At 63.9% G+C, this 57,351-nt stretch carries 51 protein-coding genes, 1 other RNA gene and 1 other annotated feature (2 of these 53 only partly in view); of the genes, 11 read left to right on the top strand and 41 right to left on the bottom strand.

What is annotated here, in order from left to right; genetic code table 11:
- On the bottom strand, positions 1-241 hold the 5' portion of the coding sequence (gene rpsI, locus PTE31013_RS04175; protein ID WP_010805092.1) for a 30S ribosomal protein S9. It extends 155 nt beyond the left edge of the window; only the first 241 of its 396 coding nucleotides appear in the window; its start codon is at positions 239-241; its stop codon lies off the left edge, out of view.
- Positions 242-251: 10 nt separating this feature from the next.
- Entirely contained in the window at positions 252-680 is a 429-nt protein-coding gene (gene rplM, locus PTE31013_RS04170; RefSeq protein WP_010805091.1) for a 50S ribosomal protein L13, read from the bottom strand.
- 636 nt (positions 681-1,316) lie between these two features.
- On the opposite strand from rplM, the gene PTE31013_RS04165 reads away from it, so the two are divergent.
- Positions 1,317-1,739 carry an OsmC family protein gene (locus PTE31013_RS04165; RefSeq protein WP_150611515.1) on the top strand — a complete coding sequence of 141 codons (423 nt, stop codon included), beginning with the start codon at positions 1,317-1,319 and terminating at the stop codon, positions 1,737-1,739.
- A gap of 91 nt (positions 1,740-1,830) precedes the next feature.
- Here the strand turns inward: PTE31013_RS04165 and rnpB are convergent.
- The 3 genes from rnpB to pyrC form a co-directional block, all read right to left on the bottom strand.
- Positions 1,831-2,241, bottom strand: an RNA gene (gene rnpB / locus PTE31013_RS04160) — RNase P RNA component class A.
- Between the two features lie 15 nt (positions 2,242-2,256).
- Positions 2,257-3,135 carry a DUF3025 domain-containing protein gene (locus PTE31013_RS04155; RefSeq protein WP_246173879.1) on the bottom strand — a complete coding sequence of 293 codons (879 nt, stop codon included), beginning with the start codon at positions 3,133-3,135 and terminating at the stop codon, positions 2,257-2,259.
- Complete coding sequence (pyrC, locus tag PTE31013_RS04150; protein WP_150611514.1) at positions 3,132-4,169, bottom strand: dihydroorotase; 1,038 nt, start codon at positions 4,167-4,169, stop codon at positions 3,132-3,134. The genes PTE31013_RS04155 and pyrC overlap by 4 nt, the downstream gene beginning before the upstream one ends.
- A gap of 193 nt (positions 4,170-4,362) precedes the next feature.
- Between pyrC and PTE31013_RS04145 the strand changes: the two genes are divergently transcribed.
- Entirely contained in the window at positions 4,363-5,193 is an 831-nt protein-coding gene (locus tag PTE31013_RS04145) for a class II glutamine amidotransferase (protein WP_150611513.1), read from the top strand.
- Between the two features lie 74 nt (positions 5,194-5,267).
- Here the strand turns inward: PTE31013_RS04145 and PTE31013_RS04140 are convergent, their stop codons facing one another.
- The 7 genes from PTE31013_RS04140 to PTE31013_RS04110 form a co-directional block, all read right to left on the bottom strand.
- Positions 5,268-5,993, bottom strand: a complete 726-nt coding sequence (locus PTE31013_RS04140; RefSeq protein ID WP_150611512.1) for an amino acid ABC transporter ATP-binding protein — start codon at positions 5,991-5,993, stop codon at positions 5,268-5,270.
- Complete coding sequence (gene gltK / locus PTE31013_RS04135) at positions 5,990-6,670, bottom strand: glutamate/aspartate ABC transporter permease GltK (RefSeq protein WP_150588234.1); 681 nt, start codon at positions 6,668-6,670, stop codon at positions 5,990-5,992. Before gltK ends, PTE31013_RS04140 begins: the two co-directional genes overlap by 4 nt.
- The gene (locus PTE31013_RS04130; RefSeq protein WP_150611511.1) at positions 6,670-7,410 is read right to left on the bottom strand and encodes an amino acid ABC transporter permease; all 741 of its coding nucleotides are present in this window, start codon (positions 7,408-7,410) and stop codon (positions 6,670-6,672) included. The genes gltK and PTE31013_RS04130 overlap by 1 nt, the downstream gene beginning before the upstream one ends.
- 109 nt (positions 7,411-7,519) lie before the next feature.
- Positions 7,520-8,428 carry a glutamate/aspartate ABC transporter substrate-binding protein gene (locus PTE31013_RS04125; RefSeq protein ID WP_150611510.1) on the bottom strand — a complete coding sequence of 303 codons (909 nt, stop codon included), beginning with the start codon at positions 8,426-8,428 and terminating at the stop codon, positions 7,520-7,522.
- A 164-nt stretch (positions 8,429-8,592) separates the two neighbouring features.
- The gene (locus PTE31013_RS04120; protein WP_150611509.1) at positions 8,593-9,879 is read right to left on the bottom strand and encodes a Glu/Leu/Phe/Val family dehydrogenase; all 1,287 of its coding nucleotides are present in this window, start codon (positions 9,877-9,879) and stop codon (positions 8,593-8,595) included.
- Positions 9,880-10,079: 200 nt separating this feature from the next.
- Positions 10,080-11,036 carry a LysR family transcriptional regulator gene (locus PTE31013_RS04115; protein ID WP_150611508.1) on the bottom strand — a complete coding sequence of 319 codons (957 nt, stop codon included), beginning with the start codon at positions 11,034-11,036 and terminating at the stop codon, positions 10,080-10,082.
- A 106-nt stretch (positions 11,037-11,142) separates the two neighbouring features.
- The gene (locus PTE31013_RS04110) at positions 11,143-13,047 is read right to left on the bottom strand and encodes an ABCB family ABC transporter ATP-binding protein/permease (protein WP_150611507.1); all 1,905 of its coding nucleotides are present in this window, start codon (positions 13,045-13,047) and stop codon (positions 11,143-11,145) included.
- Positions 13,048-13,253: 206 nt separating this feature from the next.
- Between PTE31013_RS04110 and PTE31013_RS04105 the strand changes: the two genes are divergently transcribed.
- Positions 13,254-13,673 carry an acyl-CoA thioesterase gene (locus PTE31013_RS04105; protein ID WP_150611506.1) on the top strand — a complete coding sequence of 140 codons (420 nt, stop codon included), beginning with the start codon at positions 13,254-13,256 and terminating at the stop codon, positions 13,671-13,673.
- A gap of 98 nt (positions 13,674-13,771) precedes the next feature.
- On the opposite strand, the gene PTE31013_RS04100 is transcribed toward PTE31013_RS04105, so the two are convergent.
- The 20 genes from PTE31013_RS04100 to PTE31013_RS04005 form a co-directional block, all read right to left on the bottom strand.
- The gene (locus tag PTE31013_RS04100; RefSeq protein ID WP_150611505.1) at positions 13,772-14,539 is read right to left on the bottom strand and encodes an enoyl-CoA hydratase; all 768 of its coding nucleotides are present in this window, start codon (positions 14,537-14,539) and stop codon (positions 13,772-13,774) included.
- 192 nt (positions 14,540-14,731) lie between these two features.
- The gene (locus PTE31013_RS04095; protein WP_150611504.1) at positions 14,732-15,931 is read right to left on the bottom strand and encodes an acetyl-CoA C-acyltransferase; all 1,200 of its coding nucleotides are present in this window, start codon (positions 15,929-15,931) and stop codon (positions 14,732-14,734) included.
- Between the two features lie 17 nt (positions 15,932-15,948).
- On the bottom strand, positions 15,949-18,393 hold the full coding sequence (locus tag PTE31013_RS04090; RefSeq protein WP_150611503.1) for a 3-hydroxyacyl-CoA dehydrogenase/enoyl-CoA hydratase family protein: 2,445 nt from the start codon (positions 18,391-18,393) through the stop codon (positions 15,949-15,951).
- Positions 18,394-18,410: 17 nt separating this feature from the next.
- Positions 18,411-20,198 (bottom strand): acyl-CoA dehydrogenase C-terminal domain-containing protein, encoded by a 1,788-nt coding sequence (locus PTE31013_RS04085; RefSeq protein WP_150611502.1) that lies wholly within the window; start codon positions 20,196-20,198, stop codon positions 18,411-18,413.
- 48 nt (positions 20,199-20,246) lie between these two features.
- Positions 20,247-20,840, bottom strand: coding sequence for a TetR/AcrR family transcriptional regulator (locus PTE31013_RS04080; RefSeq protein WP_150611501.1), 594 nt, complete (start codon positions 20,838-20,840; stop codon positions 20,247-20,249).
- A 211-nt stretch (positions 20,841-21,051) separates the two neighbouring features.
- On the bottom strand, positions 21,052-22,209 hold the full coding sequence (gene clsB, locus PTE31013_RS04075; RefSeq protein ID WP_150611500.1) for a cardiolipin synthase ClsB: 1,158 nt from the start codon (positions 22,207-22,209) through the stop codon (positions 21,052-21,054).
- Between the two features lie 18 nt (positions 22,210-22,227).
- On the bottom strand, positions 22,228-22,692 hold the full coding sequence (gene nudB / locus PTE31013_RS04070) for a dihydroneopterin triphosphate diphosphatase (protein ID WP_150611499.1): 465 nt from the start codon (positions 22,690-22,692) through the stop codon (positions 22,228-22,230).
- Between the two features lie 202 nt (positions 22,693-22,894).
- Positions 22,895-24,697: an aspartate--tRNA ligase gene (gene aspS, locus PTE31013_RS04065; RefSeq protein ID WP_150611498.1), complete on the bottom strand. Its 1,803-nt coding sequence runs from the start codon at positions 24,695-24,697 to the stop codon at positions 22,895-22,897.
- 48 nt (positions 24,698-24,745) lie between these two features.
- Positions 24,746-25,390 carry a DUF502 domain-containing protein gene (locus PTE31013_RS04060; RefSeq protein ID WP_150611497.1) on the bottom strand — a complete coding sequence of 215 codons (645 nt, stop codon included), beginning with the start codon at positions 25,388-25,390 and terminating at the stop codon, positions 24,746-24,748.
- 122 nt (positions 25,391-25,512) lie between these two features.
- On the bottom strand, positions 25,513-25,854 hold the full coding sequence (locus tag PTE31013_RS04055) for an FmdB family zinc ribbon protein (RefSeq protein ID WP_150611496.1): 342 nt from the start codon (positions 25,852-25,854) through the stop codon (positions 25,513-25,515).
- A gap of 301 nt (positions 25,855-26,155) precedes the next feature.
- Positions 26,156-27,601: a high affinity choline transporter 1 gene (locus PTE31013_RS04050; protein WP_150611613.1), complete on the bottom strand. Its 1,446-nt coding sequence runs from the start codon at positions 27,599-27,601 to the stop codon at positions 26,156-26,158.
- Positions 27,602-27,980: 379 nt separating this feature from the next.
- On the bottom strand, positions 27,981-28,586 hold the full coding sequence (locus PTE31013_RS04045; RefSeq protein ID WP_246173890.1) for a methyltransferase domain-containing protein: 606 nt from the start codon (positions 28,584-28,586) through the stop codon (positions 27,981-27,983).
- A 98-nt stretch (positions 28,587-28,684) separates the two neighbouring features.
- The gene (gene ubiB / locus PTE31013_RS04040) at positions 28,685-30,250 is read right to left on the bottom strand and encodes a ubiquinone biosynthesis regulatory protein kinase UbiB (RefSeq protein WP_150611494.1); all 1,566 of its coding nucleotides are present in this window, start codon (positions 30,248-30,250) and stop codon (positions 28,685-28,687) included.
- Between the two features lie 3 nt (positions 30,251-30,253).
- Complete coding sequence (locus tag PTE31013_RS04035) at positions 30,254-30,889, bottom strand: ubiquinone biosynthesis accessory factor UbiJ (protein WP_174978414.1); 636 nt, start codon at positions 30,887-30,889, stop codon at positions 30,254-30,256.
- 145 nt (positions 30,890-31,034) lie between these two features.
- A complete protein-coding gene (locus PTE31013_RS04030) occupies positions 31,035-32,006 on the bottom strand; it encodes a Tim44 domain-containing protein (RefSeq protein ID WP_150611493.1) in 972 nt (323 codons plus the stop codon).
- 215 nt (positions 32,007-32,221) lie between these two features.
- Entirely contained in the window at positions 32,222-32,956 is a 735-nt protein-coding gene (gene ubiE, locus PTE31013_RS04025; RefSeq protein ID WP_150611492.1) for a bifunctional demethylmenaquinone methyltransferase/2-methoxy-6-polyprenyl-1,4-benzoquinol methylase UbiE, read from the bottom strand.
- Positions 32,957-33,016: 60 nt separating this feature from the next.
- Positions 33,017-33,430 (bottom strand): gamma-butyrobetaine hydroxylase family protein, encoded by a 414-nt coding sequence (locus tag PTE31013_RS04020; RefSeq protein ID WP_150611491.1) that lies wholly within the window; start codon positions 33,428-33,430, stop codon positions 33,017-33,019.
- 78 nt (positions 33,431-33,508) lie between these two features.
- The gene (locus PTE31013_RS04015) at positions 33,509-33,946 is read right to left on the bottom strand and encodes an HIT family protein (RefSeq protein WP_174978428.1); all 438 of its coding nucleotides are present in this window, start codon (positions 33,944-33,946) and stop codon (positions 33,509-33,511) included.
- Between the two features lie 74 nt (positions 33,947-34,020).
- A complete protein-coding gene (locus PTE31013_RS04010; RefSeq protein ID WP_150611489.1) occupies positions 34,021-35,718 on the bottom strand; it encodes a Na+/H+ antiporter in 1,698 nt (565 codons plus the stop codon).
- A 52-nt stretch (positions 35,719-35,770) separates the two neighbouring features.
- Positions 35,771-39,766: a DUF3683 domain-containing protein gene (locus PTE31013_RS04005; protein ID WP_150611488.1), complete on the bottom strand. Its 3,996-nt coding sequence runs from the start codon at positions 39,764-39,766 to the stop codon at positions 35,771-35,773.
- A 575-nt stretch (positions 39,767-40,341) separates the two neighbouring features.
- Here PTE31013_RS04005 and PTE31013_RS04000 point away from each other — a divergent pair.
- Together PTE31013_RS04000 and PTE31013_RS03995 are read left to right on the top strand one after the other, a co-directional pair.
- A complete protein-coding gene (locus PTE31013_RS04000; RefSeq protein WP_150611487.1) occupies positions 40,342-40,800 on the top strand; it encodes a (2Fe-2S)-binding protein in 459 nt (152 codons plus the stop codon).
- Positions 40,801-40,816: 16 nt separating this feature from the next.
- Positions 40,817-43,039, top strand: a complete 2,223-nt coding sequence (locus tag PTE31013_RS03995) for a xanthine dehydrogenase family protein molybdopterin-binding subunit (RefSeq protein ID WP_246173878.1) — start codon at positions 40,817-40,819, stop codon at positions 43,037-43,039.
- 168 nt (positions 43,040-43,207) lie between these two features.
- Here PTE31013_RS03995 and PTE31013_RS03990 read toward each other — a convergent pair whose 3' ends face one another.
- The gene (locus tag PTE31013_RS03990; RefSeq protein WP_150611486.1) at positions 43,208-43,807 is read right to left on the bottom strand and encodes a YqaA family protein; all 600 of its coding nucleotides are present in this window, start codon (positions 43,805-43,807) and stop codon (positions 43,208-43,210) included.
- A gap of 142 nt (positions 43,808-43,949) precedes the next feature.
- On the opposite strand from PTE31013_RS03990, the gene PTE31013_RS03985 reads away from it, so the two are divergent.
- The 4 genes from PTE31013_RS03985 (at position 43,950) to queF (ending at position 48,023) form a co-directional block, all read left to right on the top strand.
- Positions 43,950-44,570: a nucleotidyltransferase family protein gene (locus PTE31013_RS03985; protein WP_150611485.1), complete on the top strand. Its 621-nt coding sequence runs from the start codon at positions 43,950-43,952 to the stop codon at positions 44,568-44,570.
- A gap of 121 nt (positions 44,571-44,691) precedes the next feature.
- A complete protein-coding gene (ilvA, locus tag PTE31013_RS03980; RefSeq protein WP_150611484.1) occupies positions 44,692-46,221 on the top strand; it encodes a threonine ammonia-lyase, biosynthetic in 1,530 nt (509 codons plus the stop codon).
- Between the two features lie 55 nt (positions 46,222-46,276).
- Positions 46,277-47,209: a 5'-nucleotidase gene (locus PTE31013_RS03975; RefSeq protein WP_150611483.1), complete on the top strand. Its 933-nt coding sequence runs from the start codon at positions 46,277-46,279 to the stop codon at positions 47,207-47,209.
- Entirely contained in the window at positions 47,196-48,023 is an 828-nt protein-coding gene (gene queF / locus PTE31013_RS03970) for an NADPH-dependent 7-cyano-7-deazaguanine reductase QueF (protein ID WP_150611482.1), read from the top strand. The genes PTE31013_RS03975 and queF overlap by 14 nt, the downstream gene beginning before the upstream one ends.
- A 69-nt stretch (positions 48,024-48,092) precedes the next feature.
- On the opposite strand, the gene PTE31013_RS03965 is transcribed toward queF, so the two are convergent.
- From PTE31013_RS03965 to PTE31013_RS03945, 5 genes are all read right to left on the bottom strand, one after another.
- On the bottom strand, positions 48,093-48,614 hold the full coding sequence (locus PTE31013_RS03965; RefSeq protein ID WP_150611481.1) for a hypothetical protein: 522 nt from the start codon (positions 48,612-48,614) through the stop codon (positions 48,093-48,095).
- A complete protein-coding gene (locus PTE31013_RS03960; protein WP_150611480.1) occupies positions 48,611-49,069 on the bottom strand; it encodes a hypothetical protein in 459 nt (152 codons plus the stop codon). The genes PTE31013_RS03965 and PTE31013_RS03960 overlap by 4 nt, the downstream gene beginning before the upstream one ends.
- A 133-nt stretch (positions 49,070-49,202) precedes the next feature.
- On the bottom strand, positions 49,203-49,589 hold the full coding sequence (locus PTE31013_RS03955) for a RidA family protein (RefSeq protein WP_150611610.1): 387 nt from the start codon (positions 49,587-49,589) through the stop codon (positions 49,203-49,205).
- A 45-nt stretch (positions 49,590-49,634) separates the two neighbouring features.
- On the bottom strand, positions 49,635-51,125 hold the full coding sequence (locus tag PTE31013_RS03950; protein ID WP_150611479.1) for an N-acyl-D-amino-acid deacylase family protein: 1,491 nt from the start codon (positions 51,123-51,125) through the stop codon (positions 49,635-49,637).
- 1 nt (position 51,126) lies between these two features.
- Complete coding sequence (locus tag PTE31013_RS03945) at positions 51,127-52,008, bottom strand: MurR/RpiR family transcriptional regulator (RefSeq protein WP_150611478.1); 882 nt, start codon at positions 52,006-52,008, stop codon at positions 51,127-51,129.
- Positions 52,009-52,172: 164 nt separating this feature from the next.
- On the opposite strand from PTE31013_RS03945, the gene PTE31013_RS03940 reads away from it, so the two are divergent.
- Positions 52,173-53,444, top strand: coding sequence for an amino acid deaminase (locus tag PTE31013_RS03940; protein WP_150611477.1), 1,272 nt, complete (start codon positions 52,173-52,175; stop codon positions 53,442-53,444).
- Between the two features lie 132 nt (positions 53,445-53,576).
- Here the strand turns inward: PTE31013_RS03940 and PTE31013_RS03935 are convergent, their stop codons facing one another.
- Positions 53,577-54,125 (bottom strand): MarR family winged helix-turn-helix transcriptional regulator, encoded by a 549-nt coding sequence (locus tag PTE31013_RS03935; RefSeq protein WP_150611476.1) that lies wholly within the window; start codon positions 54,123-54,125, stop codon positions 53,577-53,579.
- Positions 53,870-53,928: a sequence feature (sul1 is cis-regulatory element that is thought to sense ions involved in sulfur or methionine metabolism; They are found in Alphaproteobacteria), on the bottom strand. (Overlaps the previous gene by 59 nt.)
- 4 nt (positions 54,126-54,129) lie before the next feature.
- On the bottom strand, positions 54,130-55,725 hold the full coding sequence (locus PTE31013_RS03930; protein WP_150611475.1) for an MFS transporter: 1,596 nt from the start codon (positions 55,723-55,725) through the stop codon (positions 54,130-54,132).
- A gap of 238 nt (positions 55,726-55,963) precedes the next feature.
- On the opposite strand from PTE31013_RS03930, the gene PTE31013_RS03925 reads away from it, so the two are divergent.
- Positions 55,964-56,443, top strand: coding sequence for a cupredoxin domain-containing protein (locus PTE31013_RS03925; protein ID WP_150611474.1), 480 nt, complete (start codon positions 55,964-55,966; stop codon positions 56,441-56,443).
- A 528-nt stretch (positions 56,444-56,971) separates the two neighbouring features.
- Here PTE31013_RS03925 and PTE31013_RS24710 read toward each other — a convergent pair.
- Positions 56,972-57,351, bottom strand: partial view of a Spy/CpxP family protein refolding chaperone gene (locus tag PTE31013_RS24710; RefSeq protein ID WP_174978413.1) — the 3' portion only. The gene runs 307 nt beyond the window's last position; only the last 380 of its 687 coding nucleotides appear in the window; its start codon lies off the right edge, out of view; it ends in the stop codon at positions 56,972-56,974.

The raw sequence follows: 57,351 nt of genomic DNA, 5'->3' as shown, positions 1-57,351 counted from the left end.
GAACCGCACCGGCCTGACCCGTTTCACCGCCGCCCGACACGTTGACCTTGATGTCGAACGTTTCAGCGTGGTTGGTCAGCTCGAGCGGCTGACGGACAATCATCAGCGACGTTTCGCGAGCGAAGTACTCTTTGATCGGCTTGCCATTGACGACGATGTCGCCCTTGCCAGCCTTGATGAACACGCGAGCAACAGCGCTCTTGCGACGGCCGGTGCCGTAATTCCAATCGTTTTTGAACATGGCGTGGCCCTTAGATCTCGAGCGACTTCGGTTGCTGCGCTTCGTGCGGATGGTTACCGTCGGCGTAAACCTTCAGCTTCTTGATCATCGCGTAGCCCAGCGGACCCTTCGGCAGCATGCCCTTCACGGCCTTCTCGAGCGCACGGCCCGGGAAGCGCTCTTGCATTTTGCCAAACGTGGTTTCGTAGATACCGCCCGGGTAACCCGTGTGACGGTAGTACTTCTTGTCGGTTTGCTTTGCGCCCGTGACTTTCAGCTTGGCAGCATTGACGATGATGATGTAATCACCCGTGTCAACGTGCGGCGTGAATTCCGGTTTGTGTTTGCCGCGCAGACGGCGTGCCACTTCGCTGGCGACACGGCCGAGGACTTTGTCCGTCGCGTCAATCACAAACCATTCGCGCGTCACCTCTGCCGGCTTAGCGGAAAACGTCTTCATGATCGATCCAAATAAAATACATTTGCCCCATTAACATCAACTTCCTGCTTGTCTGCCGGCCGCGTCCTCGCGATTTGCGTCGCATGGCGCAGTCCTGTGCTTGCAGGCTCTCCCTGATGTATCTTCCGTGGGCATTTCCGGAAAAGCCGTTGATTATACAGAAAAAACCACCGACCAGTAAACCGCGTTTCCGATCGCACAAAAAAAACCCGAACCTCATGGGTCCGGGTTAAATCCACCAAAGGAGGAGGGTGGAGGAGACACTGGCAGAATTGCTGTGAAGCACAACAACCAATGACTGAAGTCTAGCAAACGCAATGCTGCGACGCAAGAAAATTTATAGTGCGAAATCAATAACCATAATGTGAAATTTCATGAAAATGATAGACGTCGAACAATTTTCTTTGAAATCAAACAGTTACATCAACAAATCCTCATGTACCGGCACGCTCAATAGCGTCGAAAATCTAGATTTAGGGTTTATCCGCCTGAAAACCCGATCAAAAAAGCGTCAATATTGCGGCGCAGCAACCCAAGGGATTACGGCCAACGTCCTGGGGTTTCGCTCGGCGTCATACGCACCTTTGCGTAAGCCGTTACAATTTTCGCTTGAACGGGATATCGGGGTTTCGGAATATGGAATGCAAGGTGAGTTGGATGGGCCAGGATGGCATGGCCTTCGTAGCGCAGACGGGAAGCGGCCACATTGTCGCAATGGACGGCGCACCGGAAGGTGGCGGCCATAATCAGGCACCGCGCCCGATGGAAATGCTGCTGGTGGGCACGGGTGGCTGCACCGCGTATGACGTGGTGCTGATTCTCAAGAAGAGCCGCGCCGAAGTGAAGGATTGCAGCGTCACGCTCAAGGCGGAGCGCGCCAGCGAAGACCCGAAGGTCTTCACCAAGATTCACTTCCACTTTACCGTCACTGGCCGCAATCTGAACCCCGCCACGGTGGAGCGCGCCGTGACGCTCTCTCACGACAAGTACTGTTCGGCGTCGATCATGCTCGCGAAGACGGCGCAGATCACGCATAGCGTCGAGATCGTCGAAGGCTGAGCTTCCGCGCGCGCCACACTCACTCGCCGCCACGGCGACAGCGCCAGAAGCACAAAAGGCTCCCATCGGGAGCCTTTTGTGTCTTGTTTGGATGCAGAGCCAGCCGATAAGCCGGATTCTGTGAACGCAGCTCGCGCCGCGCCTGACAATCATTCCTCTAGGCGACGCATCGCTGCGCCGCTCAAGCTTCCTACCCGCAGGCTCCCGGGGGCCCCGTTGCCGGCATCCGCACAAGGCGCATGCCGTTCACCTGCCTATTTGGAATTGCTCCGGGTGGAGGTTACCGTGCCGTGTGCGTTGCCGCACGCCGCGGTGCGCTCTTACCGCACCGTTTCACCCTTACCTGATCCACCTGGCTTGCGCCAGGGGCCATCGGCGGTCTGTTCTCTGTTGCCCTGTTCCGCGTCTCACGACGGATGGCCGTTAGCCATCACCCTGCCCTGTGGAGTCCGGACTTTCCTCCCCCTCCCAAACGGGAGGCGGCGATTGTCTGGCCGACTCTGCGGGCCGAAGTGTATCACGCGCGCCGCAGTACCGTCGCCGCCCAACGTCCTCCATCGCGGCCCCCGCCAGTCCGGCGCCGGCCGGGCCGGAAGACCGAGCTGTCCAGATAATAGGCCGGATCGTCGTTGGCCGGCCACCAGCCGGGGATGCCCAGGACCGGCAAGGGAGCGAAGGCGCGTGTCGTGAGCGGCCCACTGGCGAGCGTCGGTGCGATCCGGGCGTCGAGCCAGGCGCGGCGTGCAAGGGGCGTCCAGCCAAAGTAGGCGTGTGGCGCGTCCATGATCCAGGCGTGAGACGTCACCGATGGGTACGGGGCAACGAGTTTCTCCAGCAACGCATGCCCGAACGGCTGCACTTCGCAGGCGCGGCCCCAATCGGCGCGTCGCGCAACGCAGAGCGTGTGCCAGTCGAACGCCCGAAGTGCCTCGCCAAGGGTGGGATCGCTACACACGAAGAGAACGGCGTTCTCGTCGAAGAGGGTGGCGGCATCACGCGCAGCGCCGCGCGTGGCTTGCACACCGTCAGCGGCAATGGCGTCTGCCTGACGGGCGTTGAGCGCCGCCTTGCCGCGCGGATAGGTCAGCCAGATCAACGCGTTGAAGAAGTCGTGCAGGTTCGCGCGCGTCGGCACGCCGCCGGTGGCCGCGATGTATGCCTCGTAGGCCGTGTCAGCGGGAAGGTCCGCCGGCGCGACGAATCGCAGCGCCCTTCCCCGCCCACTCACCTGTCCGGCCGCCGCCGCTTGCGCCGAGAGCGCTTCGCGCCAGTCGGCACCCGCCAACGCGCCCCGCCCCCGCTCGGCTACCGCATCGAACCAAGGGGCGAGCCAGTTGATCGCCGGCAGGCCTGTGCGCGTGGACGCCAAAGGCGACGACGCGCCGTCCGGACTCACCCCTTGAGCTTCCAGCCGATGACTTCACCGCCGCGCAGCGGTACCACGGTCGCATCCCCCATCGGCAGCGCTGCCGGCAGTTCCCAGTCTTCGCGCACCAGGGTGATCTTGTCGGTATTGCGCGGCAGTTCGTAGAAATCCGGGCCGTGGAAGCTGGCGAAGCCTTCGAACTTGTCGAGCGCGCCCGCCTTGTCGAACGCTTCGGCGTATAGCTCCACCGCGTGCAACGCCGTATAGCAACCGGCGCAGCCACAGGCGGCTTCCTTTGCTTCACGCGCGTGCGGGGCACTGTCGGTGCCGAGGAAGAAGCGCGGGCTGCCCGACGTGGCCGCCTTCACGAGCGCCTCGCGATGCGTTTCACGCTTGAGCACAGGCAGGCAGTAGTAATGCGGCCGGATCCCGCCCGTAAAGATCGCGTTGCGGTTGTACAGCAGGTGATGCGCGGTAATCGTGGCGGCAATGGGGCCGTCGGCCTGCGCGACATACGCTGCGGCGTCCTGGGTCGTGATGTGTTCGAACACGACCTTAAGGCCCGGAAAATCACGGCGCAGCGGCGACATCACACGGTCGATGAACACCTTTTCACGATCGAAGATGTCGATGTCGGCACTCGTCACTTCCCCGTGCACGAGCAGCGGCATGCCCACATCCTGCATCGCTTCGAGCGCACCGCGGCACTTGGCCAGATCGGTCACGCCGGCGTCCGAGTTCGTCGTGGCGCCAGCAGGATAGAGCTTCACCGCGTGCACGAAGCCCGACGCCTTCGCGCGACGGATCTCGTCGGCGGCCGTGTTGTCGGTCAGGTACAGGGTCATGAGCGGCTCGAACGCGTTGCCGGCCGGGCGCGCCGCGAGAATACGCTCGCGATACGCCCCGGCGAGTTCGGTCGTGGTGACCGGCGGCTTGAGGTTCGGCATGATGATCGCGCGCCCGAACTGGCGGGCGCTGTCGGGCAGCACGCTCCTGAGCACATCGCCATCGCGCACGTGCAGGTGCCAGTCATCGGGACGGGTGAGAGTCAGTTGGTTGGTCATGAACGTTTTCCGGGATCTGGGGAGGCGGCCAGCCCATGAGACCGTGGCGGCGCGGTGACGCGTCGGCGCGACGGACTCATGGGGCGGGAATGTACGTACACAGGGGCCGGTGCTATGCTTGTGCAACCCCATATTGTACTGGTTGTGGCGCCCCGACACGACGTGCGCACCCCATCTTCGATTTGCCCGCCCCATGTGCCAACTGCTTGCAATGAATTGTGCGGAACCGACCGACATCACGTTCTCATTTACCGGTTTCGCGGCGCGTGGGGGCGGCACGGATCACCATGCGGACGGCTGGGGCATCGCCTTTTTCGAGGACAAAGCCTGCCGGCTGTTCATCGATCACCAGGCCGCGGCGAATTCGCCCATCGCCGAGCTGGTGAAGAAATACCCGATCAAGTCCAAGAACGTGATCGCGCATATCCGCAAAGCGACACAAGGCATCGTTGAGCTGGAGAACTGCCACCCGTTCCAGCGCGAACTGTGGGGACGCCACTGGATCTTCGCGCACAACGGCGATCTGCTCGACTACGACCCGTTTCTCTCGGGCGTCTACCAGCCGGTGGGGACGACCGACAGCGAGCGCGCCTTCTGCGACATCATGCAGGGCCTGCGCAAGCGCTTCCCCGGCTCGCAGCCGCCGCTCGACGAGCTGTTCCACGCCGTCGAGGACATTACGCGCACGATCACGCGCCACGGCGTGTTCAACTTCGTCCTCTCGAACGGCCAGGCGCTGATCGCGCACTGCTCGACGCGGTTGCACTTTATCGCCCGCCAATGGCCTTTCACGAAGGCGCATCTGATCGATGCCGACTGGGAAATCGATTTCTCCAAGTTCACGACGCCGGCCGATCGTGTCGCGGTGATCGCCACGGCGCCACTCACGGACAACGAAGTCTGGACAACCTTCGCGCCAGGCGAGTTGATTCTGTTCGAGAAAGGCGCGCCGTCGCTGCGCACCGTGGTGCCGATTCCCGAAGCCGTTCGCCTGCGCAACGCGCAGAACACCGCCTGCCAGTGAGGCCACGGCGGCGCAGACGCCCATAAAAAAGCGTGCCCGAAGGCACGCTTTTTTCATTCCGGCACCTACGACGATCAGTGCAGGATCTTGGCCAGGAAGTCCTTGGCGCGATCCGACTTCGGATTCGCGAAGAACTCGTCCTTCTTGTCGTCTTCGACGATGATGCCCTGGTCCATGAAGATCACACGGTTCGCGACCTTCTTGGCGAAGCCCATTTCGTGCGTGACCACCATCATGGTCATGCCTTCCTGCGCCAGTTCGACCATCACGTCGAGCACTTCGTTGATCATTTCCGGGTCGAGGGCCGAGGTCGGCTCGTCGAACAGCATGGCGATCGGGTCCATGCACAGGGCACGGGCGATGGCCACACGCTGCTGCTGGCCGCCCGAGAGCTGGCCCGGGAACTTGTGGGCGTGAGCCGTGAGGCCCACACGCTCGAGCAACTTCAGGCCCTTTTCACGCGCGGCCTCCTTGTTGCGGCCGAGCACCTTGACCTGCGCGAGCGTCAGGTTTTCGATGATCGAGAGGTGCGGGAACAGTTCGAAGTGCTGAAACACCATGCCCACGCGCGAGCGCAACTTGGCCAGGTTCGTCTTCGGGTCGGCAACCGACGTACCATCGACGATGATCTCGCCTTGCTGGATCGGCTCCAGGCCATTGACGGTCTTGATGAGCGTGGACTTGCCCGAACCCGACGGGCCGCACACCACCACGACTTCACCCTTCTTGACTTCAGTGGAGCAGTCCGTGAGCACCTGGAACTGGCCGTACCACTTGGAGACGTTTTTAAGGGTAATCATTTCGCCAACCTCTTCTGAAGACGTTTAACCGACATCGAAACCGTGAAGCAGATCACAAAGTAGACTGCTCCGGCAAACACAATCATGGCAGGCAACGTGCCGTCACGCTGGCCCACCTGGTACGCCATGCCGAAGAAGTCGGCCAAGGCGATCGCGTACACGAGCGAGGTGTCCTGGAACAGGATGATGCCCTGCGTGAGCAGCAGCGGCACCATGTTGCGGAACGCCTGCGGCAGCACGACCAATGCCATCGCCTGCCAGTACGACATGCCCAGCGCGTAGGCGGCGGACATCTGGCCGCGCGACACACTCTGGATACCCGCACGAATGATTTCCGAATAATACGCCGCTTCGAACAGCGAGAAGGCGACGAGGGCGGAGACCATCCGGATGTCCCACGTCGGCGGCACATCGAGCACCGAGCGCAGCACCTGCGGCACGATCAGGAAGAACCACAGCAGCACCATCAGCAGCGGGATCGAACGGAACAGGTTCACGTACAGGTCCGCGAACCACTTCAGTACCGTCACGCCCGACAGACGCATCATGGCGAGCAGCGTGCCCCAGATGATGCCCACGATCACGGCGAGCACCGTGATCTGCAGCGTCGTGATCATGCCCTTGATGAGCAGCGGCATCGCGTCGATGGCACCGCCCCATGCGAAGATCTCACCCATTATTTGCCCCCGATGTAGCCCGGCAGGCGGGTCTTGGCTTCGATGAAACGCATGAGCACCAGCACCGCGACGTTGATGACCATGTACGCGAGCGTCACCGCGATGAACGACTCGTAGCTATGCGCCGTGTAGTCGATGAGTTGCTTGCCCTGCCCCGTCAATTCAAGCAGGTTCACCGTCGAGATCACGGCAGAGTTCTTGAAGATGTTGACGAACTCCGAGGTGACCGGCGGGATCACCACCCGGAAGGCCACCGGCAGCAGCACGTAGCGATACGTCTGCGGCAGCGTGAGCCCCACGGCCAGACCGGCGCTCTTCTGCCCCTTTGGCAGCGAATTGATACCGGAGCGCACCTGCTCGCACACACGGGCGGCGGTAAAGAGCCCGAGGCCAACCACGCCGGTGAGCAGCGAGACATTCGCCGGATTGAGCGCGAAAAGCCACGTGCGGACCGATTCCGGCAGGAAGTCGGGCGCCACGTAGTACCAGAAGAACAACTGCACAAGCAACGGGATGTTCCGGAACAACTCGACGTAGGCCGTCGCGAAGCCGGATATCCATTTGTTAGGGACGGTGCGCATCACGCCGAGCACGGAGCCCACGACAAGCGCAATGATCCAGCCACCGAGGCCGACTTCAAGCGTGAGCTTGAAGCCCGAGAGCAGCCACCCGAAGTAGGTAGTCCCCTCGCCCGTTGCCACCGGCTGGAAGAAAAAACTGAAATCGAGACCGAGAGCCATGATCTCCCCTCTTCTACTTATCTTGCTTAAAAAGAAGCGGAAGGATTGACTCCTTCCGCTTCGGCATTACGCGCTAACGGTGCTCAGCGATTCATGAAGCTCGCAAGGCTTACTTGGCGCCTTGAACGTCAGCATTGTCGTTCGGCGACTTCCACAGGGCGGCCATTTCAGCCGACGGCGGGAATTCCATGTTCACGCCGCCCAGTGCCGGAATCGGGTGCTGGAACCACTTGGCGTAGTCCTTCTGCGCCTGGCCCGACTTCTGGTAATCGGCAACGGCCTTGTCCACCAGCTTCTTGAAGGCCGGATCGTCCTTGCGCATCATGCAGCCGTAGGCTTCGTACGATTGCGGCTTGCCGACAATGCTGTAGTCCTTGGCGTCCTTGAACTTGGCGCGCTCGCCGGCGAGCAGGGCGTCATCCATCATGAACGCCACGGCACGGCCCGAATGCAGCGTGATAGCCGCTTCCCCGTGATCCTTGGCGCTGATGATGTTCATGCCCATGTTGTCTTTCTGGTTCATCTCGCGCAGCAGACGCTCGGAGGTCGTACCCGCCGTGGTCACGACGTTCTTGCCCTTGAGGTTGGCAAAGTCCTTGATGCCCGAGCTGTTCTTGGCAAGCAAACGCGTGCCGATGATGAAGAACGTGTTCGAGAACGCCGCCTGCTTCTGACGCTCGGCGTTGTTCGTGGTCGAACCGCACTCCATGTCGATCGTGCCGTTCTGAACCAGCGGAATGCGGTTCTGCGACGTGATCGGCGTCTGCGTGACCTTCAGGTTCGGCAGTTTCAGTTCTTTCTTGACTTCGGCGACGACGGCCATCGCCACATCATTGGCATACCCAACGACGTTGTGGTTGTTGTCATAGAACGAGAACGGGATCGACGACTCCCGGTTACCCAGCGAAATGACGCCGGTGTCCTTGATCTTCTTGAGCGTACCGCTTTCCTGAGCCTGGGCAGCACCTGCCATCAAGCCCACACAGCACATCGCCAATGCAATTTTCGAGAGGGTCATTCCTTAGTCTCCTTGGCACAAAACAGATACATTTTAGCACTGCATTCGCCCATTTTTTTATTATCGAATGTTCGGAACGTACGTCATTCTTAACGCAAATCGCCCCGAACATTCTGTTTTACGCATTATTGCGTATTACTACTTAGCCGGACAGCACCGCCTGATCAGGGGTACAGACCGCGCATCTCACGGGCTTGCAGAATCCGGGTACACGCGACGATGAATGCGGCGGTACGCAGCGAAACCTTATGTTCCTGCGCCACATGCCACACGCTGTCGAACGCTTCGCGCATGATGCGCTCCAGGCGGTGGTTGATCTCTTCCTCGGTCCAGAAGAAGCTCGAGAAGTCCTGCACCCACTCAAAGTACGAGACCGTCACGCCGCCGGCATTGGCCACCACGTCCGGCACGACAAGAATGTTCTTGCTGCGCAGGATGTCGTCCGCGGCCGTCGTCGTCGGACCGTTGGCGCCTTCGACCACGATCTTCGCGCGAATCTTGTCGGCGTTCTTCTCGGTGATCTGGTTCTCCAGCGCTGCCGGAATCATGAATTCGCAGTCCAGCGACCAGAACTCGTCGTCCTTGATGGTCTCCGCCGCCGGGAACCCGCCCACGCCGCCGGTTTCGGCCACGTGCTTGAGCAGGTTCGGCACATCCAGGCCGTCGGACTTGTAGATCGTGCCGGTGTGATCTTGCACGCCGATGACATGCGCGCCGGCTTCGTGGAACAGACGGGCGGCAATGCCCCCCACGTTACCGAAGCCCTGCACGACCACGCGCGCGCCGCGCACATCGACGCCCAGGCGGCGGGCGGCTTCGCAGCTCACCACGAACACGCCGCGGCCGGTGGCTTCGCGGCGGCCCAGCGAGCCGCCCAGCGAGATCGGCTTGCCGGTCACCACACCGGTGGCCGTGGACCCCTCGTTCATCGAGTAGGTGTCCATCATCCACGCCATGATCTGCTCATTGGTGTTGACGTCCGGTGCCGGAATATCCTTCGTCGGCCCGATGATGATGTTGATTTCGCTGGTGTAACGACGCGTCAGACGCTCGAGTTCACCGCGCGAGAGCTTGCGCGGGTCGACACGGATGCCACCCTTGGCACCGCCGTAGGGCACGTTCACCGCCGCGTTCTTGACCGACATCCAGGCCGACAGGGCCATGACTTCGGACAGCGTCACGTCCTGGTGGAAACGCACGCCGCCCTTGCCCGGGCCGCGCGACGTATTGTGCTGGACACGATAGCCCTCGAAATGGGCGATGGTGCCGTTGTCGAGTTCGATCGGGCAATCAACGATCAGGATGCGCTTCGGACGCTTGAGGGTTTCGACCCAGCGCGAGAGCGGGCCGAGGTAAGGCGTGACGCGATCGACCTGTTGAAGGTAGTTGCCCCACGGACCGAGATCATCGGCCTGAAGGTACGAAGGCAAGATATGTGACGTTTGCGACATTATGGAATTCTCCGGCTTCAATCTGCGCCGCACGCACATACCGTGCTTGCGACACGAATGGCTGGCACTTTACCGAGAACCGCCGGGAACAATCCAATGCCGAATAAACATGTAACTATGCATATCGTGCATAGTTTTGATATTCCTGCGAATCCGCCATGACGGCACGCCACGCGGGATATATCCCCCTGCACGTTGCGTCAGCCTTTGCGTTGATCGCGCACGGCCTGCCAGAACGCCTCGACCGCGTCGCGCTTGGTCAGCTCACGCCGATTGCTGGCGTCGGCATAGGCCAGACGGTCGCGATACAAACGAATTTCCATGTCCACATGCCACGGCACCGCAGCCTTGCCCGGGGGGGCGAGATCGACCAGTTCACCGCGCGCGACCGAATCGACCACGGCGCTTTCCGGCAGAAACGCCACGCCGTGCCCGGCGAGCACCATCGCCTTGAGCGCTTCGGCCATGTCCGTCTCGTACACCTTGTCCAGGTGCGGCGGACTCGACGCACCGCCGGTGATCAGATCAGCCATCCGCCCGAGATAGGCATTCGCCGTATAGGCCAGGTACGGTACCGGCGCGTCGGGCGTGCCGGGCAGCTTGAAGCGGGCGCGCTTTTGCGGCGTCGGGGCACTGTAGGGGCTGAAACGCTCGCTGCCAAGCACGATCATCTCGTAACGTGCCGCATCGAGTTGGAGGGGCTGACTCGGGTGGTAGTAGCACATCAGCAGGTCGCAGCCGCCGTCGGTCAACGACATGGCCGCGTCGTGCACGTTGAGCGCACGCAGACGGCTGCGCAACAGGCCCAGACGCTTTTCCAGCGCCTTGAGCCAACGCGGGAAGAACGTCATCGACAGCGTATGCGGCACCGCGAAATCCAGCACCGAGTGGTCGGCAGAGCGCTGTTCGCGCAGCAAGGCGCGCGCTTCCTGCGCCTGCGAGAGCAGTGCTAGCGCCTGCTCGTAGAACACGGCGCCGGCCGGGGTGAGGCGCGTGGGATAGCTCGATCGGTCGATCAGTTCACTGCCCAGCCAGGCTTCAAGCGACTGGATGCGGCGCGAGAATGCCGGCTGCGTCACATGTCGCAACTCGGCCGACCGGCTGAAACTGTTCGTTTTGGCGAGCGACACGAAGTCCTCGAGCCATTTGATTTCCATGAGGCACTCCCGCGTCGGCGATGTCAGCGCGCTAGTCTACTCAATCGCCCGTCTGGAGGACAGGCCCGCGCCTGCCCACCGCCGAATGACCGAGTTGCGCCGACGCTCACGACACGACCGTGGCGAAGTGCGACGCCTCGGCATCCCCCTCGCCCCCCCGACGCTGCTGTTGCAGCGCCCACATCTGCGCGTAGAGTCCTTCGGCACGCAGCAGGTCGTCGTGCGTGCCGCGCTCCACGATACGGCCCTTGTCGAGCACAATGATCTGCGCGGCGTGCACGATCGTCGAGAGGCGGTGCGCGATGATGAGCGTCGTGCGCTCGCGCGCGATGTTGCGCAACTCCGACTGAATCGCCTGCTCGGAGCGCGAGTCCAACGCCGAGGTCGCCTCGTCGAAAATCAGGATGTGCGGATTCTTCAGGATGGTGCGCGCAATCGCCACGCGCTGCTTCTCTCCGCCGGAGAGCTTGAGTCCGCGCTCGCCGACCATCGACTCGTACCCGGCAGGCAAGCTCTCGATGAAGTCGTGGATGTGCGCCGCTCGCGCCGCGGCGATGACCTGCTCGCGCGACGCCGATGGATTACCGTACGCGATGTTGTAGTAGATCGTGTCGTTGAACAGCACGGTATCCTGCGGCACGATGCCGATGGCCGCGCGCAGCGAGTCCTGAGTGACGTCGCGAATGTCCTGCCCGTCGATGGTAATGCGTCCCGACGCCGCGCCGCGGAAACCGACATCGTAGAAGCGGAACAGCAATCGCGAGAGTGTCGATTTGCCCGAGCCGCTGTGTCCGACGACGGCCGTGGTCGTGCCGGCCGCGACCGTGAAATCGACGTCGTGCAGAATCTGGCGCGACGCCTCATAGCCGAAATTCACATGATCGAAACGCACGGTGCCACCGTGACAGACGAGCGGCTTCGCACCCGGCGGATCGGCCACTTCGCGATTGACGTCGAGCAGCGTGAACATGCGATCCATGTCGGTCATCGCCTGCTTGAGTTCGCGGTAGATCACGCCGAGGAAATTCAGCGGAATGTAGAGTTGCAGCATGAACGTGTTGACGAGCACCAGGTCGCCGAGCGTCATGCGTCCACTCATCACCCCTTGGGTGGCATGCCAGAGAATCAGGATCAGGCCGGTCGCGATGATCGCCTGCTGCCCGAAATTCAATACCGAGAGCGAGTTTTGCGACCGAATCGCCGCGGCGCGATAACGCTTGAGGTTCTCGTCGTAACGTTCCGTCTCGAACGCCTCGTTGCCGAAATACTTCACCGTCTCATAGTTGATGAGCGAATCGATGGCGCGCGCGTTCGCTTTCGAGTCGAGTTCGTTCATCGTGCGACGGAAGTGCGTGCGCCACTCCGTGACCTTCACCGTGAACACGATATAGAACGAGAGCGCGACGAGCGTGACGATGGCGTAAAACGCGTCGTAGCGCACCACGAAGAAGCCGAGCACGAGCGCCACTTCAATGAGCGTGGGCAGAATGCTGTAGAGCGAATACGAGATCATCGACTGGATGCCCCGCGTGCCGCGCTCGATGTCGCGACTCATGCCGCCGGTCTGACGCTCCAGGTGAAAGCGCAGCGACAGCGCGTGCAGATGGCGAAACACCTTGAGCGCGATCTGCCGAACGGCGCTTTCCGTCACCTTCGAGAACAGGAGTTCACGCAACTCGGTAAAAAGCGACGTGGACAGGCGTACCAGCCCGTAAGCCACGACCAGCAGGCCGAGTCCGCCCACGACGATCAGGCTCGCATCGCCCGACGCGCGCGCCGTGGCCGAGAGTGTCGCCACAGGGCCGAGCCCGTCGACGATGTGCTTCATGATGATGGGCACACCGAGGTTGGCGACCTTGGCCATGACCAGGCACGACAGGGCCAGCGTGACGCGTCCGCGGAATTCGAGCAGATACGGCAGCAGCGATTTGATGACTTGCCAGTCACCGCGCGGGAGCCGAGCGGCGTCGGAGGCCGTCGGCGCAGGCTCGGCCGAAGAATAACGTCTCATGATGGGGAGGGGCGGCGTCCGGCTCGTGCGAGGGCTTTCCGCTAAAATCGTCGATGGCGTATTTTCGCAGAACCCGGCGTCTCATGCTGAGCCGACGCCGGGCGGCACTCCCGCGAAAACACTTGGAACGACCGGCGACGGCCTGCCGCGCCCCGTCTGCCCCGCCGTTTCCGGCTTTTCGTCTTTCAGCTCACGCAAGGACCCTCATGAGTATCTCGACCCCTGCCCTCACGGCTCTGCCCGAAGAAAAAGAACTGGCGCTGCGCGTGCTGCCAATGCCCGCCGATGCCAATGCCCACGGCGACGTGTTCGGTGGCTGGATCATGTCGCAGGTCGACATTGCCGGCTCGATCCCCGCCGCGCAGCGCGCCAACGGCCGCGTGGCGACCATCGCCGTCAACTCGTTCCTGTTCAAGGAGCCGGTGTTCGTCGGCGACTTGCTGAGTTTCTACGCCACGATCGTGAAGACCGGCAACACGTCGATCACCGTCTACGTCGAGGCGTACGCGCAACGCATGCGCCTGTCGCACGAAATCGTCAAAGTCACCGAGGCGATGGTCACGTATGTGGCAACCGACGAAGATCGCCGTCCGCGCACGCTGCCCAAGCTCGGCACGGCAAGTTGAGCGCGCTTTGACGGAAAAACGCCGCCACCTCGCAAAACGAGGTGTGCGGCGTTCGTGCATCGGCCGGTCCGCCGGGTCTGCCCCGGCGAGGCTTGACGTTACGAGAACCGACTGAAATCCGGCTTGCGCTTCTCGAAGAACGCCGTGAAGGCCTCACGCGCCTCGGGTGACACGAGCCGTTTGCCGAACTCCAGCGCCTCGTCGCGAATGCGAGCCTGCACGTCGTGTGCACTATCGCCTTTCATCAGTTGCTTGGTCACGCGCAGCGACCCCGCGGGCATGGCCGCCAGTTGCGCGGCACGCTTCGCGGCGTAGTCCGCCAGTTCGTCCGCCGGCACGACACGATTGACGAAACCCATCGCCACCGCCTCGTTCACGTCGAACGGCTCACCGAAGAGCAGCTTCTCGGCGGCACGCTGGTAGCCCGCCACGCGCGGCAATAGCCAGCTCGACGCCGCTTCCGGGCACAACGCCAGTTGCGCGAACGGCAGTGAAAAGCGGGCCGTTTGCGTTGCGTATACCACGTCGCAATGCAGCAACAGCGTCGTGCCGACGCCCACCGCATTGCCTGCCACCGCGGCGACAATGGGCTTGGTCGCCTGGCTGATCGCACGCAAGAACTGAAACACCGGGGCATCGTCGTCCTTCGGCGGGTGCTTCAGGAAGTCTTCAAGATCGTTGCCCGCCGAAAAGGCGTCCGGCTGCCCCTGGATCAGGATCACGCGCAACGACGGATCGGCCTCCGCCTCGGCGATGCCCTGCGCGATTGCCTGATACATCGCGGCGGTAATCGCGTTCTTCTTGTGCGCGCGGTTGAAGGTCAGCCCCTGCACCGCGCCCTGGCGCTGCACCAATACGTCGTCCATCGCTTGTGTCTCCTCGGGTTTGCCGGGCATCTAGGGACGCCGGATCACTGCCCGCCGTCAATGACGACGCCGGGGGCGGCCGCATCGTCGCAACATCGCACCCCGGCGCCCTGTGCTGTCGTCTGCCGCCTGTCGACCGGATATCCGCCGACGGCGGACAGGCGGCAGATCGTCGCCAGACAACGCGCTCGCTTACATTCGCTCGAGAATCCCCGCCGCCCCCATGCCGGTCCCCACGCACATGGTCACCATGCCGTACTTCAGGTTGTGACGGCGCAGCGCGTGCACCACGGTCGCGGCGCGAACTGCACCGGTCGCGCCCAGAGGATGGCCCAGGGCAATGGCGCCGCCCATCGGGTTGACCTTGCGGGTATCGAGGTCCAGATCCTTGATGACGGCGAGTGCCTGCGCGGCGAATGCCTCGTTCAGCTCAATCCAGTCCATGTCCTGCTGCGTCAGGCCCGCCGCGCGCAGTGCTGCCGGAATCGCTTCCTTCGGACCGATGCCCATGATCTCGGGCGGCACGCCGCGCACGGCGAACGACACAAAACGGGCAAGCGGCGTGAGGTTGAACTGCTTGAGAATCTTCTCGCTCACGACGAGCAGCGCCCCGGCGCCATCGGACGTCTGCGAACTGTTACCGGCCGTGACCGACCCCTTGTTCGCGAACACCGGACGCAGCTTGCCCAGCCCTTCGATCGAGGTATCCGGACGCGGACCTTCGTCGAGCGAGAGCGTGCGCGTCTTGATCGATACTTCGCCGGTGGCCAGGTTCGGGAATCGCTCCACGATTTCGATCGGCGTGATCTCGTTCGCGAACTCACCGGCCTGTTGCGCCTTGATTGCCTTCTGGTGCGAGGCCAGCGCGAACGCATCTTGCGCGTCGCGCGTCACGCCCCACTGCTGCGCCACCTTCTCGGCGGTCAGCCCCATGCCGTAGGCAATGCCCACGTTCTCGTCGCGCTCGAAGATCGACGGCGAGAGCGACGGCGTGTTGCCCATCATCGGCACCATGCTCATGCTCTCGATGCCACCGGCGATCATCGCGTCGGCTTCGCCCACACGAATGCGGTCAGCAGCCATCGCGAGGGCCGTCAGGCCCGAGGCGCAGAAGCGGTTGACGGTCACGCCGCCCACCGTGTTGGGCAGGCCCGAGAGCAGCGCGCCGATACGCGCCACGTTCAGGCCCTGCTGGGCTTCGGGAATGGCGCAGCCGATGATGGCGTCTTCGATCACCTTCGGGTCGAGATCCGGCACCTGCGCGAGCGCGCTCCTGAGGATGGTCGCGAGCAGATCGTCCGGACGCGTGTTCTTGTAGCTGCCCTTGGGTGCCTTGCCGATCGGCGCGCGCGTGGCGGCAACGATGTAGGCGTCTTGCAGTTGTTTGCTCATGTCAGTCTCCGATCGGCTTAGTTGCGCACCGGCTTGCCGGTTTGCAGCATGCCCATGATGCGTTCCTGGGTCTTCGACGTGCCCAGCAGGTCGATGAAGGCGCGACGCTCGAGCGCCAGCAGCCACTCTTCGTTCACGAGGCTGCCCGCTTCGACGTCGCCGCCGCACACGGCTTCGGCAATGCGTGAGGCGATCAGGAAGTCGTGGGCCGAGATGAAGTTGCCGTCGCGCATGTTCACGAGCGACGCCTTGATCGTCGAAATACCCGAGCGGCCTGCCACCGGAATACCGGCTGGCTTGAGCGGCGCACGATAGCCTGCCACCGCCAGCGCGCGCGCTTCGTTGCGGGCGACCGACAGCAGTTCATGCACGTTGTAGACGAGGGTGTCCGTCGGCTTCAGGTAGCCCATGTCACGGGCGTCGAGCGCCGAGGCCGAGACCTTCGCCATGGCCGCGTTGGTGAACGACTTCGTGACGAACTGGAGATACTGCACGCTCCCCGCCGCAGTCGCGGCGTCCGCCGCGCGGATCGCGGCTTCCTTCAGACCGCCACCGGCCGGCACGAGGCCCACGCCGACTTCCACGAGACCGATGTAGCTCTCGAGCGCCGCGACGCGCTTGGCGCTATGCAGCAGCAGCTCGCATCCGCCGCCCAGCGCAATGCCGGAAACGGCCGAGACGACTGGCACTTGCGCGTACTTCACACGCATCATGCCGTCCTGGAATTTCTTGATGAAAGGCTCGATCCCCTTGGCGCCGCCCATCATGAACGCCGGCATGGCGGCCGCCAGATCGGCACCGGCCGAGAACGGCCCGCCCGGCGCGCCCAGTTGCAGCGACGTCGGCTGCCACACGACCACGGCGCGATACTGCTGCTCGGCCAGATCGATGGCGCGCGTCAGGCCGTCGATGACGTCCGGCCCGATGGTATTCATCTTCGACTTGAACGAGACGATGAGCACGTCGTCCTGGCCCGGGGTCTCGTCGACCCACACGCGCACCGCGTCGTTCTCTTCGATCGTCTTGCCGGACTGGCGCGGGTCCGCGCTGGCGTCGCCCACGAGCGCGGCCGGGAACACCTGACGCTGATACACCGGCAGCGTGCTACGCGGCACGAAGGCGTCCCTGGCCGGGGCATAGGAGCCCGCCGCCGTGTGCACACCGCCCGCCTCGGCGACCTTGCCGCTCGTCACCCACTTGGGCAGCGGTGCGCTCGACAGCGCCTTGCCCGCGTCAATGTCTTCCTGCACCCATTGCGCGATGTCCTTCCAGCCTGCGGCCTGCCAGTCCTCGAACGGCCCCGTGCTCCAGCCGAAGCCCCAGCGAATCGCGAAGTCCACTTCGCGCGCGTTGTCGGCGATCTGCTCGAGGTACACGCCGATGTAGTGGAACACGTCGCGGAATACCGCCCACAGGAACTGCGCCTGCGGGTGGGTCGATTCGCGCAGCAGACGCAGACGCTCGGCCGGGGCCTTCTTCAGAATGCGCACGACCATTTCGTCGGCCTTCTTGCCCGACTCGACGTACTCGCCCGATTGCGGATCGAGCACCTTGATGACCTTGCCTTCCTTCTTGTAGAAGCCCGCGCCCGTCTTCTGGCCCAGTGCGCCCTTCTCGACGAGTGCCTTCAGCACCGGCGGCGTGGCGTAGGTCGTCGCGAACGGGTCGCCCTTGAGGTTATCCTGCATCGTCTTGATGACGTGCGCCATCGTGTCCAGGCCGACCACGTCAGCCGTGCGGAACGTGGCCGACTTGGCACGGCCCAGCTTGCTGCCGGTCAGGTCGTCGACCACGTCGAACGGAATGCCATACTTCTGCGCTTCGGCGAACACCGCCAGGATCGAGAACACGCCCACCCGGTTGGCGATGAAGTTCGGTGTGTCCTTCGCGCGCACCACGCCCTTGCCGAGCGTGGAGGTGAGGAACGTTTCGAGCTGGTCGAGGATAGCCGGCCCGGTGGTCGCGGTCGGAATCAGCTCGACCAGATGCATGTAGCGCGGCGGGTTGAAGAAGTGCACGCCGCAGAAGCGCGACTTCAGGTCGGCGTCGAAGCCTTCCGAGAGTTCAGTGATCGACAGGCCCGACGTGTTGGATGCGAAGATCGCATGCGGGGCCAAGTGCGGCGCGACCTTCTTGTACAGGTCGTGCTTCCAGTCCATGCGCTCGGCGATCGCCTCGATCACCACGTCGCAGCCGGCGAGCTTCTCAAGGTCGTCCTCGTAGTTCGCCGCTTCGATGTATTGCGCGTCGGCCTTGTCGGCGAACGGCGCGGGGCTCAGCTTCTTCAGGCCGTCGACGGCGCGCATGACGATGCCGTTCTTCGGGCCTTCCTTGGCCGGCAGATCGAACAGCACGACGGGCACTTTCGCATTGACGAGGTGCGCGGCGATCTGCGCACCCATCACGCCGGCGCCGAGCACAGCGACCTTGCGTACGACCAGGGGTTTGTTGGTTTGGCTCACAGTGATCTCCTCCGCTCTCAGAACAGGTCGACGTCGACTTCCATTTGCGTCTTCGCGCCAGCGCGAGCTACGCGGATGTGATACGCGGTCTCCGGCAACAGCTTGGCGAAGTAGAACCGCGCGGTGGCGAGCTTCGAGGCATAGAACTTGTCGCCGCTACCTTGCTTGTCGAGCGCGATTCGTGCCATGCGCGCCCAGAAGTACGCGAACACGAGATGACCGACCACGCGTTGATACGGGACGGCAGCCGCACCGACTTCGTCGGGGTTGGCCATCGCCTTCATGCCGATTTCCATCGTCAGCTTCTGGACCTTGTCGCCGATGTCCGCGAGCGGATTGACGAACTCCTGCATCTCTTCCTTGACGCCTTCGGCTTCCACGAAGTCCTGCACGATCCTGCCGAACTTCTTGAGCTTCGCGCCCATGTCGCCAAGCACCTTGCGGCCAAGCAGGTCGAGCGCCTGAATCGAGTTGGTGCCTTCGTAGATCATGTTGATGCGCGCGTCGCGCACGTACTGCTCCATGCCCCACTCGGCGATATAGCCGTGGCCGCCGTAGATCTGCATCGCGTGGTTCGTGCACTCGAAGGCGTTGTCGGTCAGGAACGCCTTGATGATCGGCGTGAGCAGCGCGACCAGATCCGCCGCTTCGCGGCGCTCGGCTTCGTCGCCATGCGACAGCTCCTTGTCGATGTGCAGCGCGGTCCAGTACGAGAACGCGCGACCGCCTTCCACATAGGCCTTTTGCGTGAGCAGCATGCGGCGCACGTCCGGATGCACGATGATCGGGTCGGCCGGCTTGTCCGGTGCCTTCGGTCCGGTGAGCGAGCGCATCTGGATGCGCTCCTTCGCGTACACCAGCGAGTTCTGATAGGCGACTTCCGTCAGGCCCATCCCCTGCATGCCCACGCCCTGGCGCGCGGCGTTCATCATCACGAACATGGCGTTCAGGCCCTTGTTCGGTTCGCCGACGAGCCAGCCGCGCGCGCCGTCGAGGTTCATCACGCAGGTGGCGTTGCCGTGAATGCCCATCTTGTGCTCGATGGAGCCGCACTTGATCCCGTTGCGCTCGCCCGGGGCACCGTTCGCGTCGGGGATGAACTTCGGCACGACGAACAACGAGATGCCCTTCGTTCCCGGCGGGGCGTCAGGCAGACGGGCCAGCACGAGGTGGACGATGTTGGCGGCCATGTCGTGCTCGCCCGCGGAGATGAAAATCTTCGTGCCGGAGATGGCGTACGAGCCGTCGCCATTCGGCTCGGCCTTCGTGCGCAGCATGCCCAGGTCGGTGCCGCAATGCGGCTCGGTCAGGCACATCGTGCCGGTCCATTCGCCCGACACGATCTTCGGCAGGTAGGTGGCCTGCTGCTCGGGCGTGCCGTGGGCGTGCAGGCACTCGTAGGCACCGTGCGACAGGCCGGGATACATTGTCCAGGCCTGGTTGGCGGAGTTGAGCATTTCGTACAGGGCGTTGTTGACGACCTGCGGCAACCCTTGCCCCCCGAACGCGGGGTCGCATGCCAGCGAGGGCCAGCCGGCTTCGACGTATTGCCGGTAAGCCTGCTTGAAGCCGGTCGGCGTCGTGACGACGCCATCGCCTTCGTACTTGCAGCCTTCGCGATCCCCCACCTGGTTCAGCGGGAAGACGACTTCGCTACAGAACTTGCCGGCCTCTTCGAGCACCTGGTTGATGGTATCGGCATCGATGTCCGCGTGTTTCGGCAATGCCTTCAATTCGTTCTCCACGCCCAGCAGCTCGTGCAGAACGAATTGCATGTCGCGCAGCGGCGCGTTGTACTGTCCCATGACCTACTCCTCCGAACAAATCGAATTGAATCGCGGACGGCTCGCGCCTCACCCGCGCTGATAAGACGAAATCAGTTTTTCCAGTGCTACCCGGGTCATCTCGACCGCCCCCGGCTCACGAAGGAACCTCGCGTCGTGATGCAATCCGAGTGTCAGGCTGTACATTTCAAAGAGCATCAGACGCGGATCGGTGTCTGCACGCAGATGCCCCTCCTCCTTCGCTTGCGTGATCGCGCGCAGCAGGGCCGATCGCCACAACCGCACGCTCTTCACCAAGGCTTCGCGCACCGGACTGGCCGCGCGATCGTCGTACTCGACGGCGCCGCTGATATAGATGCAGCCCGTCGTCACCTCGCGAATGCGCTTGTCCATCCAGCGATCCACCAGCGCCCTGAGTCGCGGTAAGCCGCGCGGCGCTTCCATGCCGGGGGCGAACACCTCTTCCTCGAAACGCCGGTGGTATTCGCGCAGCACTTCAATCTGCAAATCCTCGCGCGAACCGAAGTGCGCGAAGACGCCGCTCTTGCTCATCCGCATACGGTCGGCCAGCAAGCCGATCGTCAGCCCCTCGAGTCCATCGCGCCCCGCAAGTTCCAGCGCAGCATTCAGGATTGCGGCGCGTGTCTGTTCACCCTTTCGCATGTGTATGGCATCGCTTTGGTTATCCGTTCTCCGATGCTAACCAAAAAATCGAACGGCCGTCCTATTATTGAGGGACACCCAGGGGCGAACAAGGAATTTATTAGATCGGAATACCTAATCGGTATCCGTGGGAGGGGGCGTTTTTGCGGCGGCGGAACACGGCCCCACGCGCAGCGAGAGACGGAGGAATTGACCGCCGTTCGGCCGAAAATCAGTCGTAGTTGCCGCGCGTGAGCAGTCGCATCACAAAGCGGTAGAGGCGGTACGCCGCCCATTGCCGCAAGCGCCGCCAGCGCGAGCGTTCGCCGTACCGGGCAGGGTCGATGAGACGTGCCTCGGAGAAGGCCTGGCGGATATGGTCGCGCAGTTCGATGACCAACGGGTCATCGAGCACGACCACGTTGGCCTCGTGATTCAGGAACAGGGACAGGGCGTCCAGGTTGGAGGAGCCAACCGTCGCCCACACGTCGTCGACGACGGCCACCTTGCCATGCAGTTGACGCACGTCGTACTCGCCGATGCGCACACCGGCATCGAGCAACTTGGCGTAAAGCCATGGCACGGCGGTATCGAGCAGGCGGAATTCGTTGCGTCCGATCAGCAGATGCACCGCCACGCCACGCTTGGCCGCCTGCGTCAGCGCGCGCCGCAACCGTCGGCCGGGCACGAAGTAGGGATTCGCGAGCCAGACCTCGTGGCGCGCGCGGCCCAGCGCCGTCAAATACGCCTTTTCCACCGCGCGGCGATTGTGCAGGTTGTCGCGCGCCACAAAGGCCGCCTGACCGGCGTAAGGAGCGTGCAGGCGCCCACGTTGCCCGCGGCGCCGATAACGAAACGGCGTGCCCAAATACCCCGGCGCCAGGCGCAGCCACTGAATGTGAAACGCGATCGAGATCGCGGCGACGATCGGACCGCGGCATTGCACCGCAAAGTCCCAGCGCGGACCGTCCATGCGCGTGCCGTCACCGGCGTTGTCGTCATCGATGATATTGATACCGCCGACGAACGCCACCGCATGATCGATGATGGCCAGCTTGCGGTGCGTGCGTGAAAAACCGAACTTGCCGAACAGACGCGGATTGTAGATGCGATGTACCACCCCGCTCTCGACCCAGTCCACGAGAAACGGCAGGCGGCGGCTCGTGCCGACGCCGTCCAGGATGACGCGCACGGCAACGCCGCGTTGCGCGGCGCGTTCCAGCGCGGCGGCGACCTGCCGCCCGGCGTCGTCGGGCTCGAAGATATAGGTCTCGAGCACCACTTCGCGGGTGGCGCTGTCGATCGCGGCGACGAGGGCGGTGAAATAACGCTGACCGAGATAGAGCAGCGTCAGATCGTTATCGCGGGTGAAGGGCAGGTATTTGCTCATCGGCGCGCGGTGCCGCGGCTAGCGCACGCGCAACGGCAACTGCCGGATGGCATCGCCGTTCGACGGAGAGAAACAGCGCGCAGCGGCCGCTTCCCACGGCAACCAGGCGTAGGCGACATGCTCGCGTGGCGAAAGCGTCACGGCGGTGTTTTCCGGCACGCACAAGCCGAACCAGTGTTCCGTATTGCGCGTGACGCCCGGCGCGTAGCGATGCGCCCAGCGAGGATAGATGTTGTATTGAATTTCGTGCTGCCAATCAGTCAGGGCAGCGGCAGGTACCGGGGTGCCGTTCGCCACTCGAATGCCGGTCTCCTCGAAGACTTCGCGCACGGCCGTCTCGACCAGCGGCTCGTCGAGCCGGTCCTTGCTGCCGGTGACCGACTGCCAGAAGTGCTCGGCATCGGCACGCTCGATGAGCAGGACATCGAGCGCTGGCGTATGGATCACGACGAGCACGGATTCGGGAATCTTGAATGGCTTCATGCAAGCAGAATTCGATGACGGCACCGACGACCGGCACCGATGAGGCATTGTATAGGGCAAACGCCGGGTGTTGCGGCGCGCGCGATACGAACTGCCATTCGTCGCCGGCGAATCGCGCCCAAAAAGCGAAAACCCCCTCGCCTGACGGCAGAGGGGGTTGGCATCTTGCGAACGGGGCCGGTGATCGGCCCCGTCAGCCACGTCAGACCTTCGGCGCTTCCGGCTGGCGCAGACGGATATGCAGGTCGCGCAGTTGACGCTCGTCGACCGACGACGGCGCCTGCGTGAGCAGATCCTGCGCACGTTGCGTCTTCGGGAACGCGATCACGTCACGGATCGAATCGGCACCGGCCATCATCGTGATGACACGGTCGAGACCGAACGCAATGCCGCCGTGCGGCGGCGCGCCGTACTGGAGCGCGTCGAGCAGGAAGCCAAACTTCGCACGGGCTTCTTCCTCGCCGAGATTGAGCGCACGGAACACCTTGCTCTGCACGTCTTCCTGGAAGATACGGACCGAACCGCCGCCGATTTCCCAGCCGTTGAGCACCATGTCGTAGGCCTTGGCCAGACACTTGCCCGGATCGGTCTCGAGGTAGTCGATATGCTCGTCCTTCGGGCTCGTGAACGGGTGATGGCACGCGACCCAGCGGGCGTCTTCCTCGTCGTACTCGAACATCGGGAAGTCGACGACCCACAGCGGACGCCAGCCGGCCTCGAACAGGCCGTGGCCCTTGCCGAATTCCGAGTGGCCGATCTTCAGTCGCAGCGCGCCGATGCCGTCGTTGACGACCTTGGCCTTGTCCGCACCGAAGAAGATGATGTCGCCGTCTTGCGCGCCGGTACGCTCGAGGATCGAGGCAATGGCGGCGTCGTGCAGGTTCTTCACGATCGGGCTTTGCAGGCCATCACGCCCCTTGGCCACTTCGTTGACCTTGATCCACGCCAGGCCCTTCGCGCCGTAGATCTTCACGAAATCGGTATAGGCGTCGATTTCGCTACGCGAGATCTCCGCGCCGCCCGGCACGCGCAGCGCGACCACACGGCCGCCTTCGGTCGTGGCCGGCACCGAGAACACCTTGAAGTCCACGTCCGCCATCACGTCGGTCAGCTCGGTGAATTCAAGCTTCACGCGCAGATCAGGCTTGTCGGAGCCGAAGCGACGCATCGCTTCCGCGAACTCCATGACCGGCACCTTGGCGTCGAGCTCGACGTCGATGGCTTCCTTGAACACATGACGAATCATGTTCTCGAACAGATCGCGGATTTCCTGCTCCGTGAGGAACGAGGTTTCGCAGTCGATCTGCGTGAATTCCGGCTGACGGTCGGCGCGCAGGTCTTCGTCGCGGAAGCACTTGGTGATCTGGTAATAGCGGTCGAAGCCGGCCACCATCAGCAACTGCTTGAAGAGCTGCGGCGACTGCGGCAGCGCGAAGAACATGCCGGCGTTCACACGCGACGGCACCAGGTAGTCGCGCGCGCCTTCCGGGGTGCTCTTCGTGAGCATCGGGGTTTCGATGTCGATGAAGCCTTGCGCGTCCAGGTACTTGCGAACTTCCATCGCCACCTTGTAGCGCAGGCGCAGGTTGTATTGCATCTGCGGACGACGCAGATCCAGCACGCGATGCGTGAGGCGTGTGGTTTCCGACAGATTTTCGTCGTCGAGCGGGAACGGGGGCGTCACCGACGGGTTGAGCACTTCCAGATCGTGGCACAGCACTTCGATCTTGCCGCTCGTCAGGTTGGCGTTCTCGGTGCCCGCCGGACGGCTGCGCACCAGGCCCGTGATCTGCACGCAGAACTCATTGCGCAGGCCTTCGGCGGCCTTGAACATTTCCGCGCGGTCCGGATCGCACACGACCTGCACCAGACCCTCGCGATCGCGCAGGTCGATGAAGATGACCCCGCCGTGATCACGGCGGCGATTGACCCAGCCACACAGCTTGACCGTTTGGCCCAGTTGTTGCTCGGTCACCAGACCGCAGTAGGAGGTACGCATGGACATTTTGCTGTTCCGATTTTCAAAAAAATGGCGCCGGCGATTCCCGGTGGCTCAGAGGAGCGGGCCGGGACGTTGCTGGCGCGGGTTGTGGGCGGGCGCCACCACGCCCATCGATACGATGTACTTGAGGGCGGCGTCGACCGTCATGTCGAGTTCGATCACGTCGCTCGTCCGCATCATCAGGAAGAAGCCTGACGTCGGGTTCGGCGTCGTGGGGACATAGACGCTGACGTACTCGCCCTGCAAGTGATTGACCACGTCGCCCCCTGGCGCGCCGGTCAGGAAGGCGATGGTCCAGGCGTCCGCGTGCGGATACCGCACGAGCAACGCCTTGCGAAACGCGTTGCCGTTGCTGGAAAGCAAGGTGTCGGACACCTGCTTGACGCTGCCATACAGCGGTCCGACGATGGGAATGCGCGTCAGGATGGCTTCCCACCAGCCGACCAGCTTCTGGCCGATGAAATTATGCGCCAGAAGACCGACGACGAACACGAACGCAAGCGTCACCACCACGCCGAAGCCGGGCACGCGCATGCCGATGAGGTGCGACGGCTGCCAGTCGTCGGGCAGCAGCAGCAAGGTCTGGTCCATCGTGCCGATGATCAGGCCGAGCACCCAGAGCGTGATGGCGAGAGGCACCAGCACCAGCAGGCCGGTGAGGAAAATCGTCTTCAACGCGGGTTTTTTGACGCGCATGGCAGGGCTCGCGAATGTGGGCAACTACGGGGTGTCAGCGGGCATATCAGCATTTCAGCGCGCGGTCCCAGCACGCGCCGGGCCGCCGGGCCTGCACGCGCACCGCACGCTCTATCTCAGTGTCAGTGGCAGGCGCAACCGCCGCCACAGCTTGCCGCCGGCGCGCTCGACGACTCGCCGCCGGACGACGAGGCCGCCGAGGACGACGACGCGTTGTCTCCCGACGCCGCCGCCGGCGCGCTTGATGCCGCCGCCGCAGCCGGTGCGCTCGTGCCGCCCGAACCGCCACGGAAATCGGTCACATACCACCCCGAACCCTTGAGCTGGAACCCGGCCGCGGTGACCTGCTTGCGAAACGTGTCCTTGCCGCATTCCGGGCACTGGGAGAGCGGATCATCGCTCATTTTTTGAAGCACATCCTTGGCGAAACCGCATGTTTCGCAACGATAGGCATAGATAGGCATGGTACTTTCTGACGGAAAAAGGCGCGCAAAGCCTTGAATTATAACCGCTTCACAAGGCTTTCGGGATTTGTCCAGCGATATATGGGGCCGCAACGTCCGAAGATCAAGGCGGCCCGTGACTGCATTCCACGTAGCGGAAGGCTTTCCGGCGGGAGCACCGACCGCCAACAGATGGAAAAGGGCCCCCGTGCCACCCTTTTACGGCCCAATGCGTCATCGCCAACGCTCTGCCAGCAGTCCCGTCGAATGGGGCGCATGTCAGCTGGCGTCTTCCGTCCCGACCTGACACCGGCGCGGGTCGTCAGACCGTCGACACCCGCGGCTCAGGCGAGCGCTTACGCGCCGCGTTGGGCTGGAGGAGCGAGCCGACGACCATGCCGGCGATCGAGGCCGCCAGGCCCGCCAACTGCGCCGGCACCACGGCATCGGGCGCCAGCCATTCGCAGCCAATCCAGACGCCCAGGCCGCAGAGCACGGCCAGCGTGCCGCCCAGCGAACTCGAACGCTTCCAGTACAGGCCGAACGCCAGCGGCACGAAGCAGCAGACCAGCGTGACCTTGTACGCGCTCTCGACCATGTGGAAGATCGACGCCGTGGAATTCAGCGCATACACCAGCACAAGCGCCGTGAAGCACAGCACGACAATACGCATCAGGCGCAGCAAGTGCTTGTCGTCGATCCGGCCCCGCAGCATCGGGCGGACGATGTTCTCGGCGAAGGTCACCGACGGCGCCAGCAGCGTGGCCGATGCGCAGCTCTTGATGGCCGAGAGGAGCGCGCCGAAGAACATCACCTGCGCGATGACCGGCACGCTAGTGAGCACCAACTGCGGAAGAATCTGCTGCGGATCGGTGCCGATGTACTTCTGCACCATCGAAGGGGCGATCAGCAACGCCGAGTAGGCCAGGAAGATCGGGATGAACGTGAAGAAGAAGTACAGCACGCCCCCCGTGACCGAACCGGCGACGGCCACATTTTCCGACTTGGACGACATCACGCGCTGGAACACGTCCTGCTGCGGAATCGAGCCGAACATCATGGTGATGCCCGCCGCAATGAACGCCAGGACATCCGCCGGATTCAACGCCGGCAGGAACACGAACTTGCCGGCCTCCGCTGCGTGCGCGATCACCGCGCTCGCCCCACCCGGCACCATGCCGGAGACTTGCACGGCGATGTACACGAGCCCCACGACGATGATGATCATCTGGATGACGTCGGTCACGGCCACTGAGATCATGCCGCCGAGCAGTGTGTAGGCCAGTACCGAGACCGCGCCGATGATCATGCCGGTGGGCTCGGACATCGCGCCGCCGGATACCGCGTGAAACACGAGTCCCAGCGCCTTGATCTGCGCGCCGACCCAGCCGAGGTATGAGATCACGATGGCGATACTCGTCACCACTTCGACGGTACGGTTGTACTTGAGCTTGTAGAAATCGCCGATCGTCATGAGGTTCATGCGATACAGCTTGCGGGCGAAGAACATGCCGACGAGCACCAGGCACATCGATGAACCGAACGGATCCGAGACCACGCCGCGCAACCCTTCGCCGAGGAAGGTCGCAGGAATGCCGAGCACCGCCTCCGAGCCGAACCACGTGGCGAACACCACGGCGATGACCATACCGTAGGGCAGGCGACGGCCGGCGACGGTGAAATCCTTGGTGTTGCGGACCTTGAGGGCGGCCAACAGCCCGATGGCCACCGAAATGACCCAATACAGAATGACAAACCAGATCAGCATATCGCGGCCCCCGCCAATCCCGAGGGCGGCGGTCATGGCGTGGCGGCGTCGGCGTTACGCGTGATCCGGCCACAAAAGGCCGTTCAGCTGCGCAAGCGAACGATGCCGTGCCTTGGGCCGCAGCCTTCCGGGCAACAAAAAATCAGGTCGTGCATGACGGGGCCGATGCGATGACGCGCCTTTCTATGCCCGCTTTTGCCACCTGGCGAAAAAATTTCGGCCGATTATAGCGGTGCGAGCGCCACGCGGGGAGGAAAATCACGACAGCGGTGTTCGATGACGGCAAATATCGAGAATTGCCTAGCTTCTGGGGGGACGTTGCACGCCGATGGTCCCAGTGCGCGGTCACCCCCGACCCGTAAAAATAGGCGTCCCAGACTCAGCGCCGGCGCCAGATCATCCAGTGTTCAGCGCCAGCGAAGACGGGTACCGAGTCGTCGACAAGCCGATCCGCCTCGCAGACAAAGTCATCGCGGAGCAGCGCGTCGAGGGCGTCTGGCGCAATGCCGAACGGCGGGCCCTTGTGCGTTTCCCTAAGGAAGAAAAGCCCGGCCAGGCGTCCGCCTTGCGGCAGCAGTTGCGCCATCCGGCGTGCATAGTCCTGCCAGAGCGTTCGAGGCAAGGCGCAGAGAAACGCCCGCTCGTAGATCACCTCGAGTGCGAACGGCGGCGCATAAGTAAAGAAATCGGCCTGTTCGACGAGCGCGGCCTGCCGACCGAGCCGCGCCTTCGCTGACGCAACGGCGGTCGCCGAGAAGTCGATGGCCCGCACCGGCCAGCCTTGTGCGTCGAGCCACGCAGCCTCATACGCCGAGCCGCAGCCCGGGATCAGCGTGGCGCGTGGTACGCCCTCGCCCGCCACGAAGTCTCGCAGCGCGTTCGGGACCCCAGCCGCGTCCCAGGGCATGAAGGCGTTCGCAAAGCGCTCGTCCCAGAATTCCGCGCGCGATGGATCGCGATGTGAGAACGACGGGACCGTTGGCACCGTCGGCGCACCGCCCGTCTCCGGGCGGTCATCGTCGCGCGGGGCGGCGAATGCGACGTGAGACTGTTGGACGATGGACACCGCGGCCTCCCATTCTTTCAAAATCCGCCGTAGAGCCAGATGAACGCCGTCAACACGCCGATGGCGATCCCGCCCACCAGACAGAACGCGCCCGTCAGCAACCGGTTGGTGTAGCGTTGCTCCTGCAGCAACGCGAGCATCAGGGTGTCGTCCTGAGGACGCGCGTGCGCGGCGAGCGCCTGATGGATGAGCCGCGGCAGTTGTGGCATCGTCTTGCTCCACTGCGGCATTTCGGCCTTGAGTCGTTCGAGCCAGCCGCGCGGGCCGATCTGCTCGGCCATCCACCGTTCGAGGAATGGCTTGGCGGTTTTCCACAAATCCAGATCGGGGTCGAGCTGACGACCGAGGCCTTCGATATTGAGCAGCGTCTTTTGCAGCAGCACGAGCTGCGGCTGGATCTCGACGTTGAAGCGGCGCGACGTCTGGAACAAACGCATAAGCACCAGCCCTAGCGAGATCTCCTTGAGCGGCCGGTCGAAGTATGGCTCGCAGACGGCGCGAATCGCGCCTTCGAGTTCCTCGACGCGCGTATCCGCCGGCACCCAGCCCGACTCCAGGTGCAGCGAGGCGACCCGATGATAGTCGCGGCGGAAGAACGCGAGGAAGTTCTGGGCGAGGTAGTTCTTGTCGAATTCGGACAGCGCACCGACGATACCGCAGTCGAGCGCGATATACCGGCCGAACGTCGCCGGGTCGAGGCTGACCAGGATGTTTCCCGGATGCATGTCGGCGTGGAAGAAGCCGTCACGCAGGAACTGGGTGAAGAAGATCTCGACGCCCTCTCGCGCGAGCTTCTTGAGGTCGACGCCCGCCTTGCGCAGCACCTCGATCTGGCTGATCGGCACCCCGCGCATGCGCTCCATCACAAGGACGGAACTGGCGCTGAATTCCCAATAAATCTCGGGCACCATCAGCATGCCCGAGTCGATGAAGTTGCGACGAAGTTGCGCGGCGTTGGCGGCTTCGCGCATCAGGTCGAGTTCATCGTGCAGATACTTGTCGAACTCGGCGACCACCTCACGCGGCTTCAACCGCTTGCCGTCCGGCCACAACCGCTCGACCCAGCCGGCGAGATCGCGCATGAGCGCCAGATCGCTGTCGATCACGCCGAGCATGTTCGGGCGCAGCACCTTGACCGCCACTTCCTTGCCGGCATGCTCGCCGTCGCGAACGCGAGCAAAGTGCACCTGCGCGATCGAGGCGCTCGCGACCGGCGTGCGCTCGAATTCCACGAAGACGTCTTCGAGCGGGTGGCCCAGTGACTTCTCGATGCTCGCGCGAGCAACGTCTGGATCGAACGGCGGCACCTGGTCCTGCAGACGCGCCAGTTCCTGGGCGATATCGGGCGGCATCAGATCGCGACGCGTCGAGAGCACCTGCCCGAACTTCACGAAAATCGGACCGAGCGATTCGAGCGCGAGGCGCAAGCGCTCCCCGCGCGGGGCTTTGAGTCCACCGCGCCCGAACGACAACACGCGCAGCAGCCCTCGCGCGAGGGGATGGGGGATGCTCGATAGCACCAGCTCGTCGAGCCCGTATCGATAGCAGACGAAAAAGATCTTGATCAGACGCAGGAGGCGCATCGGTCAGCGGCCTCCGTGGGGGTGAGTTGCCGAGGCAGGCGTGCCGTCGCGTCCGCCCGTGCGGCGTTCAAGCTTCTCGAGGCGCTTTTCCAGCCGCGCCAGATCGTCGCGCAGCGTACCGATACCGGCGCGCATCGCTTCGAGGCGCCCGCGCCCGACCAGCAGCGGGTTTTCTTCCACGAGGTAATCGGCGAGCGAGCGCGCCAGCGTGCCGCCCGTGCGTCGCGCCGTGGCCACGGCCGCCTTGCCGGTCTCGGTCACCCGGTGTGCCGCGGCGTCGCCGATCACCTTGCTCAGGTCTTCGGCCACCTCCCAGCGCAGATGCTGGGCGAGGTACGAAACCGTGTTGGCAAATTCGGCATCGCCTTCGATCTTGACGTGCCGCATGACGGCGGCCTGGCCGCCCCCCGCGAAATCGGCCAGCGCGGCCGGCGGCACCGAGATGCTGACATCGCAAGGCAGGTCGGCATCGGCGGCGGCCAGGTAGCCGTCATCGCCCACGCGCAGACGCAGGTCGATGGCCGACATCGCCAGCCGGGCAGATGCGCCGATGTGATGGCGCAGACGGTCGCGCGCCCACGGTTCGCGGGCGAGCAAGTGGTTCACGGTGGCGGCAAAGGCTTTGGCGGCTACGGTCATGAGCTTGGCGGCCGGCCGGCGAGGAGCGCCGATCGTACCGAAAGACGCCGCCCGGCAACGATCGGCGGACGGCAAAAACAAAAGAGCCCGCGCTTCTGACGCGGGCTCTCATTGTAAGGCAGGTTACGGCAAAAACGTCGGGCGCTTAGCTGAGCTGCTGAATCCCGGCGAGCACCCAGCCACCGTTGCCGGTCGCCGGCTTGGTCAGGTTCCACACCTCGTTGAACGACTCGGCCGGCGCACCCTCGGCTTCGCGAATCAGGCCCGAGAAGCGAACGCTTGCCACGTACTCGACAGCCGATGCCTCGATGCCGAGCAGTTCCGCATTCAGTTGCACGACGTCCGTGCGGTTGGCCGACTTGCCCCGCTCTTCGAGGTCCATCTTGATTTCCGCAAACATCTGCGGCGTGGTGAACTCGTTGATATCGGCCTGATCGCCCTTGTCCCAGGCGGCTTGCAGACGGTTGAAGTACACCTTGGCGCTGCGCAGGAAACCGTCGACATCGAAACCGTCCGGCACACCGAACGGAGCGGCTGCGGCACCGGCAGCACCGGCAGCACCGGCAGCGACAGGCACGGCAGACGACGACGCCGGCTGTGGCGATTGTTGCGGCTGGCTGTCCCACGACTGGCGCAGCGTGTTGTTCGACGCGTCGCTACCCGCGCCGGCATAGGCCGGCGTCTGGGACTGCGACTTATTGCCGCGCAAGCGACGGATGAGCCACATCACGGCGAAGGCGATCAGCGCGATCACGATGACGTTGGCCATCATGCTGGCGAACGCGCCGCCCAGGCCAAAGTGCGAGAGCAGCGCGGCGATGCCGAGACCGGCCGCCAGACCGGCGATCGGGCCGAGCCAGCGGTTGGCCGGCTTGGCGGCGGCGCCCGCGGCCCCAGCCCCGGCGGCCGCCGGGGTGGCTTGCTGCGGCGCGGTGCCCGGCGTGGCCTGCGACGGTTGTTGCGGCGCTTGCTGGCGCTGCGTCACGGTGCTGGACTGCTTGCCGATGCTCCGGCCGCCGCCAACGCGCTTGGCATCGGCGTCCGCGATCGTCATGCCGACCGCCACTACGCCGGCCACCACGCCCAACAACAGCTTGTTTTTCAGGAACTGGAACATCGTTCTGGTCTCTCCGTGGAGTTTATAGGTTGCTGTCTACTGACAGGCGTCAACCGGAATGGTTCAGCACTTTTTTACGTACTGAAACCGAATGAAGCGACGGCCGATTCTGCCACAGCAAAATTAGCCTGTTCTTAGAGAAACGCCCCGGCGCGGTTTTTTCCGCATTCCGGGGCGCTGGGGCGCTGGGCAGCGCCGGACAAGTGAGCGAAGACTCAGAATTTGCGTCCGATATGCAGCGCGACAACCCCCGCGGTCAAGTTGTGATATTCCACGCGTTCGAGACCGGCCTGCTCCATGAGGGTCTTGAGCGTTTCCTGGTCCGGGTGCATGCGAATCGACTCTGCCAGATAGCGGTAGCTGTCGGCATCGCCCGCGATGCGCGAACCGAGCCACGGCAGCACCTTGAACGAATACGTGTCGTACGCCTTCTCCAACGGCTGCCAGACTTTCGAGAACTCCAGCACCATGACCTTGCCGCCCGGCTTGATGACGCGGCGCATTTCGGCGAGCGCGGCGTCCTTGTGCGTCATGTTGCGCAGGCCGAACGCCACGGTGACCACATCGAAATAGTTCGACGGGAACGGCAGCTTTTCGGCGTCGCAAAGCAGGGTCGGCGTGACGATGCCCGCGTCGAGCAGGCGATCGCGCCCCACGCGCAGCATCGATTCGTTGATGTCGGTGAGCCAGACTTCGCCGGTCGGGCCGGCCGCGCGCGCGAACGCCTTCGAGAGGTCGCCCGTACCGCCCGCGATATCGAGCACCTTGAAGCCGGGGCGCACGGCGGCGCGTCCGATCGTGAAGGCCTTCCAGATCCGGTGCAGCCCGCCCGACATCAGGTCGTTCATGATGTCGTACTTGCTCGCGACCGAGTGGAATACCTCGGCCACCTTGCCGGCCTTTTCCTTCTCGTCGACGGTTTCATAACCGAAGTGGGTCTGTTCGCCCATTGCAATCTCCCAAATTCATGTAAGCGGGCGCCACACACCCACGTGCGCCCCGCCGGGGCCTCAATGGTGGTGGCAACCACCCGCAGCCGGCGACGACATCGGCGTGTCGCGATCGACACCCGCTGCCGCGAGCTTGTCCAGGTATTCCTGCCACAGTGCGTCCTGACGCACACACAGCTCGTAGAGGTAATCCCACGAATAGATGCCGGTGTCGTGCCCATCCGAGAACACGGGGCGCACGGCGTAGTTGCCGATCGGCTCGAGCCCGGTCAGGTCGACGTCACGCTTGCCGGTTTGCAGCGTCTCCTGCCCCGGGCCGTGGCCGCGCACTTCCGCCGACGGCGAGAGCACGCGCAGGAATTCGAACGGCAGGCGGTAGTGTGTGCCGTCCTCGTAGCCCAGTTCCAGCACCTTCGATGTGCGATGCAGCGTCAAGGAAACGGGAATCGGCGTGTCTTTCTCAAGCCCAGCCATGGTCTTGCTCCAAAAAATCGGTCGGTGCGCCGACATGCGACACATCGGCCGGCAGTATAGCCGCTCAGGCCCCAACGGTCATGCCGGCCAAGCCGGGAGACGGTTCAACTCCGCCACGATCGCCTCGCGCAGGGCGGGCATCCCGGCCGCGCGCTCGGCGAGCACCGCCGCCGGCACCTCGCGTTGCGGCGCGCTCCAGACGGAGCCGGGAAAGTGGACGTCGTCACGATATCGAGGGATCACGTGCCAATGCACGTGCGGCACCATGTTGCCCAGACTCGCCACGTTGACCTTGTGCGGCGACATGACCCCGCGCTGGGCCGTCTCGATCGCAAACACCGCGCGCATCACGTGCTCGCGCGCCGCCAAAGGCAAATCGCTCATTTCAGCGACGTGCGCATGCCAGATCACGCGCGCGAAGCCCGGGTAGCCACGCTCGTTCGCGAGCACCACGCGCAGCGCATCGTCGCGCCATACGACTTCGCCGCCGTCTCCGGCGCAAAACGGACATTCCATCATGATTCCCCCTCGTTTGCCCGCCCCGCCCCCGCATGCGCCGCAGACGGTTCGGGCCGGTCCCATCAATGCCGTTAGTGCGATGCGCGCTTGTTACGCTTGTGACGCTTGCCGGTAGCCGGGTCGACGGGTCCAAGCGCGAGTTCGGCGAAGTCGATCTCGTTGAGCAACTCCCGCAACGTCTCGTCGTTGATGCGTTGCGTCACGCGAAGACGCGACAGTTCTCCCCGTTCGGCCTGCAGCGCTGCGGCACGCAGCCGCCGTTCGACTTCGACCTCACGCACGGCACGTTCGCGCATCTCGTCGGTGGCACTCGACGCATTGAGCGCGCGGCGATACCGCCCCATCACGCGTGCGGCTGCTTCGGCGCACACCGCAGTGTCGAGTTCGTCACCCGACTTCGCAATGACTTTCTGCAACGACTCGACGCTGCGGATCGCCGCCTCAGCCGCCGCGAGGCGCGCCTCGCCCAGCTCACGATTGCGCGGGTCCTCGACCGGCCAGCGCACGCCGCGCAGCAGGAACGGCAAACCCAGGCTACCGCCGATAAGCGAAAGCAGGATCACGCCGGCAGCCAGGAAAATCAGCAGATCGCGCCCCGGGAACGGCGCTCCGCCCGGCAGGGCGAGCGGCACCGAGAGCGCGCCGGCGAGCGTGACCGCGCCGCGCACGCCCGAGAGGGCCGTGACGCCGGTAAAGCGCATGCCCGGCTTCATCGTGATCTCACCGCGTCGCATGCCGAGAAAATACATCACCCGCCACGCCACCCACACCCAGCAGAAGCGCAGCACGATGAGCACGGCCGAAATCGCGCCGACGTACCCCATCAGTTCGCCGAGGGTAAGCAGCGTGGCCCAATGATGCTCGCCGGGACGCACCGCGGCGCGCACGATGTCGGGCAACTGCAGGCCGAGCAGCACGAACACCGCGCCGTTGAAGACGAACTCGAGCATCGACCACACCCCGTTACCGAGAATGCGCGTGGCCGTGCGGGTATTGAGCAGATCGGTCGAGCTGACCGTCATGCCGGCCGCCACCGCCGCGAGAATGCCTGAGAAGCCGAAGTGTTCGGCCAGCAGATAGGCGGCAAACGGCATGAGCAACAGCAGCAGCACCACGGTCGCCGGCTCTTCGGTGGACGCGGCCATCACGCGCCGATGGAACTGCGTGAACAGCCACGTCACGGCCCAGCCGGCGAGCAGGCCGCCCAGCGCGATGACGAAAAACGAGAACGTGGCGTTACCGATCGAAAAGAGGCCCGTGGTCGCGGCCACGATGGCGAACTTGAACGCGACCAGCCCCGACGCATCGTTCATCATCGCTTCGCCTTCGAGCACATGCATGAGCCGCGTGGGCATCTGCATGCGGCCGGTGAGCGCGGAGACCGCCACGGCGTCGGTCGGCGAGAGCACACCACCGAGCGCGAACGCCACGGCGAGCGGAATCGACGGAATCATCCAGTGGATGAAATAACCCACGCCGAGCACCGTGAAGATCACGAGGCCGAGCGCCATCGCGACGATCGGCACGCGCAGGTGCCGGAACTCGCGTTTCGGCATGCGCCAGCCGTCGGCGAAGAGCAGCGGCGGGATGAACAGCAGGAAGAAAATCTCGGGATCGAGGTCGATATGCAGCCCCGCGCCCGGAAGCGCGAGCGCGGCGCCGACCGCAATCTGCACAAGCGGCACGGGCAGGACCTTGACGTAGCTGACCAGCACGCCGGTCAGCGCCACCACGAACAGCAGGATCAGGGCGGTAAAGACTACCTCCATGCCGCCTCCGTGGTCCGTCGGTCAGGCATCGGCCGCGTCCCCGGGAGGTGCATCAGACCAGCACGCGCTCGATGCCGCCGTGGTTGGCATCCTTGACGTAGTCCACCAGCCACTCGTCGCCGAGCACATGCTTGGCGATTTCCACGACGATATAGTCCGCCGTGATGTCGGCGTCCTCGTTATAGCGCGACAGACCTTGCAGGCACGACGGGCAGCTCGTCAGAATCTTGACCTCCTCGACCTTGCCGTCCGCACGCAGTTTCGCCGCCCCCTTGCGCATTTCCTCTTCCTTGCGGAAGCGGATCTGCGTCGAGATGTCCGGACGCGTGACGGCCAGCGTGCCCGATTCACCGCAGCACCGATCGTTCTTCTCGATCTTGTAGCCGTCGTGCTCGCTGCCCATCAACTGGTTCACCAGCTTGACCGGGTCCATCGTCTTGATCGGCGTATGGCACGGGTCGTGATACATATAGCGCGTACCGTTCACGCCTTCGAGCTTCACGTTCTTCTCGAGCAGGTATTCGTGGATGTCGACGATGCGGCAGCCCGGGAAGATCTTCTCGAATTCATAGCCCGCGAGCTGGTCGTAGCAAGTGCCGCACGACACGACCACGGTCTTGATGTCGAGATAGTTCAGCGTATTCGCCATGCGATGGAACAGCACGCGGTTGTCCGTCACGATCTTCTCGGCCTTGTCGCCCTGCCCCGAGCCGCGCTGCGGATAACCACAGCACAGATAGCCCGGCGGCAGCACCGTCTGCACGCCCACATGCCAGAGCATCGCCTGCGTGGCGAGCCCGACCTGCGAGAACAGGCGCTCCGAGCCGCAGCCCGGGAAATAGAACACCGCTTCCGAATCCACCGTAGTGGTCTTCGGATTGCGAATGATCGGCACGACCTTGTTGTCTTCGATGTCGAGCAGTGCGCGCGCCGTCTTCTTCGGCAGGTTGCCCGGCATCTTCTTGTTGACGAAGTGAATCACTTCCTCGCGCAGCGGCGGCTTGCCCACCGTCGCAGGCGGGTGCGCCGTCTGCTTCTTCGCGAGTTTCTTGAAGACATCCGCGCCGAAACGCTGCGCCTTGTAGCCCCAGTCGATCATCACCTTTCGGGTGATGTTGATCGTCTCCGGGTTCGTCGCGTTCAGGAAGAACATACCGGCGGCGGCCCCCGGATTGAACTTCTTCTTGCCCATCTTGCGCAACAGGTTGCGCATGTTCATCGTTACGTCGCCGAAGTCGATCTTCACCGGACACGGCGTCACGCACTTGTGGCAGACCGTGCAATGATCGGCCACGTCGTTGAACTCGTCCCAGTGCTTGATCGACACACCGCGGCGCGTCTGCTCTTCATACAGGAACGCCTCGATGAGCAGCGATGTCGCCAGAATCTTGTTGCGCGGGCTGTAAAGCAGGTTCGCGCGCGGCACATGCGTGGCGCACACCGGCTTGCACTTGCCGCAGCGCAGGCAGTCCTTCACGCTGTCGGCAATCGCGCCGATGTCCGACTGCTGCATGATGAGCGACTCATACCCCATCAGCCCGAAGCTGGGCGTATAGGCATTGCGCAGGTCGGCCGGCACTTCCGGCAGGTCGAGCAGCTTGCCCTTGTTGAAGCGCCCTTCCGGATCCACGCGTTGCTTGTACGCGCGGAATTCAGCGATCTCGGCGTCCGTCAGGAACTCCAGCTTGGTGATGCCGATACCGTGTTCGCCCGAGATCACGCCGTCGAGCGAGCGGGCGATGGCCATGATGCGCGCCACCGCCTTGTGCGCATCCTGGAGCATCTCGTAGTTATCCGAGTTCACCGGGATGTTCGTGTGCACATTGCCGTCGCCCGCGTGCATGTGCAGGGCGACGAACACTCGGCCGTGCAGCACGCGCGTGTGAATCGCCTGCGCCTCGTCGAGGATCGGCTTGAACTCCCCGCCCGAGAATATCTGGCGCAGTTCAGCGCGAATCTCCTGCTTCCACGACACGCGCACCGTGCGATCCTGCAGCAGATCGATGAGACGCGTTTGCGGTTGCGCGTTCAGGCGATCGTTGAACGCCACGTTGAGATCACGAATACCGTGACGGTTGAGCAGCGGAATCGCCTCGGCCAGCGGCAGTTCGAAGTGATCACGCAGGAACACCCACCGCGCGCGCACGTCGCGCAGCAGCGCGAGCGCCGTCTGCACACGATCTTCGAGCAGTTCGGCCGACGGAATCTCGTTGGCGTCGTCCGTCTTGCCCAGCGGCAGATTGCCCGCTTCGAAGAACGCTTCGAGCGCGTCGACCAGTTGCAGCTTGTTCTTGAGCGACAGCTCGATATTGATGCGTTCGATGTGATCCGTGTACTCGCCCATGCGCGGCAGCGGAATCACCACGTCCTCGTTGATCTTGAAGGCGTTGGTGTGGCGCGCGATGGCGGCGGTACGCGAGCGATCGAGCCAGAACTTCTTGCGGGCCTCGGCCGACACCGCGACGAAGCCCTCGCCGCTCTTGCCGTTGGCCATGCGAATGACTTCCGACGTCGCCTGTGCGACGGCGTTGTCGTCGTCGCCGACGATATCGCCGATCAGCACCATCTTCGGGAACGCGTTGCGCTTCGATTTCGTGGCGTAGCCCACCGCGCGCAGATAGCGCTCGTCCAGATGCTCCAGACCGGCCAGGATCGCGCCGCCCGCGGCCGTCTGCGCAAACATGTAGTCCTTGATCTCGACGATGCTCGGAATCGCTTCCTTCGCCTGACCGAAGAACTCCAGGCACACCGTGCGCATGTGCGCAGGCATCTTGTGCAGAATCCAGCGCGCGCTCGTGATCAGACCGTCGCAGCCTTCCTTCTGAATGCCTGGCAGACCGGCGAGGAACTTGTCCGTGACATCCTTGCCGAGCCCTTCCTTACGGAAGCGCTTGCCTTCGATGTCCAGCTGTTCCGTCTTGAGTAGCACGGCGCCCGGCGCGTAATTGCCGTCGAACCACGTCAGTTCGAAGCGCGCGACCGGAATGTCGTGAATCTTGCCGAGATTGTGATCGAGACGGGTAACTTCGAGCCAATTGCCCTGCGGGTCGACCATGCGCCACCACGCCAGGTTATCGAGCGCGGTGCCCCACAGCACGGCCTTCTTGCCGCCAGCATTCATTGCCACATTGCCGCCGATGCACGACGCGTCGATCGACGTCGGATCGACCGCGAACACCAGGCCGGCGCGCTCGGCCGCCTCGGCCACGCGACGCGTCACTACCCCGGCGCCCGAGAAAATCGTCGGAACCGGCTTGTCGACGCCCGGCAACGACGCGTACTCGACCTCATCGAGTTGTTCGAGCTTTTCCGTGTTGATCACGGCCGAGAACGGCGTGAGCGGGATTGCACCGCCCGTATAGCCCGTGCCGCCTCCACGCGGAATCACCGTCAGTCCCAGTTCGAAGCAGCCCTTCACCAGCGCCGCCATTTCCGCTTCGCTGTCCGGGGTGAGCACCACGAACGGATACTCCACACGCCAGTCCGTCGCGTCCGTCACATGCGAGACGCGCGACAGGCCGTCGAACTTGATGTTGTCGTGGGCCGTCGTACGGCCCAGCACCTTCTTCGTGCGACGGCGCAGTTCGGCCATCTTCGCGAACTCATCGGCGAAGTCCGCCACGGCGCGACGTGCCGCCGCTTCCAGTTGCTCGACGCGGGCGGCGCGGTCGCGGCCGTTCGCATCGGCGTTCGCGGCCACATCCGCGCGGCGACGCTTGTCGATCTCGTTCAGACGGTGGTCCAGCGCGTCGATCAGCAACTTGCGGCGCTTCGGATTGTCGAGCAGGTCGTCCTGAAGATACGGATTACGGCGAACCACCCAGATATCGCCGAGCACCTCGTAGAGCATGCGTGCCGAGCGGCCGGTGCGGCGCTCGGCGCGGAGTTCATCGAGGATATGCCAGGCGTCGGCGCCCAGCAGGCGCATGACGATCTCGCGGTCCGAAAACGACGTGTAGTTATAAGGAATCTCGCGCAGTCGCGGCGGCTGGGCGGCGAGCGCATGCTTGGCGTCGTGCGGCTCGAAGGCGGGCAAGGGTGCGTTCATCTTGTCGGGCTCATCAATGCGGCGGTGCATCCGCCGTCGGCGTTCGTCTCGCGAGACGTGCCGAAAGTCAAAATCGGGTAGGCGCAAGGGATGCCGGCGGCAGGCGCGACGGATGCGCGCGGGCCGGCAACAGACGATCTGCGGTCAGCGAGATCGACGACTGCCGTGCGAACACGTCGATGACGAATCGTGTCCGATCATCGCGTCAAAGCACAGGAGGGTGAGGCCGTTGGTGCGCATGCCCAGATCTTTCTTCCGGCTTGGGAAAGTGTTGGTAGGGGAATGTAGCCAGAATTGTACTTCATTGCACCGCAACACGTCGGCACCGCACCGAATTCACCCCGCCAGTCGCGCGATCCCCTCATTCGCGCCACCCCGGCGCGTTCATCGCCGCGTTGACCGCGCCTTCACGACCGCCACTCCCTTCGCATTCCCACCACACAGCTGCCATTCCTGCCTGCCGCTATATCCACCTAGATATAACGCATGATGGCCCACGCCTGCGCTGAAACTTCCATCGAATGGGAGTATGTTTTCCCGATCCCCGATTCCTCCACCCGTCAAGAGGTGTCTCTATGGTCTCGTTTCAACTGAACGGCCGTGTCGTGCAAGTCGATGTCGACCCGGCGACGCCCCTGCTCTGGACGCTGCGCGACGCGCTCAACATGACCGGCACCAAGTTTGGCTGCGGCATGGCGCTGTGCGGCGCATGCACCGTGCATCTCGACGGCGCGCCCATCCGAAGCTGCGTCACCCCGGTCTCCGCCGTCGCGGGCAAGACCATCACCACCATTGAAAACGTCGGGGCGGACGCCGTCGGGCGTGCCGTGCAGAACGCCTGGGTCAAACACGACGTGCCCCAGTGCGGCTACTGCCAGAGCGGTCAGATCATGTCCGCCACCGCCTTGCTGCGCGGAAACAAGCAGCCCAACGACGAACAGATCGACGCGGCCATGGCCGGCAACATCTGCCGTTGCGGCACCTACGCCCGCATTCGTGCGGCGATCAAAGACGCGGCCGCGTCGTTGGCCTGAGGCGAGGAGACAGCCCATGCGTGAACTTCGCTTTTCCCCGCGCCCTGGCGTTGCCGTGGGCGACTTCGCCGGCCTGACACGCCGCGTGTTCCTCAAGACCTCCGCGCTGGCGGCGGGCGGCCTGATGCTCGAAATGTCGCTGCCTGGCGCGATGCGTGCCGCCAGCGCCCAGGGCGCGGCCGCGGCACCCGTCGTGCCCTCCGCCTTCGTGCACATCGCGCCGGACGACACCGTCACCATCCAGGTCAATCGCCTCGATTTCGGACAAGGCGTACAGACCGCCCTGCCCATGCTCGTCGCCGAAGAACTTGATTGCGACTGGGCCAAAGTGCGCAGCGAGCTGGCACCGGCGGCCGACGTCTACAAAGACCCCATGTTCGGCATCCAGATGACTGGCGGCTCGGGGTCCGTTGCGCATTCGTGGCTGCAATACCGGCGCATCGGTGCGTCGGCGCGGGCCATGCTCATCGCGGCGGCGGCGCAGCAGTGGAAAGTCCCGCCGGCGCAGTTGCGCACCGAGAACGGCGTCGTGCTCGGCCCGAGCGGCCAGCGCGCCACGTACGGCAGTCTTGCCGCGCGCGCGCAGGCGCAACCGGTGCCGGCGGATGTCGCGCTCAAGGATCCGTCGTCCTTCCGCCTACTGGGCAAGCCGACCCGCCGGCTCGATGCACGGGCCAAGTCCACCGGGGTGCCGATGTACGGCATGGACTTCAAGCTGCCGAACCTGAAAGTCGCCGTGGTCGCGCGCCCGCCGGTCTTCGGTGCCAAAGTGAAGCAGTTCGACGCCAAAGCCGCGCGGGCGGTCAAAGGCGTGCGCGAGGTCCTCGAGATTCCGGACGACCGAGGCGGCACGGCCGTGGCCGTCATTGCCGACGGCTACTGGCAGGCCAAGACCGGGCGCGATGCGCTCAAGGCCACGTGGGACACCCGTGGCGTCGAGCACGTCGACACCACGGCGCAACTGGCCAAATATGTGGAAATGGCCAAGACACCGGGCACAGTCGCCATCGACACGGACATCGCCAAACTCAAGGACGCGCCCAAGACCCTCGTTGCCGAATACCACTTCCCGTACCTCGCGCATGCCCCGATGGAGCCGCTCAACTGCACCGTGCAGCTTTCCGACAAAGGCGCGCAAGTGTGGACCGGCACGCAGTTCCAGACCGTCGACCAGGCGGCCATTGCACGCACGCTCGGCCTCAAGCCCGAGCAGGTCAAACTGCACACGCTCATGGCGGGCGGCGGGTTTGGCCGTCGTGCGGTGCCGACGTCCGACTATGGTGTCGAGGCGGCCCAGGTGGCGAAAGCGTGGCGACGTGCGGGGCATCGCGAGCCGGTGAAAGTGATCTGGAGCCGGGAAGACGACGTCCGTGGCGGTTACTACCGTCCGATGTACGTGCATCGGGCCGAAATCGGCCTGGATGCCAAGGGCAAGGTCCTGGCGTGGAATCACACCATCGTTGGTCAATCCATTTTGCAGGGCACGCCGTTCGAGAAAATGATGGTCAAGAACGGCATCGACGGGACCAGCGTCGAGGGCATCATGGGAACCCCGTATGCCGTGCCGTTGCGGCTGACGTTGCACAGTCCGCAGGTCAACGTGCCGGTCCTGTGGTGGCGTTCCGTGGGCAACACGCATACGGCGTACGTCATGGAGACATTGATTGACGAACTGGCGAAGGAAGCGGGTCAGGACCCGGTGGCGTATCGCTATACGCTGATGGGCGACAAGCATCCACGGCACCGTGAGGCGCTGGCGCTGGCCGTCGAGCGTTCCGGCTATGGAAAGACGCCACTACCGGCGGGACATGCGTGGGGGGTGGCGGTCCATGAGTCCTTCGATTCCGTGGTGGCGTACGTCGTCGTGGCGGAGATGCGCGATGAATCGCCGCGATTGGTAAGTGTGACGGCGGGGGTGCATTGCAATTTCGCGGTCAACCCGTTGACGGTGGCGGCCCAGGTGGAGGGGGCGGCCTTGATGGGGTTGGGCATGACGATACCGGGCGCGGCCATCACCATGAAAGATGGCGAAGTCGAGCAGAGCAACTTCCATCAATACATGGTGGCGCGATCGCCCGACATGCCGGCGATCAGTGTGCACATCGTGGGGTCGGGAGACGCGCCGACGGGCATGGGTGAACCGGGGTTGCCGCCGTTGGCGCCGGCGTATGCGAATGCGGTTTTCAAGTTGACGGGGAAGCGGCTGCGCGCGTTGCCGTTCGACTTAACAAAAGCGTAAAGGACGGGCAAAGCAGGCGAAACCGGGCTAGGAGGGGGGGCGAAGAGAAAGAATGACGGAAGGCAGGACCGGGGCCCCTTTCTGCAGCGAGTTGGGTTTATGTCTGAGAGGCGGAAAGGGGCCCCGGTTCTGCCCCTCGGGCGGCGGGCAGGACACTGGGTCCGGGCGTCAACCCACGAGCAGGTGTTTGAATGGCGCGAAGATACCGTGCCAGAACGACTCGGGCACACGCTGCATCAGGAAAGTGATGGCGATGTAACGAAGCGACTTGCCGATCGCGATATAGAAGAGGCATTCGCGCCACGAGAGGCGCAGCCATCCGGCGAGAGTGCAAAGAGGATCACCGACCACAGGTAGCCAGGAGAGCAGAAGCAGGGGCGGGCCGAAGCGGCGCATCCAGCGATGATAGCGATCGCTCATTGGCGCGTCGCCGTTGAAGCGCTTACCGCCAGTGGTCTCCGGTGTCGCGCCACCTGCAAGTGCTGCGGCGCGAGCGTGAGTGCGCCGGCGGGCTTTCAGGCGCACGAAGCCGCGACGTGCGGCGAAGCCCATCCACCAGTCGAGCATGCCACCGGCGGTGTTGCCAGCGCTGGCCACGGCGATCGCTGACCAGAGCATATGCGGATTGAGCGTCACATAGCCGAACAGCGCGGGTTCCGAGCCCATGGGCAGTAACGTGGCCGACAGAAACGACACCAGAAAAATGGCAGGCAGGCCGACGCCGGGCAGGGCCAGGATGCCCAGAAGCCAGGAAATGAACGACTCCATGCAACTCCGGAGAAAAACAAAGCAGATCGAAAAAATGGCGACGGCCTCGCCACCACGACCGACCGGACGGTCGGGACATTCGGCGAGCGTGCCTGCATACGCGTTTGGCAGAAACAAAAAGTCTGGCGCATAATGCACGACCATGACCCGACCCTCGACGCCGCCCGTGGCCATTCTACTGGCAGGCGGACTCGGTACCCGCTTCGATGCGGCTGGGCGCCGGAACAAGCTGCTCGCGCCGCTGCCTGGCGATCCCCTGAACCGACCCGTTGCCCTTGCCAGCGCCCACGCGCTGCTGGCCGTATTGCCGCGCGTCATCGCGGTGGTACGCCCGGACTCGGCCGAGTTGGAGAACGTGCTGTTGCAGGCCGGCTGTGAAGTCGTCATGAGCCACGCCACGCAGCGCGGCATGGGTGCAACGCTGGCCGCCGGCATCCGGTCCAGCGTCGACGAAGCGCCGCCCCCGGGGCTCGAGCATCTGGACGGCTGGCTGGTGGCGCTGGCCGACATGCCCTACATCCACCCGCACACCATTCGCGCGATTGCCGGTGGGCTTACGTCGCCCGAGGGCATCGTCGCTCCCAGTTACCAAGGACAGCGCGGCCATCCCGTCGCGTTCGGCTCCGCCCTGACATCGCGCCTGGCCGCCCTTGATGGCGACATCGGCGCGCGCGACCTCTTGATTGGCGGGCACATTACGATCGTCGATGTCGACGACGCCGGAATCGTGCGCGACATCGACACCCCAGACGACCTTCGCTAGGGCGCGCACTCTCCTTTCCCGTTTTTTCCCGAGAAACCAAGCGCGACCGCCCAGGCGGACGTGCTGGTCTATCATTGTCGTTTCGTTCCTCGATGTGCCTAACCTGAAGAAGCCTTAAATCATGTCCGACGCAGCTCCCGACTACCTGAAGAAGATCCTGACCGCCAAAGTCTACGACGTCGCCAAAGAAAGCGAACTCGAACTGGCACGCACGCTCTCCATGCGGCTGCACAATCGAATTTATCTCAAGCGCGAAGACAACCAGACGGTGTTCTCCTTCAAGATTCGGGGCGCGTACAACAAGATGGCCAACCTGAGTGAAGCCGAGCGCGAGCGCGGCGTGCTCACCGCATCGGCGGGCAATCACGCGCAAGGCGTGGCGTACTCTGCCGCGCGCCTGGGCTGCAAGGCCGTCATCGTCATGCCCGTCACCACCCCGCAGGTGAAGATCGATGCCGTGAGAACCCACGGCGGGCGCGCCGTCGAAGTCGTGCTGGCAGGCGACTCATACAGCGATGCCTACACCCACGCGATGACGTTGCAGGAAGAACGCGGCCTCACCTTCGTGCCCCCGTTCGACGACCCCGACGTCATCGCCGGCCAAGGCACCATCGCCATGGAAATCCTGCGCCAGCACCAGGGGCCGCTGCATGCCATCTTCGTGCCCATCGGCGGTGGCGGCCTGGCCGCCGGCGTTGCCGCCTACGTCAAGGCCGTGCGCCCCGAGATCAAGGTCATCGGCGTGCAATCGGTCGACTCTGACGCCATGGCGCAATCGATCCACGCGGGCGAGCGCGTCTTGCTGAGCGATGTTGGCCTCTTCGCCGACGGCACTGCCGTCAAATACGTCGGCGCGGAGACCTTCCGCCTTTGCGAAGCCTATCTCGACGAAGTCGTGCGCGTCGACACCGACCAGCTCTGCGCCGCCATCAAGGACGTCTTCCAGGACACCCGCAGCGTGCTCGAACCGTCCGGCGCCTTGTCCGTGGCCGGCGCAAAGCTGTACACCGAGCGCGAAAAGCTCAAGGGCGAAACGCTCGTCGCGATCACCTCCGGCGCCAACATGAACTTCGACCGCCTGCGCTTCGTCGCCGAGCGCGCCGAAGTCGGTGAAGCCCGCGAAGCCGTGTTCGCCGTCACGATCCCCGAAGCGCGCGGCAGCTTCAAGCGCTTCACCGAAGTGGTGGGCAACCGCAACGTGACCGAGTTCAACTACCGCATCAGCGAGGCGTCGAGCGCCCACATCTTCGTGGGCATCCAGATGCACAACCGCGACGAAGGCGAGCGCATCAAGGCCGGCTTCGAACGTCATGGCTTCCCCACGCTCGACCTGTCCAACGACGAACTCTCCAAACAGCACATCCGCTACATGGTCGGTGGCCGTTCGTCGCTCGCCAGCCATGAAGTGCTGTATCGCTTTCAGTTCCCGGAGCGTCCGGGCGCGCTGATGACATTCCTCTCGGCCATGAGCCCCAACTGGAACATCAGCCTGTTCCACTACCGGAACCAGGGGGCCGATTACAGCAATATCCTCGTGGGAATCCAGGTACCCGACAACGAGAAGGCCGCCTTCCGCGACTTCCTCGCCACGCTCGGCTATCCTTACTGGGACGAAAGCGACAACCCGGTCTACAAGCTGTTCCTCGGGTAAGCCGGCCCGTTAGACGCCGCCACGCACCGCATCACGACAGGACTTCGCCGCCACCATGCCGATCACGCTCGAGAACAAACTCGTTGTCGCGATATCCTCGCGCGCGCTGTTCGACTTCGAAGAAGAGAACCGCGTATACGAGGCCGGCGTGACAGGCGGTGACGACCAGTCGTACCGGCGCTACCAGCTCGAGCGCCTCGACGTGCCCGCGCGCGTCGGCGTCGCGTTCCCGCTCGTGCAGAAGCTCCTCGCCTTCAATCAGGGCAACGAGATCGACAGCCATCGCGTGGAAGTCGTCGTCCTCTCGCGCAACGACCCCGTGAGCGGCATGCGTGTGTTTCGTTCGGCGCGCCAGGTCGACCTCAAGATCGAGCGCGGCGTGTTCACGCGCGGGCGCGATCCGTTCGGTTATCTCAACGCGCTGGGCGCGCACCTGTTTCTCTCCGCGAACGAGCGCGACGTACGTAGTGCGCTGGTGGCGGGCTTTCCGGCCGCGCGCGTCTATCCCGACTCGGCGAAGACAGCCGAACTGCATCCCGACGAAATCCGCATCGCCTTCGACGGCGACGCCGTGCTCTTCTCCGACGAAGCCGAGCGGGTATTCCAGCGCAACGGCCTCGACGCGTTCCAGCAGCACGAGACCGAACGTGCCGCGACACCGTTGCCTCCGGGTCCGTTCAAGCCGCTGTTGCAGGCATTGCATCGCCTGCAGCGCCTGGCGGGCCACGCCGTACCGGTCAAGATCCGGACGGCACTGGTCACGGCGCGCTCGGCCCCGGCCCACGAGCGCGCCATCCGGACGCTGATGGACTGGAAAATCGACATCGACGAGGCGATGTTCCTGGGTGGGCTCGACAAGGGCGCGTTCCTGCGCGAATTCGAGCCCGATTTCTTCTTTGACGATCAGACACGCCACTGCGAGTCCGCCGCGCGGGTCAGCCCGACCGGACACGTCATCAGTGGCATTGCCAATCATGACCACGCCTGACCAATCCCCGCTCGGCAAGGAAGTTGCCTACACCGAGCAATACGACCCGTCCCTGCTCTTCCCGATTGCCCGTGCACCGGCGCGCGCGGCCATCGGCGTGCCCGACGTCCTGCCGTTCTTCGGCGCGGACATCTGGAACGGCTACGAACTCTCGTGGCTCAACGAAAAAGGCAAGCCACAGATCGCGCTGCTCACCGCCATGGTGCCGGCCGATTCGCCGAACATCATCGAATCGAAGTCGTTCAAGCTGTATCTCGGCTCGTTCGCCCAAACCAAACTGGCGAATGTCGACGCCGCGCGAGCGCTGATTCAGCAGGATCTGTCCGACGCCGCGGGCGCGCCGGTGCAGGTGCGCCTCGTCGAGCCGGGCGGCTTCGCCAAGCTCGAACTCGACGAACTCGACGGCCTGCTTGTCGACCGGCTCGATATCGACACGGACATCTATTCGCCGGATGCGACCTTGCTCAAGGCCGCGCAAGGCGAAGCGCCCGTGGACGAAACCCTCGTCTCGAACCTGCTCAAGTCCAACTGTCCGGTGACGGGACAACCCGACTGGGGCAGCCTGCAGATTCGCTACGTCGGCCCACCCATCGACCAGGCAGGGCTGCTCAAGTACGTGATTTCGTACCGGCGCCACACCGGCTTTCACGAGCAATGCGTGGAAGGCATCTTCATGGACATCCTGCGCCAGTGCCATCCGAGCCAGTTGGCCGTCTATGCACGTTACACGCGGCGTGGTGGACTCGATATCAACCCGTTCCGCACCAACTTCACATTGCCGATGCCGGACAACGCCCGCACGGCCCGCCAGTAAATCCGGTGGCGCAAAAAAAGCGACGGGTAGAGCAAACCCGTCGCCGTCTTGGGAGCGTCGAAGCGCAGATCAACGCAGGAAGCTGACCCTTGCCATCATCCGACGGGCGGCGTTGCCCACGTTGGCATACTTGGGTTGCCCAGCGCAGCGGTGCAGCGTTTCCTTCATGGCGCGATAGGCCGCGTCGAAATGGCGTAACTCGATCAGGCACTCGCCAACGCGATACATCGGGCCGGGCGACGCCTCGTCCATCAGCGCCGCCGCCATGAACAGCGGCAGCGCCGCCTTGGGTTCACCGAGCCGCTGCACCGAGAGCGCCAGCGCCACCGCGTAGTCGGCTTCGAGCGGACACGCCGACAACAGCGGCGCGAAGCACTCGACCGCCTGCGCGTAATCGCCGCGCTCGAAGGCGCCATAGCCGCAGCGGTACGCGGCATCGCACTGCATCTCGTCCCACGCGCCGGGACTCGGCATGCCCATCGCCGCCTGCTGCTTTTCCGCGTCGCGCACCACTGCCAGCGCCACGTCGATCTCCTTGGAGGTATGCTGCGACGATGGCCGCTTGCCCTGGGGAATCTCGAACGTGCTCACGGGCGAAGTCCTCCCATCGTCGACTCGAATCGCGCCTGTTCGCGCTGCGTCAACATCTCGTCCCGAGCTTCACGACGCCTTGCCGCGGCATAGCACACCTGACCGAGGCCGTACGTCACCATCATGCCCGCCAGGACCCCCACGCTCCCACCGAAGCCATATCCCAGCCATTGGCTCCCGCTCCCGGCAGCGGCGTTATCGACCTGCTTATTGGCCTCGACGCAGACGTAGGCGGCGGTCCCGAGTCCCACCAATCCCAGTACGAGCGTTACCAGCCCCGAGATCCCGCTGGTACACCCCGCCATGCTCACGCAGCCCGTGCTTTGAGATCGCAAACGGACGTCGTCAGGCAACGGCGGAAAATCGATCGTGACGCGTTGCTCATCGACGGCCTCGACTTCCGTGCGCGGCGCTTGCATCGTCGGAACGATCCCGGAAATTGATCCTAGTGTCACAGTCCACCTCCTCTTGGGTTAGGAGATTGAAGACTGCGCGCGCGCGACGCCACCCGCCATCGAAGCTAAACCGCAAACTTTGCGAAACGGGTACCGAAGTGTCCGTCATTGCACAACACGCATGCCGCGGTCCTTATGCGGCAGGCTTCTTGTACGCGACGCAGTCCACTTCCACCTTGCAGTCGATCACCATGCTCGACACCACGCAGGCGCGCGCGGGTGGATGATCGCCGAAGTATTCCTTGAACACCTTGTTGAACGACGCGAAGTCACGCGGATCGTCGAGCCACACGCCAATGCGCATCACATGCTCGGGTCCGTAACCGGCTTCAGTGAGAATCGCCAGCATGTTCTGGATGGCCTGATGCGACTGGGCGACGATGCCCCCGTCGATCACTTCGCCGTCTTTCATCGGGGTCTGGCCCGAGACGAACAGGAAGCCATCGGCTTCTGTGGCCCGTGCAAATGGCATGCGCTGGCCCCCCGTGCCCTGCCCGCCTTCCACCCCATATCGTTTGATGCTCATCATTGCTCCTTTCGACAAAACCGCTTCACTCTCACTCATTCAAAGCACTGGCTGCGGCGTACCACGACGCACGAACCGGCCTGCACGCGCATTCTGCGTAGGCGCGCGATCCTGCCACGCCAGCACGCCGTTGACCCATACGGCCTCAATGCCGTACGCGGGCTGCATGGGATCGGTGAAGGTCGCGGCATCGGCCACGGTGGCCGGATCGAACAGCACCAGATCGGCCCAATAACCTTCGCGCACCAGGCCACGGTCCGTCAGACCGAATCGTTCTGCGGAGAGGCCCGTCATCTTGTGGACGGCCTCGGCCAACGGGAACAGTTGCTGCTCGCGGCTGTAGCGGCCGAGCACGCGTGGGAAGGCGCCCCACAGGCGCGGATGCGGCAACGGATCGTTTGGCAGCCCGTCCGAGCCGACCACGGTCGCCGGATGCCGCAGGATGCGTCGCACATCGTCCTCTTCCATGCAGTGATACACGGCGCCCGCCGGTTGCAGACGCCGCGCCGCCTCCCACAGATCGACGCCCCAGTCGGCAGCGATCGTCGCGAGCAACTTGCCGCCCTGCTCGGGATGCGGCTGCGACCACGTCACGAGAATGTCGAAGTCGTCCGTCACCTGCTTGAGGTCGAGCGTCGACGAACTTGCCGTGTACGGATAGCAGTCGCAGCCGACCGGCTGGAAGCGCTGCGCCTGGTCGAGCGCGTCGAGGATCTCCTTGCTGCGCCCCCAGTTATCGACGCCCGCGCACTTCAGGTGCGAGACGACGACCGGCACGCGGGCATGACGGCCGATGCGGAAGGCTTCGTCGAGCGCGTCGAGAATCTCGGCGAACTCCGTGCGCAGATGCGTCGCGTAGAGACCGCCCGCGGCGGCGAGCGGCTCGGCGAGTGCCAGCACCTCTTCGGTCGGCGCGGCGTTCGCATTCGCATAGGCCAGCCCCGTCGACAACCCCAACGCGCCATGCTCGAGCGCTTCGCGCAATTGCGCGCGCATGGCTTCGATTTCGGCCTCGGTCGCGGCCCGGTCGAGCCGGTCCATATGGTTGGCGCGCAGCGCCGTGTGACCGACGAGCGCCGCCACGTTGATCGCGGGCTGCGCGGCCTCGAGCGCGGCGACGTAGGCGGCGAAGGTCGGGTACTGGAACGCGTCGGCGTCGCCCAGCAGGTTCATCGGATCGGGCGGATCGCCCTTGAGCGTGACCGGCGACGCGCTGATGCCGCAGTTGCCGACGACGACCGTCGTTACGCCCTGCGAGAGTTTTGGCGTCATTTCCGGCGTGCGGACGACGTTCGTGTCGTCGTGCGTATGCACGTCGATGAATCCCGGGCTCAACACCTGGCCGTCGCCGCGAATCTGTTGTGCGGCGTGCCAGCCGGCGAGCGCTCCGGCCGTCGCGATGGTATGGATGCGGCCGTCGCGCAGCGCGATGTCGAAGCGCTCGTCGGTCATTGGTGTACCGGAACCGTCCGCCAGACGCACGTTGGTGATGAGGGTGTCGACCGTTCGGTTCGCGAGCCAGTCAGTCATGTCAGTCTCCGAGGGGCTGGCGATCGCCGCCGCCCCGATGCGTATCGAGCACGTATTTGATCCGCCGCAACAGTGCCTGGCTCTGCGGCTTGGCGAGCAATGCCAGTTCCGTGGCCAGCACGTCCATCGCCAGCAGCATCGCGTAGCGCGACGACGACGGTTTGAAAATGAAATCCGTTTCCAGCGCACGGATGGGCAGCACCTCGTCGGCCAACGCCGCAAGCGGCGAACCGGTCGCCGTGATCGCCACCAGCTGCGCGCCGTACTCGCGGGCGATCTCGCAGGCCGAGACCAGCTCCGGCGTATGGCCGCTCACCGAAAAGGCGAGCACCACATCGTCGCGCCCAAGCGTACTGGCGACCATGCGGGAGAGCACGGCGTCCTGATAGCTCGCGACCGGGCGCCCCAGCCGGACGAGCCGGTAACGCGCTTCGTCGGCCATGAGCGACGAGCCCCCGCCCATCCCGAAGGCGTACACCATGCGCGCCGATAACAGCCGGGCCGCCGCGCGCCGCGCGGTGTCCGGATGGATGAGACTGCGATGCAGCTGCAACGTCGTCTGGATATCGTCGGCAATGCGGTCGATGGTTTCCGTCGCGCCGTCCGGCCCGCTCGCCGCATTCGCTCCGAAAAAGCGCTGACCGACGACGGCCGCTTGTGCCAGACGCAGCTTGAGATCGCGCACGTCGCGGCAGCCCATCGCCTTGGCGAAACGCGTCACACTCGCCTCGCTCACTCCCGCGCGCTCGGCCAGCACGTTGATCGACACCGCGGCCGCGCCCGCGACATCGTCCAGCACCACCTGCGCGACCTTGCGCTCCGCCTGGCTCAGCGCGTCGCTGCGCTCGGCAACGCGTGTCACGATATCGAAGGCTTCGGGCATATCTCGAGTCCATGTGGCTCTCGCGACGGTGCGCCGGAGTGCCTTGCTGATCGGTTTGGCATTTTTTTGGTACTTTATAACAAAATTGTCAAACGCAGGTAATTAAACGCTATTATAGGAGGCGCCCGGCGGTCTTACGCGCTTTGTCACGGAGAACATTCTCAATGAGCGATACAAACTATCAGCATGGCATGATCGATACCCTGAACAAGGGTCTGGGCGCGATGGAAGTCCCGCTCGCCCCGTCGGCGACGGCCGGATTGGGGTGGAATCTGCTGGACGAAGACCTGAGCTTGCCGACGGCCGTGCTCTACGAGGACAAGATTCGTCACAACCTCGCGTGGATGCAGCGCTTCGTGCACGAGTACGGCGTGAAGCTCGCGCCGCACGGCAAGACTACGATGGCGCCGAAACTTTTCCGCCGTCAGCTCGAAGGGGGCGCGTGGGGCATCACGCTCGCCACGGCGCAGCAGACCCATGCGGCCTATCGCCACGGCGTTCGACGCGTGCTCATGGCGAACCAACTCGTTGGCAAGCGCAACATGGCGCTGATTGCCGATTTGCTGAAGGATCCCGATTTCGAATTTTTCTGTCTGGTGGACTCCGCCGCCGCAGTGGAACATCTGGGCACGTACTTCCGTTCGCGAGGCCAGTCGATCCAGGTGCTCATCGAACTGGGCGTCACCGGCGGTCGCACCGGAGTGCGCGATGCCGCGCAGCAGCAGGACGTGCTCGACGCGTTGGCGCAGTACCACGACGCCGTCAAGCTCGCGGGCGTGGAAGTCTATGAGGGCGTGCTGAGCACAGAAGCGGATATTCGCGCGTTCCTGCAACGGGCGGTACGCATCACGCGCGAGCTGGTGGCCGCGGGTCGCATCGAGCGCACCCCGGCGGTGCTCTCGGGCGCCGGGTCGGCATGGTACGACATCGTCGCGGACGAGTTCGCCCACAAGGACGTGGGCGCGCCGCTGGACGTCGTGTTGCGCCCGGGGTGCTATCTCACGCACGACGTCGGCATCTACAAAGCGGCGCAGGCACAGATCGCCACGCGCAACCCGATCGCGAAGCAGATGCGTTCGCAGTTACAACCGGCGTTGCAACTCTGGGCTTACGTGCAATCGATTCCCGAGCCGGAGCGCGCGATCATTGCGCTAGGCAAGCGCGATGCGGCGTTCGATGCCGGCATGCCGGAGCCGGCGCTGCAGTTCCGCCCGGGCGAGAGCAAAACGCCGGCAGCGACGCCGGCGCATTGGGAAGTCACGGGCATGATGGATCAGCATGCCTATTTGCGCATCGCCCCGGGCGACGATGTTCGCGTGGGCGACATGATTGCGTTCGACATCTCGCATCCGTGCCTCACGTTCGACAAGTGGCGTCATTTGCCGGTGGTCGACAGCGATTACAACGTCGTCGACATCGTGCAGACGTTCTTCTGATCACGCATCGACAACGTGAAGCGCAGCGTTTGAGGCGCGTTTTATTGCGCCACAAAGGAGAAGCCGCCCGATGGGCGGCTTCTTTGCATTCCGGACGATCCGCACGTTCCGGATAGCATCGCAACGACGGACTTACGTCTGACTTCGCGAGGCGCGTTTGCGGGCTGAGGCAGTGGGCGGCGGCGGCGTCTCGACAGGCGCGGGTCGGGCCACCTCTGCACTCGCCTTCACGTCCGTATCGGTCGCCTTCGCTCGGGAAGCCACCGACTTGAACCGCGCTTCCAGATGCCCGAGTGCGCTTTCCAGCGTCGCGATCTCGTCGGGCGACATGCCTTCGAGCGCGTCGTCGAAGAACGCCTGACGGCGTGGCGTCGCCTCGTCGTACACGGCCGTGCCGGCGGCGGTGAGCGTGACGTTCGTGAGACGGTTGTCAAGCGGATCGGCGGCGCGCGAGAGCCAGCCGAGCGCTTCCATCGACTTCAACTGACGCGTGAGCGACGCTGGATCAAGACGGCAATGTTCCGCGAGAAACTTCTGGGAACAGGTACCGCGCTCGGCCAGCGCGAGAATGATTCTCCAGCGCGGCAGCGGGTGTCCGACCTGGGCATCGAACGCGGCCATCATGGCACGGTATGTCAGGCTGAGTTGCTGGATGACGTTGCGTTTTTGTGGCGTTGGCATTGCGTCACTCCCCGACCGGCGGCTGCGGCTTTGCGCCGCGCGTGAGCCGAATGAGCGGCACGCGCTTGACGAACCACAGTCCGGCGAGCGCTGCCGCGAGCGACATCATCTGCCCGTTGTGAATGGCGGCCACGAGCGACGTGCGCGCCGATTCGATGAAGAGCGCGCCGTTCTGCCCCAAGGGCGCGAGCGTGCTCAGGAAATCACTTTGCGCTTGCGCGTTGACGAGGATCTGCGGATCGGCGAGTTGCGTGGTCCATTGCGTGCCGCCGTTGGCGGCGAGCGCATCCGTTACGCGGCCGGTGTAGCTGTGGTTCACGAGCGTACCGACGATGGCCGTGCCGAGCATGCCGCCGATCATGCGCAGGGATTGCATGAGCGCCGTGGCAATGCCCAGGTGCGCGCGCCCGGCGACTTCCTGGGCGAAGACAGTGAGGTTCGGCATGACGAAACCGAGGCCCAGTCCGGCGAGCAGCATATAGGTGGCAATCAGGGCATGCGGCGTGCCGCGATGCGTCGTGATCACGCCGGCACACGCGAGCGCGAGCAGGAAGAAGCCGCCGTAGAGCATCACGTTCGGATTGGGCAGGCGAGTGATAAGCCGGCCGTTCACGATGCTGCCCACAGTGATGCACACGACCATTGGCGTGATCAGCAGCCCGGTTTCACGCGGCGAAAGGCCGAAGCCTCCCTGGAGCAGCAGCGGCGCGTAGAACAGCACACCGAACATGGTGAAACCGGCAAATGCCGACAGCACGAAGAGTGGCGCGAGTTTTTTGTCGCGGAACATTTCGAAGGGCACGATCGGATGCGACGTGCGCCGCTCCCACCAGTAGAGCGCATACGAGGAGGTCGCCAACACGACGAGCAGCGCGAACACACCGCGCGAGAGACCTTCGGCGGGCAGCCATTCGACGAGCATTTGCAGACTGCCGAGCGTGGCGGTGATCAGGACGGCGCCGAGCCAGTCGAGGCTCGCCTTGCCATGCCCGCCGGCGCGCATGTGCGGCAAGTGACGGCCGACGAACCACAGTCCGAGCAGTCCCACCGGGAGGTTGACATAGAAGACCGAACGCCACCCGTAGGCTTCGGTGAGGAAGCCGCCGAGCGAGGGCCCGATCGCGTTGGCGATGCCAAAGGCCGAGCTGAGCATGACTTGCCAGCGCAGGCGCACGTGGGGGTCGGGGAACAGTTCGGGGATGCAGGCGAACGCGGTGCCGACGAGCATGCCGCCGCCGATGCCTTGCAGGGCACGCGCGATGACGAGGAACAGCATGCTGTTCGCGGCGCCGCACAGGACCGACGCGGCGGTGAAGATGATGATGGCCGCAATGACGAAGGGTTTGCGTCCGTAGAAGTCGCCGAGTCGTCCGAAGATCGGCACGGTGATGACGGAGGTGAGGAGGTACGACGTCGCGACCCAGGCGTAGTACTCGAAACCCTTGAGTTCAGAGACGATAGTCGGCAGCGCGGTACCGACGACCGTCTGGTCGAGCGCCACCATCATCGTGCAGAAACACAGGCCGAGCATCGCCACGATCGATTGCCGGAACGGCAATACCTGCCCCGCCGAGTGCGGGGTATTGGGACTGGGAGCCATTTTTTGATGGATCAATGTTTGATCAGTCAACGATTCTAGCACGTTGGGGAGACGTCAATCTCCTGATTGGGTAATTGGGTAATGCCCCCCGATGTCCACGCACAGGAGAATCGCCTCATCCGTCCCGTCAGGGCGACCTGAACATAAGTCGTTGATTCGCATCAAGATCAGATTATTTCAGGAGGCTACAGTTGAATCCCAGGTCGAAATCTTCGTTCTGATTCAAGGAGAACTTGAAATGAAATCGCTCAGTAAGTGCCTTGTTTCTGCAGCCGCCGGGAGTGTGCTGCTGCTATCCAACCCGTCCATCACATTCAGTGCGGACTTAGCACAGCACATCACCGTTTACGTATTGCGTGGAGAGCAATCTCCCAAAGGACCCGATGGACATGGGCATGACACGATCGTCCCCGCCAACTACGCCCTCAAAGTTGGAGAACCTGTCGATCTGACCATCATCAACTACGATGAGGGTCCCCACACGATGACTTCCGAGACAATGGGCGTCGACATTCAAATCGCTGCGGGGCTCGAACAGGCGGATGGCAGCGTCAAACCGGTGACGACCCATGTCACGATCACACCGAAACAAAAAGGAACGTTCCGTTGGCACTGCCTGACGCCATGCGATAAGGGCGGTCATTACTGGGCGATGTCGAATAGCTATGACGGCATGGGCAAGGACGGTTATATGGCCGGGTATTTCGTTGTCATGTAACACCTGCGCCTGATTCGTGCTATCTGGAGCCCTTTGCTCCATGCGGTGCATGACAGTCCTTCACCCAACGAGAATTGCACCGTGTCTCAGTCTCTGCAAGGCACATCTGTCTCGGTCCGCAAGCGTCTGCGGGCCGGCGGTTACCTTTGGATGACCGCTGTGTGGGTATAGCCGTCGTGGGGACGCAGACCCAACGCCCGAAGTCGGGCGACCGGGCCGCAAGCGCACCCGCAAACCGTCGGCCAGTGACGGACGGCACTCGCTGCGCCAAGGTGTCGACGCTGTTGCCCGTCGGTGCCGCCTCGATCCGACACCGTATCTTCGCCAAGCAGGCGAAGCACGCTAGGCCGACGAGCAGCGCCCCCGGTTAACGCACGACAAATTTACTGTACATGCCCTCTTGCGCGTGCCGTGTTGTCTGGCAAACGTACCCGCAGGTTCCATGCCGCGCGCACGGCAACGGCGCAAGCACACGGCATGGGCGGGCGAATTCACAGCGATGCAGCTGCCGCAATCTCACCGTAGCAATTACCATCCCGAGCGCCAGTACTGGCGCAACTCGTCTTGCTGCTGCGTGGTCAGCACGCCCTGAACCTGCTTTTGTGTTTCCAACTGGGTGCGCAGCATCTGCAGCCGGATATCGGACACCGCCTTGGCGGTCTTCATCACCGCGTCCACGTCGATACTCCGTTGGTCGAAGCTATGCCGGCCTGAAAGCATCGTATCGTGCATGCTGGTCATCAACGCCCACTGTTTCTTAGCCGCCGCGTCCTGGATAGTCTCGATCTTCTGGATCTGCGCATCGCTCAACTTAAGCGACGCAACTAGCGCGGGGTTCCAGGTCCCGGGGCCGAAATTGTACCCACCCATCATCCCTGGGCCCATCCCATAGCCGCCCCAGCCACCCA

The organism is Pandoraea terrigena (genome assembly GCF_902459705.1).
GTDB classification, from domain to species: Bacteria; Pseudomonadota; Gammaproteobacteria; order Burkholderiales; family Burkholderiaceae; genus Pandoraea; species Pandoraea terrigena.
Note: the sequence above shows the minus strand (reverse complement) of the source record. Positions and strands in the feature narration are given on the sequence as shown.

Excerpts from the sequence above, each read along its gene's own strand:
- ilvA (WP_150611484.1), top strand. The coding sequence starts at position 44,692 with ATGTCCGACGCAGCTCCCGACTACCTGAAGAAGATCCTGACCGCCAAA.
- rplM (WP_010805091.1), bottom strand. The coding sequence starts at position 680 with ATGAAGACGTTTTCCGCTAAGCCGGCAGAGGTGACGCGCGAATGGTTT.
- PTE31013_RS04060 (WP_150611497.1), bottom strand. The coding sequence starts at position 25,390 with ATGCGCGTCAAAAAACCCGCGTTGAAGACGATTTTCCTCACCGGCCTG.
- PTE31013_RS04080 (WP_150611501.1), bottom strand. The coding sequence starts at position 20,840 with ATGCGAAAGGGTGAACAGACACGCGCCGCAATCCTGAATGCTGCGCTG.
- PTE31013_RS04030 (WP_150611493.1), bottom strand. The coding sequence starts at position 32,006 with ATGTTCCAGTTCCTGAAAAACAAGCTGTTGTTGGGCGTGGTGGCCGGC.
- PTE31013_RS03935 (WP_150611476.1), bottom strand. The coding sequence starts at position 54,125 with ATGCCAACGCCACAAAAACGCAACGTCATCCAGCAACTCAGCCTGACA.
- PTE31013_RS04110 (WP_150611507.1), bottom strand. The coding sequence starts at position 13,047 with ATGAGACGTTATTCTTCGGCCGAGCCTGCGCCGACGGCCTCCGACGCC.
- PTE31013_RS04005 (WP_150611488.1), bottom strand. The coding sequence starts at position 39,766 with ATGAACGCACCCTTGCCCGCCTTCGAGCCGCACGACGCCAAGCATGCG.
- PTE31013_RS04165 (WP_150611515.1), top strand. The coding sequence starts at position 1,317 with ATGGAATGCAAGGTGAGTTGGATGGGCCAGGATGGCATGGCCTTCGTA.
- PTE31013_RS04145 (WP_150611513.1), top strand. The coding sequence starts at position 4,363 with ATGTGCCAACTGCTTGCAATGAATTGTGCGGAACCGACCGACATCACG.
- PTE31013_RS03985 (WP_150611485.1), top strand. The coding sequence starts at position 43,950 with ATGACCCGACCCTCGACGCCGCCCGTGGCCATTCTACTGGCAGGCGGA.
- PTE31013_RS04015 (WP_174978428.1), bottom strand. The coding sequence starts at position 33,946 with ATGGAATGTCCGTTTTGCGCCGGAGACGGCGGCGAAGTCGTATGGCGC.
- ubiB (WP_150611494.1), bottom strand. The coding sequence starts at position 30,250 with ATGCGCCTCCTGCGTCTGATCAAGATCTTTTTCGTCTGCTATCGATAC.
- ubiE (WP_150611492.1), bottom strand. The coding sequence starts at position 32,956 with ATGGGCGAACAGACCCACTTCGGTTATGAAACCGTCGACGAGAAGGAA.
- PTE31013_RS03995 (WP_246173878.1), top strand. The coding sequence starts at position 40,817 with ATGCGTGAACTTCGCTTTTCCCCGCGCCCTGGCGTTGCCGTGGGCGAC.
- PTE31013_RS04010 (WP_150611489.1), bottom strand. The coding sequence starts at position 35,718 with ATGGAGGTAGTCTTTACCGCCCTGATCCTGCTGTTCGTGGTGGCGCTG.
- nudB (WP_150611499.1), bottom strand. The coding sequence starts at position 22,692 with ATGAAGCCATTCAAGATTCCCGAATCCGTGCTCGTCGTGATCCATACG.
- PTE31013_RS04125 (WP_150611510.1), bottom strand. The coding sequence starts at position 8,428 with ATGACCCTCTCGAAAATTGCATTGGCGATGTGCTGTGTGGGCTTGATG.
- PTE31013_RS04120 (WP_150611509.1), bottom strand. The coding sequence starts at position 9,879 with ATGTCGCAAACGTCACATATCTTGCCTTCGTACCTTCAGGCCGATGAT.
- PTE31013_RS03950 (WP_150611479.1), bottom strand. The coding sequence starts at position 51,125 with ATGACTGACTGGCTCGCGAACCGAACGGTCGACACCCTCATCACCAAC.
- PTE31013_RS03925 (WP_150611474.1), top strand. The coding sequence starts at position 55,964 with ATGAAATCGCTCAGTAAGTGCCTTGTTTCTGCAGCCGCCGGGAGTGTG.
- PTE31013_RS04140 (WP_150611512.1), bottom strand. The coding sequence starts at position 5,993 with ATGATTACCCTTAAAAACGTCTCCAAGTGGTACGGCCAGTTCCAGGTG.
- PTE31013_RS04085 (WP_150611502.1), bottom strand. The coding sequence starts at position 20,198 with ATGGGACAGTACAACGCGCCGCTGCGCGACATGCAATTCGTTCTGCAC.
- PTE31013_RS04100 (WP_150611505.1), bottom strand. The coding sequence starts at position 14,539 with ATGGACGACGTATTGGTGCAGCGCCAGGGCGCGGTGCAGGGGCTGACC.
- pyrC (WP_150611514.1), bottom strand. The coding sequence starts at position 4,169 with ATGACCAACCAACTGACTCTCACCCGTCCCGATGACTGGCACCTGCAC.
- PTE31013_RS04115 (WP_150611508.1), bottom strand. The coding sequence starts at position 11,036 with ATGGAAATCAAATGGCTCGAGGACTTCGTGTCGCTCGCCAAAACGAAC.
- PTE31013_RS03990 (WP_150611486.1), bottom strand. The coding sequence starts at position 43,807 with ATGGAGTCGTTCATTTCCTGGCTTCTGGGCATCCTGGCCCTGCCCGGC.
- PTE31013_RS04020 (WP_150611491.1), bottom strand. The coding sequence starts at position 33,430 with ATGGCTGGGCTTGAGAAAGACACGCCGATTCCCGTTTCCTTGACGCTG.
- PTE31013_RS03975 (WP_150611483.1), top strand. The coding sequence starts at position 46,277 with ATGCCGATCACGCTCGAGAACAAACTCGTTGTCGCGATATCCTCGCGC.
- clsB (WP_150611500.1), bottom strand. The coding sequence starts at position 22,209 with ATGAGCAAATACCTGCCCTTCACCCGCGATAACGATCTGACGCTGCTC.
- PTE31013_RS03940 (WP_150611477.1), top strand. The coding sequence starts at position 52,173 with ATGAGCGATACAAACTATCAGCATGGCATGATCGATACCCTGAACAAG.
- queF (WP_150611482.1), top strand. The coding sequence starts at position 47,196 with ATGACCACGCCTGACCAATCCCCGCTCGGCAAGGAAGTTGCCTACACC.
- aspS (WP_150611498.1), bottom strand. The coding sequence starts at position 24,697 with ATGTCCATGCGTACCTCCTACTGCGGTCTGGTGACCGAGCAACAACTG.
- PTE31013_RS04055 (WP_150611496.1), bottom strand. The coding sequence starts at position 25,854 with ATGCCTATCTATGCCTATCGTTGCGAAACATGCGGTTTCGCCAAGGAT.
- PTE31013_RS04105 (WP_150611506.1), top strand. The coding sequence starts at position 13,254 with ATGAGTATCTCGACCCCTGCCCTCACGGCTCTGCCCGAAGAAAAAGAA.
- PTE31013_RS04035 (WP_174978414.1), bottom strand. The coding sequence starts at position 30,889 with ATGACCGTAGCCGCCAAAGCCTTTGCCGCCACCGTGAACCACTTGCTC.
- PTE31013_RS04130 (WP_150611511.1), bottom strand. The coding sequence starts at position 7,410 with ATGGCTCTCGGTCTCGATTTCAGTTTTTTCTTCCAGCCGGTGGCAACG.
- gltK (WP_150588234.1), bottom strand. The coding sequence starts at position 6,670 with ATGGGTGAGATCTTCGCATGGGGCGGTGCCATCGACGCGATGCCGCTG.
- PTE31013_RS04000 (WP_150611487.1), top strand. The coding sequence starts at position 40,342 with ATGGTCTCGTTTCAACTGAACGGCCGTGTCGTGCAAGTCGATGTCGAC.
- PTE31013_RS04095 (WP_150611504.1), bottom strand. The coding sequence starts at position 15,931 with ATGAGCAAACAACTGCAAGACGCCTACATCGTTGCCGCCACGCGCGCG.
- PTE31013_RS04050 (WP_150611613.1), bottom strand. The coding sequence starts at position 27,601 with ATGCTGATCTGGTTTGTCATTCTGTATTGGGTCATTTCGGTGGCCATC.
- PTE31013_RS03945 (WP_150611478.1), bottom strand. The coding sequence starts at position 52,008 with ATGCCCGAAGCCTTCGATATCGTGACACGCGTTGCCGAGCGCAGCGAC.
- PTE31013_RS03930 (WP_150611475.1), bottom strand. The coding sequence starts at position 55,725 with ATGGCTCCCAGTCCCAATACCCCGCACTCGGCGGGGCAGGTATTGCCG.